The sequence below is a fragment of the Reyranella massiliensis 521 genome, from assembly GCF_000312425.1.
Classification (GTDB): Bacteria; Pseudomonadota; Alphaproteobacteria; order Reyranellales; family Reyranellaceae; genus Reyranella; species Reyranella massiliensis.
In genome coordinates this window covers 5,719,739-5,772,666 of sequence record NZ_HE997181.1, presented here as the reverse complement: position 1 = coordinate 5,772,666, position 52,928 = coordinate 5,719,739, and the positions used below count along the sequence as shown (strand labels likewise).

Sequence of the window (52,928 nt, the reverse complement as noted above, 5' to 3'; positions counted from 1 at the left end):
GGGCCAGAAGATGGTCCGCCTGTATGCCACACCTGGTACTCCCGAATTCCTGAAGGAGTACGAGGCCGCGCGGGACGGGAATGCGAAGCCAAAAGCGAACGGCCCCCGGAACGAGATCGAACTCGCCAAGCCCAATTCCCTGCGATGGCTGGTCGAGGGCTACTACAAGAGTGCCTACTTCCTCACCCTGGGCGGGAGCACGCAGAGGGTCCGACGGCTGATCCTCGAATCGATCTGCACCGGCATCGTGGCGACGAGCCGAGGCGAGTTCGAGCGCGGCAACCTGCCATTCGCCGAGATGCGCCCCAAGCATGTCCGGCAGATCCGCGACGAAAAGCTCGACAAGCCGGAAGCTGCCAACGGGCGCCTGAAGGCACTGGGCCAAGTCTTCGCCTGGGCGATCGAGGAAGAGATCGCGACCACCGATCCGACGGCTGACATAACCCGCCTGCACGGCCGTGATGGCGGCTGGCACACTTGGACCGTGGAGGAGGTCCGCCAGTTCGAGAACCACTTCCCGATCGGCACCAAGCCACGCCTCGCGCTCGCCGTCCTGCTCTGCACGGGAACCCGTCGATCAGACGCCGTGAGGCTGGGAAAGCAGTTCGAGCGCGACGAGACGCTGCACTTCACAGAAGTGAAGAACTCAAAGACGCGGGCGATCACGAAGAAGAAGCGGCCAAAGGCGAAGAAGCGCGTCCTGCCAATCCTGCCCGAGCTTCGCGAGATCATCGACGCGAGCGAGACCGGCGATTTGGTCTACATCGTGTCGGCCCTGGGTACGCCGTTCACGCCCGAGAGCTTCGGCAACTGGTTCCACGACCGCTGCGTAGAGGCCGGCCTGTCTCATTGCTCGGCCCATGGCCTGCGCAAGGCCGGCGCCAAGATCGCGGCCGAGAACGGGGCAACGACGCATCAGCTCATGTCGATCTACGGTTGGGAGACCCTGAAGCAGGCCGAAGTCTACACGCGGGAGGCGAATATGATCGCGATGGCCGAGGGCGCGATGCACCTGATCGTGCCCCGCAAGAAGAACAAAGAGAGTGCGTGAGGTGTCGCACCTTTCCCCAATCGGAAAAAGTGCGACAGAAACGGGGGTCTAACCCGTTGAAATTCCTACATGTAAGAAAGTAGTGGTGCCCCGAGACGGAATCGAACCGCCGACCCCATCATTACGAATGACGTGCTCTACCAGCTGAGCTATCGGGGCATGGCGGCGGTTTCTAAGGGAAAGGGCACGAAGGCGCAAGGTGGCGTTTTGGTGGGCTCGGTTCGGCCGCCCCCGAAGCATGGAAACGCCCGAAAGCCTCTAAAAGCGCCGCATGACGACGATCCTAGCCCTCCTTCCTCTGCTCCTGGTGCTGGGCCTGCTGGCTTCCGGCCGTGCAAGCGCCCTTGTCGCAGGCCTGGTGGGGCTTTCGGCCACGCTGGCGGCCTCGGCGGTGATCGTCACCGGCACGCGGGGCGGCGAAGTCTTGGCCGGGCTTTTCCTGCACGAAACCGCGGCCGGTTCGTGGCTCGCCTGGCACGTCATCGCCATCATCGCCGCCGGCATGTTCTTCCACCGCTGCCAGCAGGCGCGCGGTGCGGTGGCCAATGGCGGCGCGCTGGAGGCCAACCCGCGGCGGCTTTGGTCGGTGTGCTTCCTGCTGGCGCCGTTCGCCGAATCGGTGACGGGCTTCGGCGTCGGCTACATCATTGCCCTCGCCGCGCTCCGCCGGCTCGGCCTCAACGGCATGTCGGCCTTGCTGCTCGGCCTCTACAGCCAGTCGCTTGTGCCGTGGGGGGCGCTCGCCACCGGAACCACCGTCGGCGCGACCCTGGCCGGTCTCACGCCCAACGAGCTCGGCCTCTCCTCGGCGCTGCTGCAGATCCCGATCCACGTCCTCTATCTCGGCCTCTACTGGCGCTTTGCCCGCGAGGCGGGCTTTGCCACATCGTTCGCGCAGAAGGTCGACGACGCGATTTGGACGGCGTTGCTGCTCGGCCTGCTCTGGCTCGCCAACCGCTACACCGACGTCGAGATCGCGGGCGCCGCCCCGACTGCATTCCTGCTCGCCGTGCGTTTCTGGCGCGACGAGCGGCCGGATGCGGCGCGGCTCAAATCAGCGCTGCACGCCAACGCACCCTACGTCGCGCTCACCCTCGCGCTCTGTGCCACGCGGCTGGTACCGCCGCTGCGCGATCTCCTGAAGCCGCTGTGGGCGATGCGGCCCTTCGAGGGCCAGCCGGCCTTCGCGCCGCTCTATGCACCGGGCTTCTGGCTGGTCTCCATCGGGATCGTCACGGTCTGGCTGGCGCGCGCATCGCTCAGCCGCGTGCTGGCGGAAACCGGCCGCGGCGCCTGGCGCTCCTGTGCCGTCACCTTGCTCTTCGTGGTGATGGCGCAGTTCTACGTCGGATCAGGCATGGCCGAGACGATCGCCGAGGCGCTGCGCGCTGCCGCAGGCCGTGGCTCGGCGATGAGCGTGCCGATGTTCGCCGCCGTCGGCGGCTTCCTCACGGGCGGCGGGTCCGCCGCCAATGCGATGCTGATGCCGATGGTCACGGCATTGGCGCACGCCATCACCATCGATCCGGCCTGGATCGCCGCGGTGCAGAACAGCGTCTGCACCAACCTCACGATGCTCTCGCCCATCCGCGTTTCGATGGGCGCGGCGATCCTGGCGCTGCCGGCGGCCGAATCGGCGCTCTACCGTCGAGCCTGGCCGCTCGCCCTGCCGCCGCTGATCACAGGTTTCGCGGTTATCCTCGTCCTGCTGGCGTAGGGACGATTTGGCTCTATGATCCGCCCGCAATCGACTGTGCGGGAGTGAAACATGGCCAAGGTGGCATTTCTGGGTCTGGGCGTGATGGGCTTTCCGATGGCGGGTCATCTCGCCGCCAAGGGCCACGACGTCACCGTCTACAATCGCACCTTCGCCAAGGCCGAGGCCTGGACCAAGAAGCACAAGGGCAAGGCTGCGAAGACACCAAAGGAAGCCGCAACCGGCCAGCAGATCGTCTTCTGCTGCGTCGGCAACGACGACGATCTGCGTTCGGTCGTGCTCGGTCCCGACGGTGCCTTCGCCGGCATGGGCAAAGGTTCGATCTTCTTCGACAACACCACGGCCTCCGCCGACATCGCCCGAGAACTTCACGCCGAAGGCAAGAAGCTCGGCGTCGACTTCATCGATGCGCCGGTCTCGGGCGGCCAGGCGGGTGCGGAGAACGGCCAGCTCACCGTGATGTGCGGCGGCGACCAAGCGCCATTCGACCGTGCCAAGCCCGTGGCCGATGCCTTCTCCAAGGCCGTCACCCTGATCGGCCCGTCCGGCGCCGGCCAGATCACCAAGATGATGAACCAGATGTGCATCGCCGGCATCGTGCAGGGTCTTGCCGAGGCGCTGAACCTCGGCCAGCGCGCCGGCCTCGACATGGAGAAGGCGCTGGGCGCGATCTCCAAGGGTGCCGCGCAGAGCTGGCAGATGGAGAATCGCTGGCAAAACATGGTCAACGGCAAGTTCGACTACGGCTTCGCCGTCGACTGGATGCGCAAGGATCTCGGCATTGCGCTGGCCGAGGGCAAGCGCCAGAAGGCCGGCATGCCGCTGGTGGCGCTGGTCGACCAGTTCTACGAGCGCGTTCAGGCGCGCGGTGGCGGCCGCTGGGATACGTCCAGCCTGATCCAGCCGCTGCAGAAGCCCTGAGCGGCACGCACCGACGGAGAGCGCAATGGCGGACTACACGCTCTGGGGACGACCAGGCTGGGGCTCGACCATCGTCGAGGCCCAGCTCGAACTGTACGGGCTGAAGTATCGCTACGAGGCGGTCGAGGACCTTTTCCGTACGCCCGGCGCGCGCGAGAAGCTTGAGAAGGTGAACCCGCTCGCCCAGGTGCCGACCCTGGTCATGCCCGACGGCAGCATCATGAGCGAGAGCGCCGCCATCACTCTGCTGCTCGCCGACATCACCGGGAGCGATACTCTGGTTCCCGGCGCCGGGGCGCCGGAGCGCGCCACGTTCCTGCGCTGGCTGGTCTTCCTGGTCGCCAACATCTACCCGACCTTCACCTATGCCGACGACCCGGCGCGCTTCGTGTCGGTCAATGCCGCACGCGATCCCTTCCGCGCCGCCACCGATGCTTATGCCCAACGGCTCTGGCGGCAGGTCGAACGCGAGGCCGGTACCCCTTGGTTCCTGGGCGATCGCTTCTCCGCCCTCGACATCTACGTCGACATCATGACTCGCTGGCGCCCCAAGCGCGGCTGGTTCGAGATCGAGACGCCCCGGCTCTTCGCCATCGCCCGCAGGGCCGATGCGCTGCCCGAGCTGGCCGACGTGTGGAAGCGTAATTTTCCCAACTCGTGAGTAAAAAATGAAACGACGCAGTCTGGTCGCCGCCCCTCTCCTGGCCCTGGCGGCCACCACTCTCGCCATGCCGGCATGGTCGCAGACCACCTATCCCGACAAGCCGATCACTATGGTCGTGCCGGCCCCGCCCGGCGGCGGCACGGATCTCGTGGCGCGCCTCTATGCCGATCTGCTCGGACAGGAACTGGGCCAGCAGGTGATCGTCGACAATCGCGGCGGCGGCAACGGCAATATCGGTGCGGCGGTCGTGTCCCGCGCCAAGCCCGACGGCTACACGCTGCTGATGCAGTATTCGGGTTTCCATGCTGCCAATCCGGCGCTGATCAGCAACCTGAACTGGGATCCCAAGGATTTCGTCGGCATCGCCATGGGCGCGATCGGGCCGCATGTGATCGTGGTGCCCAAGAAAGTGCCGGCCAGCGATCTCAAGAGCTTCATCGCCTACGCCAAGGCCAATCCCGGCAAGCTGAACTACGCCTCGGTGGGCCCGGGCTCCGTGCCGCATCTCGGCGGCGTGATGCTGAACAAGGCGGCCGGCATCGACCTCATGCACGTGCCCTACAAGGGTTCGGGACCGGCGACGCAGGACACGGTGGCCGGCCAGGTCGAACTCTTCATCGTGACGCCGCCGTCGGTCTCGGGCCACATCCGCAACGGCAACCTGAAGGCGCTGGCACTTGCCAGCACCGAGCGGCTGCCCGCCTTCCCCGATATCCCGACGACCGCGGAAGCGGGCCTGCCGGGCTTCATCCTCGATGGCTGGTTCGCGCTCTTCGCCCCGGCCGGCACGCCGCAGCCAATCGTCGACAAGCTCAACGCCGCGATGCGCAAGATCGCCAAGATGGACGTCACGCGCGAGCGCGCCAACCAGCTCGGCATGGTCCTGAAGGACTGGGATGCCGCGCAGATGGACAAGTTTGCGAAGGACGAGGTCGCGGCCTGGGGCAAGGTCATCCGCGACAACAAGATCACGATGGACTGAGCCGTCGAGGGGCGCGCCGCTGAAGTGGTGCGCCCTAACCGCCTCAGAAGGTCTGCCTGACGCCCACGATCTCGCCGAGGCAGCGGCCGACATGATCGGCCGTCTCGGGCGCCAGCCCTTCGACTTCGATCTCGACATTCAGAACATCGGCGTCGGCCTGCGCGAACACGCGGGCCGGTACGAGGCCGCGCTTGGCGATCAGCTCGAGCGCACGCGGCAGCACGCCGGGCTCGGCATCGGCTTCGAAACAATAACGAACGGTGGAATTGCTACGCTTGAGCGCCAGAACGGCGGAAGGTGCGGAGGCGGACATCGGATGACTCCTCGGATGACGGACGAACAGCAACGGCCCGGTCTGCAGTGCAAACCGGGTTGCTAATTCGCGTCACGAAGAGGTCCGTGCGGGCCATGGCGCGACTATAGCGCCGGAAAGGGCCGACGCGCTACGCTCCGTCCCAACAACCCGCCGGGAAGGAAACAAAGATGCGTTCAACGCCCATCTACGAGGTACATGCGGTCAAATATGCCCACCTGCCGCGCAAGGCATGGGAAGTGCAGATCAACCCCGACCCGCACGATGCCGACTTCCCGATGGACTATTTCGTCTGGGTGGCGATCCCGCTGGACGAGAGCGGCAAGCGGGCGCTAGGCGGCAAGCCCATCGTCATCGACACCGGCTTCAACGCCACCGTCGGCAAGCAGCGCGGCCGCGAGGTGAAGAAGAACCCCGCCGACCTCCTGGGCGATCTCGGGATCGACGCGAAGGAAGTCGAAGACGTCATCGTCACCCACCTGCACTACGACCATATCGGCAACTGGGATCGCTTCCCCAAGGCGCGCTTCCATCTGCAGGACAAGGAGATGAACTTCGCGACCGGCCGGCACATGTGCAAAGGCCCGTTCCGCCATGCCTACGAATGCGAGGATATCGTCGGCATGGTGCGCGTTCTCTACGCCGGCCGCGTGGTCTTCCATGATGGCGACGAGGAGCTGCAGCCCGGCATCTCGCTGCACCTGATCGGCGGCCACACGATGGGCATCCAGTCGGTACGCATCATGACGCGCAACGGCTGGCTCGTGCTTGCCTCCGACGCCAGCCATTACTTCTGGGGCGTCAACAACGACAAGCTGTTCTCGATCGTCTACTCGGTCGCCGACATGCTGGCGGGCTACGACAAGCTGAAGAAGCTGGCCGAGGGCCGCACCGAGATGGTGATCCCCGGCCACGACGCCGAGGTCATGAAGCGCTTCCCGCCCTCGGCCAAGGGACTCGAAGGCGTGAGCGTACGGCTGGATTGATTGCCGTCCTCGCGGGCGGAGATTGCTCCGCCCGCAATGACTGTTACGCGGTCACTTCTTCTCGATGCTCCACAGCACCAATACGGGTGACGGCAGCAGGCCCGTCGCCTTGCGGCCGAGCGCCGTGGGGCTCTGGAACTGGCCGAGCGGCGCGTGGGTCGGATACTCGACGGCGCGCAGCTGGACCTGTTCGGCAATCGCCTTCTGCTTGGCCGGATCGGTTTCCTTGGCATAGGCGTCGCGCAGCTTCTCCAGCTCGGCATCGCAGGTCCAGCCGAATGTCGCCTTCTCGCAGGAGGCATTGAGGAAGGACGTCGCCACCGGATCGAGCACGTCAACCGCGGCCCATGACGTGAAGAAGGCGCTCCAGCCGCCTGCCGACAGCGGATCCTTCTTGGCGCGGCGGCCGACCAGGGTCTGCCAATCCATCGATTGCAGGTCGACCTTGAATCCCGCCTTCTCGAGCTGCGGCTTGGCGACCGTGGCGAGGTTGTTGTGGCCCGGCGTGTCCGTCTGGTGCATCAGCACGATCGGCGTGCCGTCGTAGCCCGCTTCCTGCAGGAGCTGCTTGGCCTTGGCGACGTTACCGCCGAGCTTGTCCTCCCAGCCCTTGGTCGATTCCAGCGGCGAGCCGCAAGGGAACAGCGACTTGCACTCCTTGTAGAACTCCGGATTGCCGACATTGGCGTCGAGGAAATCCTTCTGGTTCAGCGCATAGAGGACGGCCTGGCGCACCTTGGGATTGTCGAACGGCTTGTGCAGCACGTTGAAGCGCATCGCGTACTGCCGGCCCGCCTGGTTTACGACCATGATCTTGACGCCCTTTTCCTTCTGCACCAGCGGCAGGAGATCGGGCGGCACGATATCGATCAGATCGATCTCGTCGTTCAGGAGCGCGCTGACCTGCGTCTGCGCATCGGGGATCCAGAGCCATTCGATGCGGTCGACCTTGGCGACCTTGCCGCCGGCCAGGCCCGATGCCGGCTCTGCGCGGGGCTTGTACTTGGCGTTCTTGAGATAGACGACCTTCTCGCCGGGCTTCCACTCGTCCTTCTTGAAGATGAACGGACCGGAGCCGGTGGCGTCGGTGATCTGCGTATTGGGATCGGTGGCGGCGATGCGCGCCGGCATCATGAACGGCACGTTCGAGCCCGGCTTGCCCAGGGTGCTGAGCACCAGGCCGTAGGGCTCCTTCAGCACCATCTTGATCGTCTTGTCGTCCGGCGCCGAAAGCTCCGACACATAGGACATGAGCTTCTGGCCCATCGTGTCCTTGGCGCCCCATCGCTTCAGCGACGCCACGCAGTCGGCGGCGGTGACTGGCGCGCCGTCATGCCACGTCTGGCCGTCGCGCAGCGTAAAGGTCCAGGTGAGCTTGTCGTCGCTCATCTTCCAGGTGTCGACCATCTGCGGCTGCACCTGCAGCTTGTCGTCGAGCGCGAACAGCGTGTCGTAGACGAGATAGCCGTGATATTGCGTGATCAGCGCCGTGGTCCAGATCGGATCGATGATCTTGAGGTCGGAATGCAGCGAGGCCTTGAGCGTGCTCTGCGCGGAGGCAGGCGCGGCGAACGGCAAAATGGCAGCCACGGCCGCAGCCGTGACGGCCAGTCGGCGGGTAAGACGCAACATGGAAGCTCCCTTGTTCTTAAGGCGGCAGAATAGACCGCTCAGTCGCCTTGTGCGACGTCCAGCAGGGCCTGCCACTCCGTCAACTTGACGCGCGGCCGCCCGGCGGCGGCTCCCGCGGCAATCTCATGCTTGTCGATACGATGCCAGCCTGCGGCATCGACCGCCAAAGGCAGCACGTCGGGACCGCTCTTGGGATCGCGATCTTTCAGCCAGGCCAATACCTGCTGCGCCACGGCATGGCTGTCGGCCCGATTTGTCGGAATGGTGCCGCTTGGGCCCCGCCGCGCCCAGCCCACGGGAAAAATGCCCTTACCCTGCGGGAACGGTTGGCCGGTATAGCCGATGCAGGTGACCACCAGATCGGCCTTCACCGTGCCGGTCGACAGCTCGACCTCGCCGGCCCGAATAGCCTTCGGCGTCGCGTGGAAGGAGAAATGCACGGTGACCGGCTTTTCGCCCGCTTTGTGCGTGGCAAAGCTTTTCAACGTGTCGATGTTCTTGGTCTTGCGCAGCTTCTCGGGTGTCGGATCGCTCGCCGGCGCGACCGCCTCCAGCACGCTGGCGTCGGCCACCGACACCGCGCGCATCAGGCGGCCCATCTCGGCCAGCTCGTTGTTGGTGAAAGAGGCATGCTCTGCCCCGCGGCGGCCGATCACGTATATGTCCGTAATCGGCGCGGCGGCGATGGCGGTGCCCGCTTCCGGCACGATGTCGGACTTGCCCATCTCCTCGGCGCTCTTGGCCAGCACACGCGCCACGTCGAGTGCGACATTGCCGTTGCCGATTACCGCGACGGACTGCACCTGCGAGAGGTCGGGCCCCTCGCGGAAATCGGGATGGCCGTTCAGCCAGGCCACGAACCGCCACGACCCCCAGACGTGAGGCAGGTCTTCACCGGGAATGCCGAGCTTGCGGTCGACCACCATGCCGGTGGCAACGATCACCGCGTCGTAGGCCGCGACGAGTTCGTCCCAGGTGAGGTCGCGGCCGATCTCGATGTTGCCCGCAAAGCGCAGGTCCGGCTGGGCCAGCAAACGGTCGAACTGCCGCACGACGGCCTTGGTGCCCTGATGGTCGGGCGCCACACCGGCGCGGACCAGGCCGAACGGTGTGGGCAGGCGGTCGATGACGTCGATGTGAAGATCAGGCCGGCCGCGCAACAGCCCGTCGGCTGCATAGAAGCCCGATGGGCCGGCCCCTACGATGGCAACCCTATGAGTCATGTCAGCCCGCTTAGCATATGATGGGGCCATGGCTAAATACGCAAAGCTTCGTCAGCTCGGACGACCCGCCGCCCTGCCTGCCTCACCGGGAGAAGCCGTTCTCGAGACGGTGCCGAACCCGCATCCGGGGACGCTCTATCTCGTGCGTTTCACGCAGCCGGAATTTACCTCGCTCTGCCCGGTGACCGGCCAGCCCGACTTTGCGCATCTGGTGATCGACTTCGTGCCGCGTGCGAAATTGGTCGAGAGCAAGTCGCTGAAGCTCTATCTCAACAGCTTCCGCAACGAGGCGGCATTCCACGAGGACTGCACCGTGGGCATCGGCAAGCGGCTGGTGAAGACCATAGCCCCGCGCTGGCTGCGCATCGGGGGCTACTGGTATCCCCGCGGCGGCATGCCGATCGATGTCTTCTGGCAGACCGGCGCGCCGCCGAAGGGCCTGTGGCTGCCCGACACCGGCGTCGCCTCCTATCGCGGCCGGGGATAATGGCCCGGCTGCCGCCGACGCCGACGCGGCCGCCGCAGCGGGCCAGCCCGCGCGCCCTGCGCGACGCTATTCGCGACAAGGCGCTGGCGCTGGGCTTCGATGCCGTGGGTTTCGCGCCGGCCAGGCTGGCGCCCGACGCGCGGCGGCAACGGCTCGAACGGCTGGCCGCTTTCGTCGACCAGGGCTTCCAGGGCGACATGGGATGGCTGGGCGATCGCACCGAGGAGCGCGTCGATCCCGAGACCCTCTGGCCCGGCGCCAGGACCGTCGTTTCGGTCGCGCTGAACTACGGACCGGCCAACGATCCGCGTGCCGTGTTGGCCGAACGCGACCGCGCCGCCGTCTCGGTCTATGCGCAGGGCCGCGACTATCACGATGTGATGAAAACCCGGCTGAAGGCATTGGGCCGCTTCATCTGGGATACCTACCGACACGACCTCAAAGTGTTCGTCGACACCGCACCGCTGATGGAAAAGCTCGCCGCGCAGCAGGCCGGCCATGGCTGGCAGGGCAAGCACACCAACCTCGTCTCACGCCAGTTCGGGTCCTGGCTGTTCCTCGGCGAACTGCTTCTGTCGGTCGAACTGCCGGCCGACGAGCCGGAGGAAGATCACTGTGGCCAGTGCCGCGCCTGCCTCGACGTCTGTCCTACCAAGGCGTTCCCCGCTCCCTACAGGCTCGATGCACGGCGCTGCATTTCCTATCTCACCATCGAACACGAAGGTGCGATAGATCGTGCACTCCGGCCCGCGCTCGGCAACCGCATCTACGGCTGCGACGATTGCCTGGCCGCCTGCCCCTGGAACAAGTTTGCGCAGGAAGCCCGCGAGGCGGCCTTCGCGCCGCGCGCCGTTCTCGACGGACCGCACCTTGCCGACCTCGCCACGCTCGACGACGAAACCTTCCGCACGCGCTTCTCGGGCACCGCCGTCAAGCGCATCGGCCGCAACCGCTTCCTGCGCAACGTCGCCTATGCACTGGGCAACAGTGGCACACCGGCGACCTCGCTGCCCGCGGTCGAGCGCCTGTTGAAGGATGCCTCGCCGCTGGTGCGGGGCGCTGCCGTCTGGGCCCTGTCGCGGCTGGCGCCGGCCGCGTTCGAGCGCCGCCGCCGGGCGGTTACCGAGCCCGACGCGGCGGTGCGCGACGAGTGGTCATCTCCGCTCCCTGAAGAACGCGCGCAATAGCTCGCCCGCTTCGCGCTCGCCGAGGCCGGGATAGAGTTCGGGCCGGTGATGGCAGGTGGGCTGGTCGAAGATGCGCGGACCATGCTCGACGCCGCCGCCCTTGGGATCGCCCGCCCCCCAGTAGACGCGCCGCAGCCGGGCGAAGGAAATCGCCTGGGCGCACATCGGGCAGGGCTCGAGGGTGACGTAGAGATCGCAGTCGACCAGCCGCGCCGCGCCGAGCCGAGCCGCCGCCGCGCGGATCGCCAGCATCTCGGCGTGCGCCGTCGGGTCGCTCGACGCCTCGGTACGATTGCCCTCCTCCGCCAGCAGCGTGCCGTCCGGCCCCATGATCACGCAGCCAATCGGCACCTCGCCACGCGCGCCGGCGGCGCGGGCCGCGGCGAGAGCGCGTTCCATGGGCGTGGGGTTCGATATATCCGCCATGCCGCACACTATAGCGCTCGCGAGCCGGCGCGCGTATCTTGGGCCGCATGCCTCGCCCTCTGATCGGAGTCACCCTGGATGCGGAAAAGCCCGGGGGATACTCCAAGTTTCCCTGGTATGCCCTGCGCCAGAACTATCTCGACGCCATCGACGCCGCCGGCGGCCTGCCGGTGGCGCTGCCGCACGAGCCCGACCGCGTCGCCGACTATCTCGACCGCATCGACGCGCTGGTCGTGACCGGCGGCGCCTTCGACGTCGATCCTTCCTACTATGGCGGCGGCGACAAGCACGCCACGGTGATCACCAAGGACCGCCGCACCGCCTTCGAGTTCGCCGTCACGAAGGGGGCGCTCGACCAGAACAAGCCGGTGTTGGGAATCTGCGGCGGCCAGCAGCTCCTACACGTCGTGCTGGGCGGCAAGCTGATCCAGCACATTCCCGACACCATCGCCGAACCGCTGGCGCACGAGCAGCCCAACCCGCGCAACGAGCCGGGCCATCTCGTGAAGGTGGCGAAAGGCACGCAGCTTCACGACATCGTCGGCGCCGACGAACTCGCCGTGAACAGCGCCCATCACCAGGCCGCCGCGGACGCGCCGCAAGGCGTAATCGTGAATGCGACGGCACCCGATGGCGTCATCGAGGGAATCGAGGCGCCGGCCTATCGTTTCTGCATCGGCGTGCAGTGGCATCCTGAATTCCTGATCTCCGAAGGCGATGCGAAGCTCTTTCGCGCCTTCCTGGGAGCGGCGGCACCGAAGTGAGCGAACCCGAGAGAATTGCCAAGCGGCTGGCGCGTGCGGGCCTTTGCTCGCGCCGCGATGCCGAACGCTGGATCGAAGCCGGCCGTGTCAAGGTCGACGGCAAGGTGCTGGAAACGCCGGCCTTCGTCGTGACCGACAAGAGCGTCATCGAGGTCGACGGCAAGCCGTTGCCGCAGGCCGACCGCGCCCGCCTGTGGCGCTACCACAAGCCGCCGGGAGAGATGGTGACGGCCCGCGATCCCGAGGGGCGGCGCACCATCTTCGACTCGCTGCCCAAAGGCATGCCGCGCGTCGTCACCGTCGGCCGCCTCGACTACATGTCCGAGGGCCTGCTGCTGCTCACGAACGATGGCGGCCTCGCACGCCGGCTCGAACTGCCGGCCAATGGCTGGACGCGCCGCTATCGCGCCCGTGTGCACGGTGCCGTCGACGAGGCACGGCTGGCGGCGCTGGCCAACGGCATCACCATCGAAGGCGTGCGCTATGGCGCCATCCAGGCCACGCTCGACCGTCAGCAGCGCTCGAATGCCTGGCTCGACATTGCCCTGACCGAAGGCAAGAACCGCGAAGTCCGGCGCGTGCTGGCCTTTCTCGACTTGCCGGTGGTCCGTCTGATCCGCATCGCCTTCGGCCCATTCCATCTCGGCGAATTGGAGCGCAACCACGTCGACGAGATCCCGCCGCAGGCACTCGACAATCTGATGGGCGTGAAGCGGGCGCCTCGCAAGGAAGGCTGGGCGAAACCGCAGTCGCGTCCGACCGCACACGCCAAGCGCCGGCGTTCCTGATGCTCAGGATCATTGGCGGCAAGCATCGCGGGCGCGCGCTCGCCACGCCGGAAGGGATGGCGACCCGGCCGACCGCCAGCCGTGCCCGCGAGGCCCTGTTCAACGTGCTGATGCATGCCAAGTGGCGCGACGACGGGACCTCGCCCCTGATCGACACACGCGTACTCGACGCCTTTGCCGGCTCCGGTGCGCTGGGCATGGAGGCGCTGTCGCGTGGTGCCGCTCATGCCACTTTCCTCGACAACGATGCGACGGCGATCAAGCTGATCGGCGAGAACCTGCGCAAGCTCGGCGAGACCGGCGCGGCGCGCGTGGTGCGGGCCGACGCGACGCGGCCACCGCCCGGACGCGAGCCCTGCGACCTCGTCTTCCTCGATCCACCCTATCGCTCGGGCCAGGCCGCGCCGGCACTGGCGGCGCTGGCCGAGGCCGGCTGGATCGCCCCCGATGCCGTCGCCACCGTCGAGCTGGCGCACAACGAGGATATCGCCCCGCCCGCCGGATTCGAGACGATCGACGAGCGGCGCTATGGTGCCGCCAAGATCGTGATCCTGAAGCGTACCCCATGAAGCTCACCGCCCCGCTCTACATGCTGCGCCATGGCGAAACCGCCTGGAACACCGAACGCCGCATGCAGGGAACCAAAAACTCCGACCTCACGGAACGTGGCCGGGCGCAGGCGCAGGCGATGGGTCGCACGCTCAAGATCGAGCTGGCGCGCGAGCCCGGCCCGACGATCTTCCTGCGCAGCCCGCTCGGCCGCACGCGCGAGACGTCGGAGATCATCGGCCGCGAACTCGGCATTCCCACCACCGAATGGCGCGAGGACATGCGTCTCGCCGAACTCTCCTATGGCGAATGGGAGGGCTTCTCGTGGAAGGAGATCGAGGTCACGCATCCGACCGCGCTCGCCGACTGGCGCGCCGATCCCCATGGCTACTGCCCGCCCGGCGGCGAGACTCACGAGCGATTGAGCCAGCGCTCGGCCGAGATGCTGGCCCTCATTGCTACGTCGGGCATGCGCACCGTCGTGGTCAGTCACGGCGTCAGCGGTGCGGTGATGCGCGGCCTGCATCTCGGCCTCGATGCGCGCGCCATGTTCGTCCTCGAAAAGCCGCAGGATGCCTTCTTCCGTCTGTTTGACAGCCGCGAAGAAAGAATCGTCTGCCTCTGAGTGTGAGAAGAGTTTGTGAACGCCGCGAAGGATTCTAGGCCTTAGACGCCACGAGTGTGGCATTGCAGGCACTGCTCGCAGCGTTGCGGCCTCCGCTGGGCAGAGTTGTTTCGCCATTCGCGACGAAGACCGCTACAAACATCGCATGTCCAATCTGGTTTCGACGATGGGCCCCGCGCGCGGCGCGTGGGGAGCGGAGGCACGCGCGACTCTTTTGCTCGCCTGGCCGCTCATTCTCACGAATCTCGCGCAAACCGCGATGACGGCTACCGATGTCGTGCTGCTGGGTTGGCTGGGCGCTGATGCGCTGGCTGCCGGCGCTCTGGGCTCCAATCTCTATTTCGCCACGATGATCTTCGGGCTCGGCATCACGACTGCCTCCGCACCGATGATCGCACGCGAGCTTGGCCGCAAGAGCCATTCGGTGCGCGATGTGCGCCGCACCGTGCGCCAGGCCATGTGGGCGGCCGTGGTGATCGCCGTGCCGATCTGGGTCGTGCTCTGGCACTGCGAAGACATCCTGCTGCTGATGGGGCAGGAACCGCGCCTCGCGGCAGCAGCCGGCGAGTATATGCGTGCGCTGCAATGGTCGATCCTGCCGTTCTTCTTCTTTCTGGTGCTGCGGTCCTTCGTGTCGGCCCTGGAGCGTCCGATGTGGGCGATGGCAATCGGCGTCGTTGCGGTCGTGATCAACGCCATCCTTACCTGGGCGCTGATCTTCGGCCACTTTGGCCTGCCGGCCCTGGGACTCGTCGGTGCCGGCGTCGCCACAACCGCTTCGACGGTGTTTATGTTCTCGGCGCTCGCAATCGTGGTCTATGCCGACCGCAGGTTCCGCCGCTATCACCTGCTGGGCCGGTTCTGGCGCGCCGACTGGCCCCGCTTTCGCGAACTATGGCGGCTCGGCCTGCCGATCGGCACGACGCTGGTCTTCGAGGTTACGGTATTCAATGCCTCGACTTTCCTGATGGGCTTGATCAGCGCCGCGTCGATTGCTGCGCACTCGATTGCCCTGCAGATCGCCTCGCTCTGTTTCATGGTGCCGCTCGGGCTCAGCCAGGCTGCGACCGTGCGCGTGGGGCGCGCCTACGGCGCCAACGATCCGGAGGGCATCCGCCGCGCCGGCTGGACGGCATTCGCCATGGGCACCGGCTTCATGGTCGTGACGGCGCTTGCCATGGTGCTCCTGCCGCGTACCCTGGTCGGCCTGTTCCTCGACCTCGGCACGCCGGCCAATGCGCCGGTGATCGAACTCGCCGTGTCGTTCCTCTTCCTTGCGGCGCTGTTCCAGCTCGCCGATGGCGGCCAGGCCGTGGCCGCCGGCATGCTGCGCGGTCTGCACGATACACGCGTGCCCATGATCTATGCCGGCATCGGTTATTGGGTCATCGGCCTCGCGGCCGGCGTTGTGCTGGCCTTCGTCTTCGAGCTTGACGGCTTCGGCATCTGGATCGGCCTCGCGACCGGCCTGGTCACCGTGGCCATCCTGCTGACCGCCCGCTGGCTCCGCCGCGAGCAGCTCGGCCTCCTGGCGCCCGGTCGCTGACTTCTCCGCCCCGTCGGTGTTCAGCCTTTCACGAGTCTGGCAGTGCGGCGGCAGCCGCTGGTTTCGCTGACGATCAGGACGCCGCCTTCACTGCGCGCCGAGAGTTGGGCACGACGCTGGTCGGTGCCTTTCACCGACGCGACGCTGATCAGCTTGAACGTGCCGGTCGCCCGCGCAAGGCCGTGGATCTGCCAGAGGCCGGGACCGGGTGGCGGCGGCGCGGATTTCTTCGGATTGGGCACCGGACCACGTGCGGTCGTGTCGTAGGCCGATCCATCGACGATGCCTGCCTCGATCGTGAGCAGGTAGTCGAGCGGCGCATTGCAGGAACCGCCATCGCTGGTGCCACGCCACTGGCCGTCGAGCGGCGAAGCGGGCGCCGGCGTGACCGTACCGGGCGGCGGCGAGGCCGAGGGAGCCGGGGCACGTGTCTGCGCAGCGACCACCGAGGTGAAGCCAGCGGCGAGCACGAGAGCGAACGCCGGTACAAAATACTTCTTCATCGCCTTCCGAACAGCCGCTCGATGTCGGCCAGCTTGAGTTCGACATAGGTCGGGCGGCCGTGATTGCACTGGCCGGAATGCGGCGTCGCCTCCATCTGGCGCAGCAGTGCATTCATTTCCTCGACGGTGAGCCGGCGGCCGGCCCGTACCGAGGTATGGCAGGCGAGCGTGCCGCACACCTCCTCGACCTTCTCCTTGAGCGAGAGGTGATCGCCCATCTCGGCAAGCTCGTCGGCGAGATCGCGCACCAGTCCCTGGATATCGAGCTCGCCCAGCACTGCCGGCGTTTCGCGGACCACTACTGCACCCAGCCCGAAAGGCTCCAGCACCAGGCCCATCTCGGCAAGCTCGGACTGGCGAGTAGCCAGCCGCCGCGCGCCGTCTTCGCCCACTTCGACGACTTCGGGGAGCAGCAGTGCCTGACGCTTCACGCCCTCGGCCTCGAGCTGGTTCTTCAGCCGCTCGTGTACCAGCCGCTCATGGGCGGCATGCTGGTCGACGATGACCACGCCCTGATCGGTCTGCGCGACGATATAGGTCTCGTGAAGCTGGGCCCGCGCCACGCCCAGAGGATAGTGCAGCGCCTCGCCGTTGCCGTTGACGACCGGTACGGGCTCGCCCTCGACCCGCGCGGAGGGTACGGCCAGCGGCGCCATGAACTGCGCAGCCGCCTCGGCGAGTCCACGCGGCATCGATGTGAAACTGCCACCGCCGCTGCGATATCCCATCGGCAACGGCGCCGAGAAACCCGTGTGAGGGCGGAAGGCGCCGAGGGCCGCATCCGACACCGTCGTGCTGGCGCGATGGCCGGCCGCCGACAGCGCGGTACGCAGCGCGCCGACGATCAGGCCGCGCACGATGCCGGCATCGCGGAAGCGCACCTCGGTCTTGGCAGGATGCACATTGACGTCGACCAGCTCGGTCGGCGCTTCGAGGAACAGCGCCACCATGGGATGGCGATCACGCGCCAGGAAATCCTGATAGGCGCCGCGCACCGCCCCGGCGAGGAGCTTGTCACGCACCGGCCGGCCGTTGACGAAGAGATACTGGTGCTGGCCGGTCGGCCGATTGAGCGTCGGCAGGCCGGCAAAGCCGGTCAGCCGGAATCCTTCGCGTGTGGCATCGATCGCCACGGTGTTCTCGCCGAACTCACGGCCCATGATGGCGCTGAGGCGTTCCAGCCGCGCCGCATCGGCGTTCTCGAGCAGCGACGGATTGGCGGCCGGCAGGTCGATCAGCGTGCGCTCCTCGCTCTCCAGCCGGAAGGAGACCTCGGGATGCGCCATGGCGAGCCGGCGCAGCGCGTCGGCGACATGGCTCGACTCGGTCCGCGGTTCCTTCAGGAACTTGAGCCGGGCCGGCGTCGCAAAGAAAAGATCGCGCACTTCGACGCGCGTGCCGGCGGGATGCGCCGCGGGTTTCGGCTCGCCCTTGGCGCCGCCTTCGATCTCCAGGCTCCAGGCGGTGTCGGCGCCGGCCGGTCGCGAAGTGATGGTGAAACGGCTGACCGACGCTATCGACGGCAGCGCCTCGCCACGAAAGCCCAGGGTACGAATGTCGGCGAGATCGTCGCCGGGCAGCTTCGAGGTGCAGTGCCGTTCGACTGCCAGCGCCAGCTCCGCAGGCGACATGCCGACGCCGTCATCGACCACAGCAATGAAGGTGCGGCCACCCTCCTTCAGGGTAACCGTGATGCGACGGGCGCCGGCGTCGATGGCATTTTCGACCAGCTCCTTCACGGCACTCGCCGGACGCTCGACCACTTCGCCGGCGGCGATGCGGTTGACGAGCGTCGACGGGAGGCGACGCAGGAGGCGGGTGGGAGCGCTCATGGCCCCCAAGTTTACGACCGGCGCCCTGTGGATGATACGCGCGCGGAAAGATACTGCCGCGTCAGGATCTTGCCCTCCTCGACCGCAGGCTGATCGAAGGCATCGATACCCAGCAATTCGGCGGCAAACATGGTTTCCAGCATATAGTGCATCATCAATGCGCCCATCACCCTCTCGTCGAGTGTGGCGATCCGGATGACGCGGGTTGGCCGGCCATTCTTGATCAGCGTTGCCGCGGTCGCATCGGCTTCGGCCAGCAGGAGGTCGCCCAGCGATTTGTTTTCGAGATAGGCGAGCGACTTGTCGCCGCCCAGCGCCGCCGGCGGGATCGGCTTGCCCTGCCCTGCCGTGTCGAGGATCACGACGGTGAACATCTTGTCGGGCGGGCCGCCGAGATAGAGCTGCAACTGGCTGTGCTGATCGACCGTGCCCATGGCGCGCACCGGAGTCGTGCCGTTGCCGCCCTTGCCCAGGCTCTCGGCCCAGAGCTGGCGATACCAGAAGCCGAAGTAACCCAGACGGTCGCAGTAGGGCATCAGCACTGTGGTGCCGATGCCGCGTTCCTTCGCGAGCCCGATCGACAGCGCCGCACCGACGGCAGGTGCCAGCCCGCGGGCGTCGCTTGCCTGCAGCACGGGATCGAGCACGCTCGCGGCGCCATCGCGCACGGCCGCAACGTCGAGGCCGGCGATCATCGCCGGCAGCATGCCAACCAGCGAGAGCACGGAGAAGCGGCCACCGACCCGGGGATCGTGGTCGAGGATAGGACAGCCGATACCGCCGGCGATGCGGCTCAAGGCGTTGTCGCTGGGCTCGGTGATGGCGATCACATGGTTCGCGAGCTTGTCCTTGCCGACTTTGGCCTCAAATTCGGGCAGCAGAGTGAGAAACTGCGTCAGGGTCTCGGCCGTGGTGCCGGACTTGGAGATGACGATCAGGCCGGTCCGGGCAAGCGGCAGACGGGCGCTCAGCTCGGCAATGGTGGCGGGATCGACATTGTCCATGAACCAGAGCTTGGGTCGGCCCGGCGCGGGACCGAATCCCAGGTCCTTGAGCGCGACCAGAGTCTGGCCGCCGAGGCTCGACCCACCAGTGCCCAATACGACCACGTGCTCGAACCTGGCGAAGCGCTCGGCGTGAGGCTTCAGCAGGGCGAGGTCGTCGTGCGTGCCCGGCAGGCTCAACAACGGCAGTGTGCCGTCGGCCTTCCAGCGGCGGAACTTGTCGAGGGCCGCGCTGGCACGAACCAGCTCGCGTTCGAGCGAGGCCTGTGGCAGGCCATGCTTGCCGACCTTGGCATCGAGAGCGTCGTCGATCACATGGCTGTAAAGCATGCGCATGATCCCTAGGGTTCGGATGTAACACCGACCGGCTTGCCGACCACCACCGTCGTCAGCGCTTCGTCGCGCAATAGCCGGCGCGCCATCTTGTGGACGTCTTCGAGTTTCACGGCGGCGATCAGCGCCCCGCGCTTGGTCAGATGGTCGGGCGAAAGCCCGTCGACCTGCATCGCATGCAGAAGGTTCGCGATCGAGCCTGACGAGTCGAGCGACAAGGCCAAGGCTCCGGCGAGATAGGTCTTGGCATCGGAGAGTTCCTGCTCGGTGATGCCTTCGGTCCGCAGCCGCGCCATGTTGGCCTTGATGACGCGCAGCGCCTCGGCGATACGCTCGTTGGCGCTGCCCGTCGAGATGACCAGCAGAGCGGCGCGCTTATAGGTCCTGAGGCCGCTCGACACGCTGTAGGCAAGACCGCGCTTCTCGCGCACTTCGTTGAACAGGCGGGACTGCTGACCGCCGCCGCCCAGCACGTGGTTCATCACCAGAGCGGCATACCAGTCGGGATCGTCGCGTGGGATGCCTGGCAGCGCCATCAACGCGGCGCTTTGCGGTACCGGACGCTCGACGACCACGGTCCTGGGCTTGGTCGGCGGCACCCATTGCGGCGGCAGCGCCGGCGGCGTGCCGGCAGGCAGACTGCCGAAGGCGCGATCGATCTGGCGGGCGAGTTCGGCTTCGCTGATATCGCCCACGGCCGCCACGGTCAGCCCGCTGCGCAACAGCACCGCAGCGGCGCGCTTCTTCAGATGGTCGGGCGTCACCTTGGCCAGATCCTCGCGCGTACCCTCGGGATCGGCAGCATAGGGATGACCGGCGAAAAGCGTCGCCATCAGAGTACGGCCGGCCACCGATGCCGGACGCTGCGCCGCCTGGTTGAGCGAGGCAATCGTCTGGGCTCGGCGCTGGTCGACCATCGCCGCGTCGAAGCGCGGCTCGACCATCGCCAGGCGCAGCAGTTCAAAGCCCTCGTCACGGTTGGCCGACAGGACGCGCAGCGACCCGTTCACCCGGTCGAGCGAGGCGCTGAAGCTGATCGATGCGGCAGCATCCTCCTGGCGCTGACGGAAGGCCTGGGCGTTCAACGGCCCGGCTCCGTCCGTCAGCAGATTGGCCATCAAGTCGGTGGTGCCGGAAAGTCCGGCCGGATCGGATGCAGTGCCGCCGACGAAGGAGAAAGAGAGTGCGACGACCGGCGTGCTCTTGTCTTCGACCAGCCAAGCCTTGATGCCGAGCGGCGTGGTGACCTGCTTGATCTCGATGGCGCCGGCCGCTGCCGGTAACGACAACAAGGCGAGGCCGGCCAACAATGCGGCGAACAGGCGTTTCATCGGCTGCCTTCGGCCGGCGTCAGCATCGCCGTCACCGCACCGTCATCGCGCCAGACATATTCGGCGGCGGCCTGGACCTCGGCCGGCGTCACCGCCGATATCCGCTGCGGCCAGGCATCGACATCGGCCACCGTGCCGCCGGTGCTCAGCATGGTGCCGTAGATCCGGGGACCGCTCGCCAGGGAATCCTGCGAATAGATGGCGCCGGCCAGGAGCTGGTTCTGCGCCCGCTCCACCTCTTCGGGCTTAACGCCGCCATCGAGCAGACGCTTCATCTCCGTCGTCACGGCCTTCTCGACGTCCGCCATGCTGCGCGTCGGAGCGGGATGCACGCCGATATCGAACGAGGTGAGGCCGAGGCTCGCCGGACTGTAGGCCGCCCAGGCCGAGAGGCCGACCTTGCCGTCAACCACCAGCGCCCGCCACAGGCGACTGGTCTCGCTGCCGCCGAACAGGCGCGCCAGCACCTGCAGCGCATAGGCATGCTTGGTCTCGCCAGTACGGTAGGACGGGGCCAGCCATAGCCGCGACCAGCGCGGCTCGACGACCCGCGCGTCGGCACGGATCACCTTCTGCGGCAGGTTGGGGCCGCCCTTCGAGGGGCGTCGCCGCGGCTCGGTCTTGCGACTCGCGATCGGGCCGTAATATCTCTCCGCGAGCTTGCGCACCGCCTCGGTCGTGGTGTCGCCGGCCACGATGAGCACCGCATTGTTGGGCGCATAGTGGCGGCGATAGAAGGTCGAGAGATCGTTGACGCTCAGCTTCTTGATGTCGTCGGGATAGCCGACGATCGGCATGGCATAGGGCTTGTGGCGGCCATAAAGCTGCTCGCGCACCGCCTCGTCGAGCAGCGCCGACGGCACGTTGTCCGTGCGCATGCGGCGTTCCTCGAGGATCACCTGACGTTCCGGCACGATCTCGCGATCGCTGATGCGGATGCCGGTCATGCGATCGGCCTCCATGCGCATGATCAGCTCCAGCCGCTCCGCCGCGATCGTCTGGTGATAGCCTGTCGAATCGAAGCTCGTGTAAGCGTTGTCGCGGCCGCCGTTGCGCGAGACGATGCGCGAGAACTCCCCTCCCGGCACCTTGTCGGTGCCCTTGAACATCATGTGTTCGAGGAAATGCGCAGCGCCGGTCTTGCCGAACGTCTCGTCGGCGCTGCCGACCTTGTAGACGACGACCTGGGTGACGATCGGCGCGCGCCGCGACGGCAGCACGATGGCCTGCAGGCCGTTGGGCAACGTGAAGGTCTCGGCGTTGCGACGCTCGACGGCAAAGAGCTTGGCAAGCGCCGTGGCCGATGGCGAGACGACCGCGCCCGCAAAAAGGCCGCCGAGCAGAGCACGGCGGCCGAAAGGCAGGAGCGAACTCAGAAGATGCCTTCGAGCAGACCGCGCTTGCGACGCGTGATCGTGGGCGTCGGCCCGGTCGCGGGTTGGCCGGCCGCCTGCGCGTCGCGAATGCGCTGCTGTTCCTTGGCGGGATCAATGAGCACGCCCGGCGGCGGCGAATCCTGCCAGAAGATCAGGCTGTCGATGAAGGTCTTGTCGCTGTCGGCAAGGGTCCGGGTGTCCTGGTTCACGCGCCCGCGGATTTCGGGATCGACGCCGCCCTGTCCGGCACGCGCCACCAGCGCCTGTTCCGAGGAGCTGCCGCTGCGCGGCGCGTTGGGACCGGCGCTGATCCGCTCCTGGGTGCGGCCGGCCAGCGCCGGCGACAGCGCTTCCTTGGCCTGGTCGGCCGGCGTCATTTCCTGCGGCCTGGCCTCGCCCGGCCGCGGCGGGCGCAGCTCGGCGTTGGGCGGCATGGTGAGCGGCGAATGGGACACGATCTTGAATTCGTCGGGCGACACTTTCTTGCCGCCGCCGAGATTCTCGAAGGCGCCGCAGCCGCCCAGCACGAGAGCGGTGCAGGCGAGCAAAGCCACCGGGATCGGTCGTATCCGTGTCATCGTTGGTCCTTCGAAGCCTGTTTCTGTCGGTCGATCATGGCTGTATCAGGGCGCCCCTTCATGGAGCAGGTTTCTTCTCGGCCAGCAGCGAATCGATCAGCATCAAACCGACGCCGACGACGATCGCCGAATCGGCGACATTGAACGCCGGCCAATGCCATTGGCCTATGTGGAAATCAGCGAAATCGAACACCGCTCCCCACCGAGCGCGGTCGATAACATTGCCGATGGCCCCTCCCATGACAAGGCCGATGCCCCATCCGGTCAGGGGCCGGTCGGTTCGTCGCAGCCAGAAGAAGAGGCCGATGCAGACGGCAATCGCGACTGCCGAGAGAACCCAGGGCGGCAGAGCCTGGTCGCCGCCGAGCAGACCGAAGCTGACGCCCCGATTCCACACGATTACCAGGCGAAAAAAGCCGTCGATCACCGGCACGATGGCGCCCGCCTTCAGCAAGTATCCGAGGAGGAGCTGCTTGGAGACCTGGTCCGCCACCAGCGTGACGAGGACCAGGGCCATCGCCTGACGGTCGATCTGCCTCATGCCGCACCCATCATGCGGAGACTGCGTCTTCGCAGCGGCGGCAGATCAGCGGATGGGCGGTCGATTTGCCGACCTCCTCCAGGACCTGCCAGCAGCGTGCACACTTGTTGCCCTCCGCCAGTGCCGGCACGACGCCGACGCCCGCGACATCCGCCAGGACGAAGGCGCCATCGGGCGCATTGCCTTCGACGAGATCGCCGCCCGAGGTGATGCAGATCTCCGACAGGTCGAGTCCCTTCAGGGCGTCGAGATATTCCGGCGCGACATGGACATGCGGCGCGGCCTGAAGGCTCGAGCCGATGCGCTTCTCCGCCCGCTCGAGTTCCAACGCCCCCGTGACGACACGGCGAAGCGCCCGCACCGTCTTCCACTTCTCGCCAAGGCCGGTATCGAGCCAGGCGGCAGGGATCGTCGGATAGAGACGCAGATGCACGCTGTCGGCCTTGCCGTCCGGCACATCCTGTGGCCGTGCAAGCCATGCCTCTTCCGCCGTAAAGCAGGTGATGGGCGCCAGCCAGGCGGTAAGGAAGGAGAAAATCTCCGCCATCACCGTCCGCGCCGCGCGCCGACGCAACGACCGGGCGGCGTCGCAGTAGATCGCATCCTTGCGGATGTCGAAGTAGAAGGCCGAGAGATCGACCGCGCAGAAATTGTGCAGCTCGGTCGCTATCCGATGGAAGTCGAAATCGTCGACCGCCGGCCGGAAGATCGCGTCAAGCTCGGCCAGCCGGTGCAGCACCCAGCGCTCCAGCTCGGGCATATCGGCATGCGCCACCGTCTCGTCAGCCGAATAGCCGTCGAGGCTGCCCAGCAGATAGCGCAGCGTGTTCCGCAGCCGGCGATAGGCCTCGGCCTGATGCTTCAGGATTTCGGGACCAATGCGCTGGTCCTCGGTGTAGTCGGTGCCGACGACCCAGAGGCGCAGGATGTCGGCGCCATACTGGTCACACACCGATTGCGGCGCCGTGATGTTGCCCAGCGACTTGGACATCTTGCGGCCCTGCTCGTCGAGCGTGAAGCCGTGCGTCAGCACGCCGTCATAGGGCGCACGCCCGCGGGTGCCGCAGCTTTCTAGCAGCGAGGAATGGAACCAGCCGCGATGCTGGTCCGAGCCTTCGAGATAGAGGTCGGCCGGCCATTTGAGGTCGGGATTGCCTTCGAGCGTGAAGACATGCGTCGAACCCGAGTCGAACCAGACATCGAGGATGTCCGTCACCTGCTCGAAGTCCGCGGCATTGTACTTGTTGCCGAGGAAGCGTTCGGGCGGGCTGTCGAACCAGACGTCGGCGCCTTCCTGCTTGAAGGCCTCGACGACACGGCCCATCACCTCGGCGTCGCGCAACGGCTCGCCGGTCTGCTTGTTCACGAACACCGCGATCGGCACACCCCAGGCGCGCTGACGCGACACGTTCCAGTCGGGTCGCGTCTCGATCATCGAGCGCAGACGATTGTAGCCGGCGCGCGGCACGAAGCGCGTCGCGTCGATGGCCGCCAGCGCCTTCTCGCGAAGCGTGCCGCCGATCTCGGGGATCTGCTTGTCCATGGCTATGAACCATTGCGGCGCGTTGCGGAAGATGACGGGCGCCTTCGACCGCCACGAATGCGGATAGCTGTGCGTGATGCGGCCCGAGGCCAGGAGCTTGCCGGCCTCGTCGAGCGCGGCGATCACGGTCCGGTTGGCGTCGCCCTTCTTGCCCTCGGGCGTGTAGACGCGCTTGCCGGCGAACAGCGGCACATGCGGATAGTAGGTGCCGTCTTCGGCCACCGTGTCCGGCACCTCGACGCCATTGGCCACGCCCAGCTCGTAGTCGTCGGCGCCGTGGCCCGGTGCGATATGCACGAAGCCGGTGCCGGCATCCGCGGTAACGAAAGCGCCGGGCAGCAGGCGCACGTCGAACTCGTAGCCCTGGCCGCGCAACGGATGGGCAGCGACGACGCCTTCGAGGTCGGCAGCCGCAAGATCGGCGAGATGCTTGGGCGTGAAGTTCGCGGTTTCCGCAACGGCGTCAACCAGCTCCTTGGCCAGCACCATCTTCTCGCCGACGCGGGCCTTGCTGCCCTCGCCCGCTGCGGCCACTTCGACCAGCGCGTAGGCGATCTCGGGCCCGTAGGCCAGCGCACGGTTGCCCGGCATGGTCCAGGGCGTGGTCGTCCAGATCACCACCGACGCGCCATCGAGCTTGCCGCCCGTCGACTTCAAGATCGGGAAGCGCACATGGACGGTATCGGAGACATGGTCGTGATACTCGATCTCGGCCTCGGCCAGCGCCGTCTTCTCGACGACGCTCCACAGCACGGCCTTGGAGCCCTTGTAGAGCCCGCCGTTCATCAGGAACTTGCCGAGTTCGCCCACGATCACGGCCTCGGACTCGTACTTCATCGTCGAGTAGTAGTTGTCCCAGTCGCCGTCGACGCCGAGCCGCTTGAACTCCTCGCGCTGCACCGTGATCCAGTGATCGGCGAAGGCGCGGCATTCCTTGCGGAACTCGACCACCGGCACCTGGTCCTTGTCGCGCTTCTTGGCGCGGTACTGCTCCTCGATCTTCCACTCGATCGGCAGGCCGTGGCAGTCCCAGCCCGGCACATAGTGGCTGTCCTTGCCCAGCATCTGCTGGGTGCGGCTCACCAGGTCCTTCAGGATCTTGTTCAGCGCATGCCCGATATGAAGGTTGCCGTTGGCGTAGGGAGGCCCGTCGTGCAGCACGAACTTGGGCCGGCCCTTGCTCTCGACGCGCAGGCGGTCCCACAGCTTCATGTCGGCCCAGCGCTTCAGCAGCTCCGGCTCCTTCTTGGGAAGGCCGCCGCGCATCGGAAACTCGGTCTTGGGCAGGAAAACGCTGGATTTATAGTCAGTTGTCACGAGAAACTCGGCACTGGGAGGAGCGATAGGCGACCGCCTCGCCGACGGCCGCGGACAAGCAGGATGACCCGGCCGCGGTCAGCGGACCGGGCGGATAATTCGCTCCTGAGGGGCCCCGGGAAACATAGGGCCGGCAATCTAGGGATGGGGGTCCGGAGGGTCAAGGAGCCGGAATCGGCCACGCAGGTCCTGACATCCTCTGCCCTCGACCGCCTTATTGGGAGCTTGTCGCGGGCCGGTCGGCCAGGAGCGTCCGTGCCGCAGCGCCGTCGGCGGCGATCTGGGTCTTGAGCTGGTCGAGGCCGGCGAACTTCATCTCAGGCCGGAGGAAGTCGACCAGCTCGACGCGCAGGGTCTTGCCGTAGAGGTCGCCTGCGAAGTCGAACAGATGGATCTCGAAATTCTCCTGCAGCTTGCCGAAGGTCGGACGTTTGCCGAGATTGGCCACGGCATCGCGCCACACACCGTCGACCAGCGCACGAACCGCATAGACGCCGAAGCGCGGACGTAGATGCTCGCCCAATGCCACGTTGGCGGTGGGAAAACCGATGGTGCGGCCGCGCTGGTCCCCCAGCTCTACGACGCCCTCGATCTCCCAGCCATGGCCCAGAAGCCCGACCGCCTCGCTCACCCAGCCGGCACGCAGCGCCTCGCGGATGCGCGTCGAGGAATAGATCTCGCCTTCGCGCATCACCGGATCGAGCACGGTGACGCCGAAGCCCTTGGCCTGGCCCTCGGCATGCAATTGTTCGACATTGCCGCTGCGGCGCGCACCGAAGGTGAAATCGTAGCCGCAGACGAGGTGGCGCGCCCCCAGACCCTTCAAGAGCACGTCGGCGATGAAGGCATCGGCGGTAAGGGCAGCGAAGGCGGCATCGAAGTGTTGCGCCAGCACCGCCGGCACGCCGTACTCGGCCAACAATCTCGTCTTGGCCGCCGGCAAGGTGAGCCGGAACGGGCCGGTGTCGGGTACGAAGAAGCGGCGCGGATGCGGCTCGAAGGTGAGTGCGACCATGGGCACGTTGAGGGCGGCGGCCTGCTCGGCCGCCCGGGCCAGCAACGCCTGATGGCCACGATGGACGCCATCGAAATTGCCCAGCGCCACCACTCCGCCCTTCCACTCGGCGGGGACCGACCGCCAATCGTCGAACGTCGGGATCATGTTGCCCCGATCAGGCTGCATCGCGCCGCGGCACCAGCACGGTGGCTTCACCGTCGATCACGACCTTCTCGCCGTTCAGGCACTGGGTCTTGAGCGTCACGCGACGGCGCTTTTCGTCGATGGCGGTGATGGTGGCAACGGCGGTGATCGTGTCGCCGATCATCACCGGCGCCATGAAGTTCATCGTCTGGGAGACGTAGACCGCGCCGGGGCCGGGCAGCTTGGTCCCGATCACCGTCGAGATGAAGGCGCCGCTCAGCATGCCGTGGGCGATGCGCTGGCCGAACCGGGTCGTACGCGCGAAGCCGTCGTGCAAATGGATGGGGTTGGTGTCGCCCGAGACGCCGGCAAACGCCGCGATATCGGCCTCGGTCACAGTCTTGCCGAACATGGCCGACATGCCGGGCTTGAGGTCTTCCAGAAACAGGCCGTTCATGGCGGCGAAGGCATTCGACACTGGCTATCTCCCCGTTTGGGCGCGCCCTCTTACCATGGGGCGGGCCCTGTGCCACAGTCCGGGTAAATGACCGTTCACATACCCTCTGAACCCGAAGCCGTGGCATCGGGACTGGCGACTGCGGCAGGCCGCCACTTCGGCCGCCTCGCGACCATCGAAGGCCTGACCCGTCAATCCGGTGGCGCGTCGCGCCAGACTTGGAGCTTCGACGCCATTGTGGATGGCGCCCGCCACGAGTTGATCCTGCGCCGCGATCCGCCAACCCTCGGAGCCACCGAGAGCAAGGCCGGAAGCGAGCGCTCCGCGGCACTCGACCGAGGCACCGAATTCCGCGTCATCCGCGCGGCCTGGCAGACGGGTGTCCGCGCGCCCGAAGTGCTGTTCGAGCTAGAGCCTCAAGACGGGCTCGGCGAAGCCTTCGTGATGCGCCGGGTCGGCGGCATCGCAATCGCCCGCAAACTGTTGCGCGATCCGCCTTACGCGGCCGCCCGCGAAAAGATGGCCGGTCAACTCGGCGAGATCCTGGCGCGCATCCACGCCGTCGATCCCGCAACCCTGCCGCCGCTCGACCGTCGCGAAGCCGGCGACCACATCGCGAGCCTGCGCGGCCTGCTCGACACGCTCGGCACATCGCAGCCGGTGTTCGAACTCGCCCTCACCTGGCTCGACCGCCGCAAGCCGCCGACAACGGCACAGCCGGTGCTGGTGCATGGCGACTATCGCACCGGCAACTATCTCGCCGACGAAACGGGCGTCACCGCGATCCTCGACTGGGAGGGCGCGCATCTCGGCGATCCCATCGAAGATCTAGGATGGCTGTGCGTGAAGAGCTGGCGCTTCGGCGCCATCGACAAGCCCGCCGGCGGCTTCGGCAGCCGCCAGGCGTTGTGGGCCGCCTACGAACGTGCAGGCGGCATCAAGGTCGATCCGGCGCGCGCACATTGGTGGGAGGTCTTCGGAACGGTGCGCTGGGGCATCATCTGCCATACCCAGGCCTGGAAGCACCTTTCGGGTGCGCAGAAGTCGATGGAGCTTGCTTCGATCGGCCGACGTGCCGTCGAGACCGAAGTCGACCTGCTGCAACTGCTGAAGACCGGAGGCTGACATGGCGCAGGATCGCCCGACCGCCGGCGAGCTGCTGGCCGCCATCGCCGACTTCCTACGCGAGGAGGCGATACCGGCGCTGGATCGCACCGACCCGCGGCTTGGCTTCCAGACTCGGGTTGCCGTGAACTCGCTCGCGATTCTCGAACGCGAGGCGCGCCTCGGCCCTGCCGCCGACGCGCGCGAGCACGAAAGACTGACCAAGCTGCTGGGCCGCGACGGCACGCTTACGGAACTCAATCGCGAGCTGGCGCGTCAATTGCGCGCCGGCGAGCGCGACGAACGCGACGCCACCCTGATGGCGCACCTCGAAGCCACTACCGCCGACAAGATCGCCATCGCCAACCCCAAGTGGCGATAGCGGCGACGCCAATGGTTCGGCCGCAGCCGAACCATTGGCCGTGGCGAGCCGTGCGGCCCGGGCATAGAGTCCGGCCATGATCACCGTGAACGCTCTCTCCGAAGTCGCCGCCTTGATGGGCGACCCGGCGCGTGCCGCCATGCTCTCCCTTCTCATGGACGGCCGCGCCCATACCGCGTCCGATCTCGCGCTGATCGCCGGCATCACGGCGCAGACCGCGAGCGGGCATCTCGCGCGCATGGTCGAGGGCAACCTGCTGGCGGCCCGCGCCCAGGGGCGCAACCGATTCTACCGGCTGGCTTCTTCCGACGTGGCCCATGCCATCGAATCGCTGATGGCGTTGGCGGGCACACGCGCCACAGCGGCTTCGCGGAGCGCGGCCTGGCGGCGCGATCCCGACCTGCGCTTCTGCCGCACCTGCTACGACCACCTCGCGGGCCAGGTCGGCATCGCCGTCACCGATTCGCTGACCAAGCACGGCTACCTCGAACCCAAGGGCCCGCGCGACTGGAAGCTCACCCAGCCGGGCGAGCTGTTCTGTGAACGACTGGGCGTCGATCTGCCCGGCGCACGTCAGGCGAGTTCGCGCCACTTCGCGCGTCAGTGCCTTGACTGGAGCGAGCGGCGCCCGCACATCTCGGGCGCGCTGGGCGCAGCGATTGCCGACACCTTCTTCAAGCGCGGCTGGGCCGAGCGCCTGCGCCGCAGCCGCACGGTGCGGCTGACCGACTCCGGCCGCCGTGCGCTCGGCAGCCATTTCGGCGCGACGGTCTAACTACCAGCCCTGGAAGCGTTGCCACGGCACGGCGTCACCGTCGGGCGACACCGCGAGATAGAACGGATATTGCGCGCCCGTGGCGCAGGCATGGTTGGGCAACAGGCGCAGCTTGGTGCCAATCGGAAAGCGCTGGACCACGCCGGGATCGGCAGCTCCGTCGCGACGCGAGATGATGCCGTGTTCCTGGTTGGCGCCCGACACGAACAACCCGTCGATCACCTGGCCCGACGCATCGCAGACGGCGCCATAGCCATAGTCGATCTTCTGCCGCTGCGTGCCGCGATCGCGGCTCATCGCCATCCAGCCGGCATCGACGATCACCCAGCCCTTCTCCGGCTGGTGCCCGATCACGGTGGCCAGCACCGACAGCGCCACCTGCTGCGGCGTGCAGACGCCAACATTCGACATCACGAGATCGAAGAAGACATAAACGCCAGCGCGCACTTCGGTGACGCCGGCGAGGTTCCGGGCCGCCAGCGCCGTTGGAGTCGAGCCGACGCTGACCTCGGGGCAGGCCATGCCGGCGGCGCGCAAGCGTTCGGCCGCCCGCACGCAGAGCGCCCGCTCCTGCTCGGCGAGCTTCTGCAGCGCCTCGTCCGTATCGAGATCGTAGGAGCTGCCGGCATGGGTCAGCACGCCTTTCAAGTGCTGGCCGCCCTCCTGCAGAACCTTGCCGATCTCGATCAACTCCGCCGCCTCGGGCTGCACACCCGAACGATGACCGTCGGAATCGATCTCGATCATCACCTCGAAAGCGTGGGCGGCTTCCTTGCCCTTGGCGACGACGGCCTGTGCGGCCGCTACCGAATCGACCAGGATGGTGAGCGCGCACCCACGGCGGATGAGGGCCAGCGCCCGGTCGAGCTTCTCCGGCGCCATGCAGACGGCATAGAGGATGTCGGCAAAGCCCGCGGCGAAGAACTGCTCCGCCTCCTTCAGCGTGGAGACGGTGATGCCTTTGGCCCCTGCCTCCTGCTGGCGACGTGCGACCTCGATGCACTTCGACGTCTTCACATGCGGGCGCAGCCGGACGCCCAGCGCCGAGAGGTGCTTTTGCATACGGTCGATGTTCGCCGCCATGCGCGCCTCGTCGATCAAGGCGGCCGGCGTTTCGATGTCCATCAGCTTCACGAGAGGCGTCCTTCGAGCCAGGGGATGAGATCGTCGAGCGTAGGCCGTTCGAGCGCGGCGGCCGGGGCACCGTCGGGACGCGCAAGAGCGACCCGATTGTGCCAGTAGGTCCTGAGGCCCACGGCCGACGTGCCAAAGAGATCGTAGCCCGATCCGGCAACGAAAGCCGCCTCTTGAGGCGCCACGCCCAGCCGGTCGAGCGCCAGGCGATAGGGCCGCGGATCGGGCTTATAGGCGCCGGCTTCCTCGGCCGTGACCACGCAATCCCACGGCGTTGCCAGACGCGCCGCGGCAAGCGCGCCCAGCCGGATCGAGCAGTTGGTCACCACCGCAAGCCTGGCCCGTCCCTTCAACGCATCGAGAGCCTGTTGTGCCCCGCTCCACACCGGCAGGTCGGGCCAGCGCGCTTCGAGAGCATCGGCCGCACTCTCCGCAAGGCCGGTGTTGCGCGCGGCATCGCGCACCAGCGTCTCGTAAGGCACATAGGCACCGCAGCCGTAAGTCAGGCGCAGATACTCGGCCCGCCAGCGCCGCCCGGACGCCTCAGAGCCCGCCACCGAGTTCCACAGCGTCCACGAATCGATCAACGCCGTCAGAAGATCGAAGAGCACGGCTTTGGGAAAGGGAGTATTCATGCCGCGAACGTAGCAGACGGTATCGCCGCGCGCTCAGGACGAAGTCGTTTCCTCGCGCGCCAGACGGGCCTTGCCGAAGGTGAGACCATCGCCCGACGGGATCTTGGCAATCGAGGAGGCGCGCAGGATCTTCTCGTCACCCACCGTCAGATAGATGTTGGTGAAGAGCAGGGAACGTGTCTGGCGCACCACCTCGGCCCGGCCTTCGACCCAGTCGCCGACCTTGGCCGGCGCCACGAAGTCGAAGGTCATGTTGACCGTCGGCAGGAACTTGCGCAGCCCCACCAGGGTGCCGCCGCCCATCGTGCCGACGAGGTCGGCGACGCTCATCATCATGCCGCCGTGCAGACCGCCCGCCGGATTGCACATGTGAGACTGCACGCGAAAGCCCATGACGAACTCGTCGCGCGTGCCCTTCTCGCCGCGCCTGGCGTAGAGGTTGCCGATATGGGTGTTGAAGGTCGGATCGGGCCGGCCACGATCGAAATCGATGCGGATGAAACCTTCGGGCGGATTGTCGTCGATCACACTAACTCCTGACAGGAAGCTGACGGCGGGCGCTGAGCAATGCGAAGTCGCCCAGCCCGCCCAATACATCGTGGCGTGGACCATAGAGGCGACCCCGGACATGCACCATGTGCTCGTCCTGGCCCACGAGTTCGCCGGTCGCCTCGAGCCAGTCGCCGACACGGGCCGGCGACAGATAGTCGAGGGTGAGCCGCAAGGTCACACAGCGTCGATCGATGGCGCGCCAGACGACCGAACCCAGCGCCGAATCGAGAAAGGCCGCCAGCATGCCGCCATGGACGATGCCCAGGGCGTTGGCGTGTTGCGGACCGGGCAGAAAGCCGCGCCAAACGCGCCGGCCCTCGACCTTCTCGAACCACGGCCCATTGGCAGCTGCAAAACCGGACGCCTCGGTGATTTCGCGAAAGCCCGGCGGAATCTTCGAAACAGATCTGATCACAAGTCATCCTACACAGAAAATTCACGGCGCCCACAATTACGCCACGACAGTCCTGTGTCTTATCGCGTTCGCGAGAGGGGGTGGGTTCCCTGAGTACAGATCGGAGTATCTAATGAAGATCGACGTCCAAGGACTGCTGGTTTCTGCGCTCGTCGTGTTGGCAGCGACAGGCCCGGCCCTGGCACAGACGCCGGATCAGATGAAAATGGCCTACAACAGCGCGCGCAATCAGCTCGGCGTGGTTCAGTACTGCAAGGAGAAGGGCTTTGCAGACGCCGACACGATATCGATGCAGCAGAAGATGATGGGCCTGATCCCGAAACCCGCGGACACGAAGGAAGGCGACGAGGCCGAGGCTCTCGGCAAGAAGGGCACCATTTCGTCGATGGGCACGACGCAGGAACTCGAAGCCGCCGCCAAGGCACAGAATTCCTCGGTCGAGAAAGTCTGTCAGGCCCTGTCTTCGGCCATCAAGCAGGCAGGCGCCTCTCTTCCCAAGTAGGAACCCGACAACAGGCGGCGATGGATTGCCGGCCTAGGCAATCCCCGTCAGCAGCACCAAACCGTAGCCGACATAGTAGAGTCCCAGCACGGTGATCAGACGGCCGGCCCACATGCGAAACTGGCCGTCTGACAGGCGCTCGAGGATCTGCTTGCCGAGCGATGTGCCGAGCATCGAGGCCGCCACCGCCATCGCCAATACCCAGGGCTCTACGGAGCCTGTCTGCTCGATCAACGCGCCGAAGTAGAGAAGCTTCGAGCCATGACCGAACACCTGGCACGAGGCCTTGGTCGCCACGATCTGCCGCCGGTTCATCTGCGAGCGCAGGAAGAGCTGGTCGATCAGAGGGCCGGTAACGCCAGTCAGCAGCATCAATGCCATGCACGCAATGCCGCCGCCTATCGCCTGCACCGGCCCGAGGGTCGCCGGCAACAACCGTTCGGGCACGATACGCAGCAGGAAGGGCGAGACACCCAGCATCAGGAGCGCCACGGCCTTCTCGGGGACGTAAAGCGTCAGCGACCAGGCGCCCACGGCAATGACGCAGCCCAGCACATAGAAGACCGTGATCCGCCACTGGATGTGCCGCCACCACAGGATCGCCCGCCACCCGTTGGACGCCATCTGCGTCACTGCATGCAGCACCATCGCCATGGGCAGCGGCAGCAGGAACAGCAGGACGCCGATCAACACCATGCCGCCCGCCATCCCGAAGATGCCGGACAGGAATGCCGTGAAGACCATCAGGAGCCCCAGGCCCGCTGCCATCGCAATCGTCATCTCGTCCTCGCCCGTCGATGACTGCACGCTATGTCGGGCCTATCCAGTTCTCAAATATATGATAAATGGCATATCCATATCGGATACATATCCATGGAACTGCGCCATCTCCGCTATTTCGTTGCCGTCGCCCGCGAGGGCCATGTCACGCGCGCGGCGGAGAAGCTCCACATTCAGCAACCGCCCCTGTCGCAGCAGATCCGCGCCCTCGAACGCGAAATCGACGCGAGCCTCTTCGTACGCCACCCACGCGGCGTCAGCCTGACCGACGCCGGCCGCTCCTTTCTGGTCGACGCCGAAGCGATCCTCGCCGCTGTCGACCAGGCCATCGTGCGAGCGCGTCGTACGGCACGCGGCGAGACCGGCCGCATCGCCGTGGGATTCACCACCTCGGCGCCGTTTCATCCTCTGGTCGCGCGCGCGATTCGCGAGTTCCGCAGCACGCGGCCCGATGTCTCGTTCGTGCTGGAGGAGAGCAGTTCGGGCGAACTCCTGGCCGGCCTGCGCGAGGAGCGGTTGGATATCGCCTTCATCCGCGCGGGCCTTGCCGACCCGCAGGGGCTCACCGTGCATGCGTTGCTGCAGGAAGAAATGTCGGCCGCGCTGCCGGCCCGCCACCGCCTGACCCGTCGGCCGAAGCTCACCCTGAAGGATCTCGCGACGGAGGACTTCATCCTCTACCGCCGGCCCGATGGTCGCGGCCTCTACGACGTGATCATCGCCGCCTGCAGCGAAGCGGGCTTCAGCCCCCATGTCAGCCAGGAGGCGCCGCGCATCGTTTCCACCCTCAACCTGGTCGCCGCCGGGTTGGGGATTACCATCGTCCCGGCCTCCTTGAGCCGCCTGCCCCTGGAGGGTGTAACCTACCGCCCCCTCACCGGGCGGCCCGCGCTCAAGGTGCCGCTCAATCTGGCCTGCCGTCGCGATGAACATTCGGCCGCAACGCTGGGCTTCATCGATCTGGTCCGGCAGCTCGCATGAAACCGATCAAGACCATCGGCCACTCCAATCACCCGGTCGAGCGCTTCGTCGATCTCCTGACCGCAGCTGGCGTCGAGGTGCTGGTCGACGTGCGCTCGACACCTTATTCGCGGCGCTTTCCGCAGTTCGGGCGGGAGCGACTGGTGGCCCGTCTCGCCACGGCCGACATTCTCTACCGCTACGAAGGCGCCGCGCTCGGGGGAAAACCCCAAGCCGGCGGAAGCTACGAGGCGCTGGCGACAAGGCCGGAATTCAGCGAGGCGCTGGACCGTCTGGTCGCCGCCGCTGCCGATACCACCCTCTGCTTGATGTGCGCCGAGAAGGAGCCACTCGACTGCCATCGCACGGTGCTGGTGTCCCGACGCTTAGCGGAGCGTGGTGCGCCGGTCGAACATCTGCTGGCCGACGGCCGCAGCGAGACGCATGCGGTCATCGAGGAGCGATTGCTGGCCGAGAGCAAGGAAGGGCTGCCCGACCTCTTTACGACGGAGCAGGACCGCGCGACGCGACTCGCGCAGATCTGGCGTGCCCGCGAACGTGCGATGAAGCGGGCCTAACGTGTCCTTCCCTCGATGCACGCCACCGAGGGAAGGAACGTCGAGGCTGCTAGTTCTGCTTCGGCGCTGCCGCCTTCGGCGGCTGGGCCGAAGCAAGAATCACGTCGTAGCGGACGCCTTCCTCGACCTTCTTCAGGGCGGCATTGGCTTCGTAGTACTTGCCGCCGTCGAGGAGCTTCGCCGCCTGGTCGACGTCGGCCATTGTCTTGTCGAGCGGCGCCAGCGCCATCGCGAACATCACCTTCACGTCGGCGACGCGGAGCTTTTCGATCGCCTCGGCGCGATTGCCCTTCTCAAGCGACTTGTTCGCGTCGGCAACGGCCGCAGCCTTGGCCGGCGTTGATACGAAGTCTTCGTCCAGGGCGAGCTGACCGTCGATCGGCAGCCACGCGACAGGCTGCGTCGACGCAGAGCCGGCAGCCGGCGCGGCCTTCATGCCCTTCGGCATCTTGAAATCCGCCTCGGCCTTCTGGAAGGCCGTCGAATCGGTCTTGGCCTTGGCCAGAGCGGCACGCGCATCGGCAACCAGCTTCTTCGCCGCGGCGGGATCGGCATCGAAGATCGCGACGCGGGCGAGGTGAAGCGCGCGGAAGGCAATGGCGCCGTCGGCCGACAGCTTGGCAAGGTCGCGGGCGGCTTCCTTTTGCTGCGCCGTCGGTGCGGTGGCCTGTGCGGGCGCGGATGGCGTCTGCTGGGCATAGACGGCGCCCGCCAGCAGGGTGGTTCCGAGCAGGGCTGCGGTAATCCCCTTGAAGACCTTCATGACTGTTCTCCTCTTCGAGCGACAGGCTCGTGAGGCAGCGTCGGAGGTGACGTCCTATGGGGCGCCATTGCGAAATTCCGACGGGGTGCAGCCGCATCTACGGCGAAACGTCCGGTTGAAGTAGGAAAGGTCATTGAAGCCACAGGCATGTGCGATCGATGCGATCGTGGAGATCGCTTCGGTCGGGCTGCGCAGCATTTGTTGCGAGCGTTCCAGCCGCAAGAACAGGACGAAATCGGAGAACGTCGTCTGGTCCTCTTGGAACAGTTTACGGACATAGCGCGGCGAAACACCGTGGCACACCGCAATCGCGTCGATGGAGAGTCCCGGCTCGCAAAGACGCCGGCCGATATCGGCCTTGATCGCCCGCAGCCGGGCCGCGCGCATGCCGCCGCGTTCATAGGCCGGCGGATCGGCGTCCGGAACGGCACCGATCATCGCCGCCATCAGGTCGCGGATATGGCCGGCGGCGAGCCGACTGAGCTCGTCGGGGTGCGGCATTTGGCTGTGCAATAGGCGCACATAGCCGAGGAGCAGACCGAGCACGTCGCTTTGCCGGCTTACCACGGTCATTGATGGGTTCTGGCAGACAGGAAGCAGCGGCATCAGATCGTCGATCGGCACCGATATGTTGGTGAATTTCGCCCTGTCGTGCGACTGGATAATGCTGCGTTCGCCTCCTCGCACAAAAATGGCGTCGCCGGCGTCGAGTATCCGTTCGCGGCCATTCTGGGCGACATGGAGCGGCACGTCGGCGGTCACGACGAAGATCATATCCGCCTCGTCGGCGGCGATGAGCTTTTGCGTGCGCGACACCCGAAAGGGAGTGGCGGCAATTGAGCCGCAAGCGGCGCCCGGCAGCATGAGCAGTTCGCCTTCGGCATGAAAAGCCGTATCTTTCGCCGGCTCGATGTCGAGCCGCACCATCATCTGTCCGAATACCTCGCGCCAGACCGGGAGCCGATCCTGAGCGGGCAGTGCCGACGTCGACAGGAATAGCGATGAGGCCGGTGCCGAGTCCGCTTCGTCCAGGTTCCCCATTCACGCCCCCTTCGCCGCGACGATGCAAGAGAGCCGTGCGAACGTCAATTTGGTTCCGTTCTGTCCGTATCCGGTTCCTTCCTGTCCACGACGAGGGGAGGCGGAAACGGCATTATGGGGCGCGATCAGGGGCGGTGGGGAAAAGATCTGAATGAGCTTGCCAGGCGGCGGGACTGTCAACGCCAGCGACAAAACGTCGACCGACCGGGCCTCGCACAAGAGGAAGGTCGGACGGGTGCTGCTGTTCTTTCTCTATTTCTTCGGCTTCGTATTCGCCCTACCCTTTCTGGCTGTCACTCTCGTGCAGGCAAAATACGGCCCCATCGACGGGCCGCCTTCCTTTCCGGCCGATCCTTTCGGGGAGCGGATCAAGGCCGTGACCCTATACGGCATTTTCGTCTGGGCCGGCTTGCAGTTTTTCGTCTTCGGCCGGATCGCCTCCTGGGCCGCCCAGGTGCCGGCCGTTCCCGGCATCGAGCCGGCGGCGGCGGAAACGCTGATGCAACGCCTGCTTTCCATCAACGAACAGGACGTTCCCTATACGATCAAGCGTGGCAGCCGCGCCAACGAACTCGTCGTCGACTGGCGTTACGCCGACGCCAAGTGGCTCGACCTGATGCGCATTCACGGCATTAGCAAAGGCTACCGGCTGGTGCTGCGCTTCGACGGGCGCGCGCGCAATGTCCGAGCACAGGACCGCTACGCTTCCTTCGACTGGTCGGCCGGGCGCGGCCCGGACCTGCTTAGCCTGAACTGGAGCGTCTCCTATGGCATTACTTTCTTCGAATACCGGCACGAGCGGGTCTTCGGCCTGCAATTCCGGGACGGCAAGCCGACCTTCGATCTCAGCTACGCCTACACGTTCGACCTCAACGAACTGAAGCAGCCGATAATCGAGATTATCTGCCATGCCGGCTGGAATTTCCGGCCGGTCATCACTTTCTTCCGCCCGATCGGCGGCTGAGCGCAGGACAGAGACAGGAGCGCGCCGTGAAACGACACTATCGGACCTTACTCGCGGCGACCCTGATGCTGCTCATGCCGGCCGTGCTGCTGCCGGCCGCCGCGCAGGACGAAGAGAAGCCGCGCTGGTTCGGCCCTTCCGACGGACGTTCTACGACGCTCGCCTACGGCATCCCGGACAGCGACTATGTGATGCTTCATTTCTCCTGCGCCATCGGCAAGCCCGTGGTGAACGTCAACGTGCAGGATGAGGAAAGCAGCGCCGAGGAGGGTGCGGCGATGCATGTGCGCCTGTCGGCGGGCGGAGAGACGGTCGAGTTTTCGGAAAAGGCCCGCTCCAACGAGGATTCAGGTGGAAAGGACGTGAAGGGGTACCTGCCGCTCGACGATACGCTGCGGGCCATCCTGACCGCGACGGGCGAACTGGAGATCGTCGTCGACGGGCATACGCAGCGCTACGACATGGAAGGTGCCGCCGAGCCGATGGCCGCCATGATCGCCGCCTGCGATGCCCCCAAGCCGGCTGGCGATCTCGACGCGACTTTGACGAACAAGGCCAAGCGGCCCTTGCAGAGCTTTGTCTGGTCGGAGGCCGGGATGAATAATTTCGAGGGTGGCGATGAATTCGATCCCGGACCGCTCGCACCGGGCGCAAGCTGGACATTCACCATCCCCGACGGGCGCAAGATCTGCACGTATGACATAGCGGTGATCTTCGAGGAGGAGGAATGCTGTAGCGATCCGTTGCCCGCCGGCACGCAGAATTTGTGCAAAAATGCTGAGTTCGTCGTCCATGACTAGATTTCTGGGCGTTAGGCGCGCGATTGCAATTGCCGTCTTGCTTACGTTTGGCGTCGCCTGGGCATTGCCGGCCAAAGCCGAAAGCGTGCCGGCAAGTTTCGATTGTGCCAAGACGACAAGCGCGGTGGAAAAGTTCATCTGCTCGCAGGCGGTGCTACGCTGGAACGACCTTGCCCTGTCGCACGCCTATGCGGCCGCAAAAGCCGAGGCGGTCGGCGCGGCCCGCGACGATCTGGTGCTCGAACAGCGCGACTGGGTCCGCGAGCGCGATCGCCGCTGCATTGCCGACCGGACATTTGCCGAATTGTCCGACACATCGGCTGAATTGGGCAAGCAGGCCTATGATTGCCTGAACACGGTCTATCTCAATCGTCGCATCAGCTTGCAGGATCTTGCAGTCGCACCCCTGGCGCCGCTCGGCGTCGAAGAGATCGACCTCAAGCCTATCGCGGCGGCCCGCCCCGAGATCGTCACCGAAACCGGACCGCGCATCTCCCGGATCGAGGCATCGCCCGATGGTTCGATGCTGGCGATCCTGCTGCCAAGCCTCGAATTCGATTTTCCCGACCAGATCTGGCTCTACCGGGTTGCCGACCGCAAGCTGGTTGCTGCAACCCCGCGCCCCAGCCTGACACCCCCGCCCCATCCCGACGGTTCACCAGCGGCGATCAAGGCGCTGGCCTGGCAGGGCGACACGCTTTACGCGCGCGTCGCCCTATGGACCTTGGAAGGCGAAGGGGAGGAAGGCACCACGGTCGTCTATGCGGCGACGTTGGACTGCAGCCGCCGCCTGGATGAGGTGCCAAACGATATCTACGCATTGCTCGAACAAGGCCGCGGCCCCGGCGTTGTCGGGCAAAGCGAGGTGCCGGAAAGCGAGTGGGACATTCTCGACACCATGCGGGGCAATCGCGATTTCCTCGTCTGGGCCTATGATCTCGGCCACGGCACGATCGAACTCAGGCTGCGCAAGCGGGCACCCGATACACCGACCACTCTTGTCGCGTGGGGCGGATGGGAGCTGGAGAACTATCTCTTCGATGCCGAGAATTCTCTGATTGTCTATCCAGCCGACACGGGCCTCGTTGCCTTCGATCTGGAAACGCGCAAACTCCGACGCATCGCCGGCACCTCGCATGACGACCGGCCTTATGCGCTCTCCGCCGATCTAGGCCTGCTCGTCTGGTCGACCCACAATTCGTGCGGCGACGAATTTTTGGCCAAACAGGATGAGCGCGCGCCGGAGCGCTTTTGCCTGGCGCATTTGCAAAAGTCGGAGGCAGACAAATGATGCGCGGCTGGCTTTCTGTAATCTGCTTTGGCGTCGCTCTCGCGGCAACCCCTGTGTCTGCCGAAAACTACATCCGGCAATATTGATGGTGAAGCCCGCCGAGGATGGGCTGAGCAGCGAGCCGGCCGAGACGCTGGACCGGCCGATGGCACGGCGCATCCCTCCCCAGGGACAGATGCGTTCGGTGTTCATTGTAGTAGTCGGCGTAGCCGGCGAGGATGCGGCGCAGATGGGCTTCGCCGAAGACGACGATGTGATCGAGGCACTCCCTGCGGATCGAGCCGATCAGTCTCTCCGCATGCCCGTTCTGCCAAGGTGACCGCCGGGCGATCGGGTGATCGCGTATGCCATGCCTGCAAGACGCTTCGTGACTGCCTGGCCGTAGCATCCGTCACGGTCCCGGATCATGTACTCTGGTGCTTCATCCCACGGGAACGCATCTGTGATCTGATGGGCGACCCAGTCCGCCGTCGGATGCGCCGTTACGCTCAGGGATATCAGCCGTCGGTGCTTGTGTCTCATAATGACCAGAACGAAAAGCAAGCGAAAGCCAACCGTTGGCACGACCAGGAAGTCCATCGCGCCGATGCCTGCCGTATGGTTGTGCAGAAAGCTCTTCCAGGTCTGCGACCGCCCTCGCCCACTCCTCGCCATGTACTTGGCGACTGTCGACTGCGCGACATCGATCCCGAGCCTGAGCAATTCGCCGTGGATGCGAGGCGCACCCCACAGTCGATTGGCCAGACTCATCTCCTGGATCAAGCGGCGGATCTCCCCTGGTATCCTTGGCCGACCACCACGGCTGCGCGACTTCCAGCGCCAATACAACCGGAAGCCCTTCCGATGCCATCGGACGACGGTCTCCGGTTGGACAATCGCCACAGCATCCAACACTGAGGGAAACAGGCGATAGAGCCAGACAAAGGGTAGTCGGTCGGCGACCGTCAATTTCGGGTTCGAGGGGACGCGCCGGCGCACCACGTTCAGCTGATGCCGCAGCAAGATGATCTCGGCTTCCAGCCGCGCCTTCGTCTTGAACGGCGAGATCATGACGTGGAGGAGCAGACTCAGGAACGCGATCATCGAGGATCAGCCTACCTAATCCCGCCCGTCACGCCAGCGCGGATGGAGTATTCAGTAGGGACACCGGTGCCAATCGACCTAAGTCGCTGAAATCTCGCGACTTCCTCCGTATACGGAAATCCCGTGACAGAGACTGCCGCGGTTGGCTGGGGCGCCAGGATTCGAACCTGGGAATGGAGGAATCAAAATCCTCTGCCTTACCGCTTGGCTACGCCCCAGCAGGCGTCCGTTTAGGCGGGCCGGAACATAGAGGGTTCGCGCCGCAGCGCAACCCCGGGCAGCGTCCAGGCCGCGTCCGCGTCATTCAGGCTGCGTTGGCGTGCTTCAGGGCATCGACGTGGACGAAGGCACCATCGGCATAGAGCAAGGGCTTCGCCTCGGGATCCAGGGCGAGGTCGACGATCTCGCCGATATAGATCGTGTGCGTGCCGGCTGCGACTTTGGTCACCAGCTTGCAGTCGAACGAGACGGGGCAGCCCTTCAGCACCGGCGCGCCGGTCGAAAGGGTGAACCAGTCGCCCATGTCGCAGAAGCGTTCGTCGCCTTCGACGCCGTCCATGCCAGCGAAGCGCTCCGCCAGCTTGCGATGGTCGGGCGCCAGGATATTGACGCAAAAGAAGCCCGCCTCGCCGATCGGATCGTGGGCGCTCGCGGTCTTGTTGACGCAGACCAGAATTTGCGGCGGTTCGGCGGAAACCGAACAAACCGCCGTCGCCGTCAGCCCTCCGCGCAGCTCCCGGTGCTTGGTGGTGATCAGGGTGACGCTCGCCGCGAGGTGGCGCATGCCCTTCTTGAAGGCAACCGCATCGATACTCATAGGCGCGACTCTAAAGCACGCCGGCCCGCCACCGCTACTGCAAAGGGTGGCGCGGAATTCGCGCTAAACGCCCGGCCGGCCAGCGAAATCCGCGAATTCCGCGAATTCCGGCCAGAAGGCGCATTAACCCCGATGCAACAAGACCCTCATCAGACTGTCGTTCTTTGCGGTTGCCCCATTGTTGGCAGCCGCTACGGTCGGTTTGCATGGCGTCCCGCGCGACCAAACTCTCTCCGGAAATGGCCCCCGATGTCGCCCTGCGGCTCATCGTGGCGAACTGCCATGTCGATCTTTCCAAGTATCGCGCCATCGTTCTGCAGAGTCGCCGGCCGATCGGGATCCATCAGACGCGGGTGGCTTTCCGGCAGATGCGCGCAGCTTTCAGCGTCTTCCGTGGCGCCCTCAACGGGCCGGTCGTCCGCTCTCTGTCGGCCGAAGCCAGGTGGCTGGCCGGCGAATGTGCGCCGGCCCGCGACCTGCACGTCTTCCTCACCGAGACCGTCGAAGGGGTTCCGCCCGCAGTGAGCCGCATCGCCGCCCGGCTTGCCGCCGTCCATCTGCAACGGGCCCGCGCCGCCCTGTCCGGCGCCCGATACAATGCGTTCGACCGACAGCTCGCGGCCTTCGCCGCCCAGCCGCCGTCGGGCCGGAACACGCGCCTCGTCGACTTCGGGCGGGAGGTGCTCGAGAAGCGGCACCGCAAGGTGGAGCGGCGTGGTCGCGGCCTCGAGAAGCTCAATGCCGAGGAGCTGCACGAGCTGCGCATTGCGATCAAGAAGCAGCGCTATGCGGCGACCTTCCTGCAGCCTGCCTTTGCCTCTGCAGCGGCCAAGCCCTATATCGAAACAACAGTGCGCCTGCAGGGTGCGCTCGGTGCCTTGAACGACCGCGCGGTGGCAGCCCAGATGCTGGCCGACATCGCCACGGCGACCCGCCCGACGGAAGACGTGGCTGGCGCCCTCAAGGCCCTCGCCAAGCAGGCGACGGGTGGCGACAAGCGCCGCCGGCGCAAGCTGGAACGGGCCTGGAAGGACTTCAAGAAGGCCGAGCGTTTCTGGCTGGCGTGACCTCCTTCGTAGCGAGAGTTTCATGAGTGACACGCAGAACGCCGCCGAACAGCGCATTCCCGTCACCGTGCTGACGGGCTTCCTCGGCAGCGGCAAGACCACCCTTCTGAACAAGCTGCTGCGGCGGCCGGAACTGGCCGACACGGCCGTGATCATCAACGAATTCGGCGAGATCGGGCTCGATCACCTGCTGGTCGAGAAGTCCGACGACGAGGGCATGGTCACGCTGAACTCGGGCTGCCTCTGCTGCACGGTACGCGGCGACCTGGTGCGCACCATGAGCGAGCTGTTCCTGAAGCGCTCGCGCGGCGAGGTGACGCCATTCAAGCGCATGGTGGTCGAGACCACCGGGCTGGCCGACCCCGCCCCCATCCTGCACACGCTGATGACGGACCCGTTGCTCGCCTCGCGCTATCGCCTCGACGGCGTGGTGACGACGGTCGACGGCGTGAACGGCGAGAGCACACTCGACAACCACGAGGAAGCCGTGAAGCAGGCCGCGGTGGCCGACCGGCTGCTGCTCACCAAGACCGACATCAGCGACGCGCCGAAGCTCGAGCAGCTCAAGAGCCGCCTGCACCAGCTCAACCCCGGTGCGCCGTTCCACGCCATTTCCGGCGGCGAGGTCGACCCCAACCAGATCCTGAATGCCGGCCTCTACAATCCCGAAACCAAGACCGCCGACGTGAAGCGCTGGCTTCACGAAGAAGCCTACGAGCACGAACATGGCGGCGGCGGTCACCACCATCACCATGGTCACGAGCATGGCCATGGGCATGGCCACGATCATGGTCATGACCATCACGACCACGAGCATGGCGGCGAGCAGGATCCGCACAATCCCAACCGCCACGACGATCGCATCAAGGCCTTCTGCATGACCTTCGACGAGCCGATGAGCTGGTCGACGGTCGCGGCCGCCTTCGACGCGCTGGTGACCTATCGCGGGCCCGACCTCCTGCGGATGAAGGGCATCCTGAACGTCAAGGACACCGACAAGCCGGTGGTCATTCACGGCGTGCAGCACGTCTTCCATCCGCCGGCGACGCTCGACGCCTGGCCCGAGGGCGACGACCGCAAGAGCCGCGTCGTATTCATCACCCGCGACATCGCCGAAAGCACAATCCGCAAGGTCTTTGCCTCCTTCTTCGATGCCGAGAAGAAAGGCTGGGGTCAGTCGGACGAAAAGAAGCCGTAGGCTCGCACGGAGTTCACCTCCATGTGCGGGCACGGCGACGCGACCTATCCGCCGCTCAACACCCTGAAAGCCGTTGCGCCCGACCTCTGGATCGTCGACGGGCCGACCATCCGTTTCGGCGCGCTGCCCGGCCTGAAGGTGCCGTTCCCGACCCGCATGACGGTAATCCGGCTCGGCGACGATCTCTTCATCCATTCGCCGACGCCGCTGCCCCCGTCCTTGCGGACGGAAGTCGTCGCCGCCGGCAACGTGCGCTGGATCGTCGGGCCCAACCGCATCCACTACTGGTGGATCCCGGAGTGGAAGGCGGCCTTCCCGCGCGCCGACGTCTGGCTGGCGCCGCGGATCGAAGAGCAGGCGAAGGGCCGCATCGCACCGCGCTTCCGCCCTCTCGATCGCGAGACCGGCTATCCCTGGGACAAAGCGATTGCGACCCTGCCGGTGGCCGGCAGCTACATGACCGAGGTCGTGTTCTTCCATCACGCCAGCCGCACCCTCGTGCTGGCCGACCTCATCGAGAATTTCGAGCCGCACAAGCTGGGCTCGTTCGCGCTGCGCTGGCTGGTGAAGCTGGGCGGCGTGGCCGCGCCCGACGGTCAGACGCCGCGCGACCTGCGCGCGACCTTCGCTCGGCAGCGGCCCGCGATGAAGGCCGCCGTCGAGAGGATGATCGCCTGGAACCCCGAGCGCGTGATCATCGCACACGGGCGCTGGTTCGAAACCGACGGAGCTGCCGAACTCCGCCGGTCATTCCGCTGGCTGCTGGACTGACGCCGGCGGCGCAGCCGCGGTCTTCTTCTCGCGATCGCGACCCAGCACACGCTGCACCACCACGAAGAACACCGGGACCATCAGCAGCGCCAGCACCACGACGGCAATCATGCCGCCCATGACGCCGGTGCCGAGCGCCTGCTGGCTCTTGCCGCCGGCGCCGGTCGCGATCGCCATCGGCAGCACGCCGCAGACGAAGGCAAAGCCGGTCATGAGGATCGGCCGGAAGCGCAGCTTGCAGGCTTCAAGCGTCGCCTCGACCAGCGGCTTGCCGCGGGCCCGCAGATCCTTGGCGAACTCGATGATCAGGATGGCGTCCTTGGCGGCAAGGCCGATGATCGTGATCAGCCCGACCGTGAAGTACACGTCGTTCGACAGCCCGCGCAGATTGGCCGCGACCACTGCGCCAGCCATGCCGAGCGGTACCGTCAGCAGCACGGCGATGGGAATCGTCCAGCTCTCGTACAGAGCGGCGAGGCAGAGGAAGACGACCAGAGCCGACAGTGCGAGCAGGAACGGCGCCTGCGACCCCGAGAGCTTCTCCTGCAACGACTGCCCGGTCCATTCGTAGCCGAACCCGCGCGGCAACTGGCCGGCGAGCCGTTCCATCTCGGCCAGTGCGTCGCCGCTGGTATAGTCTGGCTTCGCCTCGCCGCTGATACGGACCGAGGGGTAGTAGTTGAAGCCCACGATCTGCGTCGGCCCCTTCGCCCATTCGACCGTGGCGAAGGACGAGAACGGCACGAGCTGCCCCAGCGAGTTCCTGACGTTGTATCCCAGGATGCCGTCGGGATTCATGCGGCTCGCGGCTTCGCTCTGCACGATGACGCGCTGCATGCGGCCCTGGTTGGGGAAATCGTTGACATAGGCCGAGCCGAGATTGGTCGATATCGTGTTGTTGATATCCTCGAAGGTGACCCCAAAGGCGCTCGCCTTCTCGCGGTCGATCATCAGATTGACCTGCGGCGCTGCGGGCAGGCCTTCGATATAGACGTTCTGCAGGATCGGGCTGGCGTTGGCCGCAGCAACCAGTTGCTCCGCCGCCCTGTTCAACGCCGCCTGGCCTTTTTGACCACGGTCCTGCAGGCGGAAGCTGAAGCCCGCCGAATTGCCGAGATTGTCGATCGGCGGCGGCTGCAGGGCCGAGACCTCGGCGTCGCGGATCGCCGCCATATCGCGGTTGATGTCGGCGACAATGGCAGCCGCCGATTCGTTCGGGCCGCGTTCGGACCAGTCCTTCAGGGTGATGAAGGCCTGCGCGGTGTTGAGGCCCTGGCCGAGGAAGCTGTAGCCGGTGATGAAGGTGACATCCCCGACGCCCGGCTTTTCGGCCAGGTACTTCTCGACCTTCTCGACCGCGGCCTGGGTGCGGTTGTACGAAGCGTCGGCCGGCGTCTGAACGTCCGTGGTGATGAAGCCCTGGTCGTCGATCGGCAGGAAGCCGCCGGGCAGGCGCACGAACGCCCAGCCGAGCGCGAGCAGCAGGGCGGCGTAGATCGCCATCAGGCGGCCCGTCCGCTTCAGCGACCAGCCGACCACGCCGGTATAGCGGTCGCGCACCCCGTCGAGCGCGCGGTTGAAGAGGCCGAACGGGCCGCGCTTGGCATGACCATGGCCAGCCGCGACCGGCTTCAGCAGAGTGGCGCAGAGCGCCGGCGTCAGCGACAGCGCCATCAGGGCGGAGAAGCCGATGGCCGCCACCATGGTGACGGAGAACTGGCGGTAGATGATGCCGACCGAGCCCGGGAAGAAGGCCATGGGCAGGAACACAGCGACCAGCACCAGGGTGATGCCGACGATCGCGCTGGTGATCTGGGTCATCGCCTTGCGGGTCGCCTCCTTGGGCGACAATCCCTCCTCGGCCATGATGCGCTCGACGTTCTCGACCACCACGATGGCGTCGTCGACCAGGATGCCGATGGCCAGCACCATGCCGAACAAGGTCAGCATGTTGATCGAATAGCCTACCGCCAGCAGCGTGGCACAGGTGCCGAGCAGGGCGACCGGCACTACGATGGTCGGAATGATGGTGTAGCGGATGTTCTGCAGGAACAGGAACATCACGATGAAGACCAGCACCACCGCCTCGATCAGGGTCATGACGACCTTCTGGATGGAGGCCTTCACGACCGGCGTGATGTTGTAGGGAATCTGGTAGCTGATGTTGGCGGGGAAGAAGCGGGACAGCTCCTTCATCTTCGCCTCGACGGCGCTTGCCGTGGCGAGCGCGTTGCCGGTCGGCGACAGCAGCACCGAAAGGCCCGCCGTCGGCTTTCCGTTCAGGCGAGTGGTGAACTGGTAGCCCATCCCGCCGATCTCGACGCGGGCGACATCGCGCAGCCGCACGGTCGAGCCGTCCGGATTGGCACGCAACACGATGGCGCCGAATTCCTCGGGCGTTCCGAGCTGGCCCTTCACCAGCACCAGCGCCGACACGGGCTGCTGCGGCGTGCTGGGCTCGGCGCCGACGCTGCCCGAGGCGACCTGCGCATTCTGGGCGCTGATCGCCCGCGTGACGTCGTCCGCCGTCAGGCCGTACCCCACCAGCTTGGAAGGATCGACCCAGACGCGCAGCGACCGCTCCGTCGAGTAGAGCGTGGCACGGCCGACACCGGGAATACGCCGGATCTCGCCCAGCACGTTGCGGACCATGAAGTCGCCGAGGCCGACCTCGTCGAGGCTGCCGTCGGTCGAGGTGAGCGTGATGATCTGCAGCACCGCGCTCGAGGCTTCCTCGATCAGAATACCCTGCTGGATAACCGAGCGCGGCAGACGCGCTTCCACGCGCTTGATGCGGTTCTGCACCTCGACCGAGGCCATGCTGGGATCGGTGCCGGGCTCGAAGTTCGCGATGATCTCGACCTGCCCCAGCGAGTCGCTGGCCGACTCGAAGTTCAGGATGCCGGAGGCCCCGTTCAGCTCCTCTTCGATGAGGCGCGTTACGCTGTTGTAGAGGTTCTCAGGCGATGCGCCGGGATAGCTCGTGCTCACCGAGATCGAGGGCGGCGCGATGATCGGGTACTGCGCAATCGCCAGCAGCGGCACGGAGATCGCGCCGATCAGGCAAATGAAGAGGGCTACGACCCATGCGAAGATGGGCCGATCGATGAAGAAACTCGGCATGGCGGATCGCTAGGACGTCAACGGGTCGCGCTGATGGTCTTGACCGGATTGTCGTCGTCGTTGGCTTCGGCCGACTGGCTGAGCGACCGCGGGTTGACGGCATCGCCCGCTACGAACTTCTGGAAGCCATCGACCACGACGCGGTCGCCCGGCTTCAGGCCGTCGAGCACCAGCCACTTGCCGTCCTGCAATCCCCCCAGGCGCACCGACTGGATCGCGGCGCGATTGTCGCCCTTGATCACGAACACTTCGCTGCCGCCGCCGCCGTTGCGCTGGATGGCCTGCTCCGGCACCGTGATCGCATCGCTGTCGATGCCCTGCTCGATCAGGACACGCACGTACATGCCCGGCAGGAGCACCTTGTCGGGATTGAGGAATTCGCCGCGCAGGGTCACCTGGCCGGTCGACGCATCGACACGCGCCTCGGAGAAGAGCAGCTTGCCGGTCAGCGGGTAGCGCGTGCCGTCGTCGAGCAGCAGCCTTACCTTCACGGAATCGGGAGCAATACGCTCCAGGTCGCCGGACTCGACGGCACGGCGCAGCTTGTTGAGCTCGGCGGCCGACTGGGTGAAGTCGGCATAGATCGGATCGAGCTGCTGGATCGTGGCAAGGTTCGACGTGTCGTTCTGCACGACCAGCGCGCCTTCGCTGATGCGGGCCGCACCGATACGGCCACTGATCGGGGCGCGGATGGTGGCGTATTCGAGATTGAGCTTCGCACGGGCGACGTCGGCTTCGCGGGCGGCCACCTCTGCCCTTGCCTGATTCACCGTTGCCACGGCAATTTCGTGCTGGGCCGTGGAAATGGCCTGCGTCTTGGCCAGCGCAGCCGAACGCGTCGCCTGCGGGACCGCGAGGTCGAGCCCGGCCCTGGCTTTCTCGAGGGCCGCTTCGCTTGCCTGCAATTCGACTTCGAACGGCTTGGGATCGATCTGGTAGAGCGCGTCACCTGCCTTGACGTCGCTGCCCTGGTTGAACAGGCGCGCCGTGACGATGCCGGACACGCGGGGCCGAACGTCCGCCACGCGTGTCGGCGCCACGCGCCCCGGCAGCTCGCGGACAAGCGCATACGGCTCCGCCTTCACCGTGACGATTCCGACATCGGGAGAAACCGCCTTCGGCGTGTCGGCGGAAGCCTGTTCGTCGCACGCAGACAGCAGCGGAGCGAGGGCAACGACGCAAACCATTGCCAACTTCGACGGCCACTCGATACGCATGGTCTTTCTCCGCACCCCTACATCAAAAACCGGCACACACGTCTCCACCCGCCCGGCCCGTTGCCGGCGCGGTCGACCTCGACAAACTTTTCCTGATTCCCCCCGATCACCGTCTGCGTCTGTCACAGCAGTCGCCGTGATATTTTATTGAATGTTCTCTCCATCGCAGACGGTGTGACTTTCACCACGGAATGTGGCGACAACAGGACGAGGATGGACAACAAGCGGTAACGGCCTCGTGACGTCTACTAAAGTCGATGTCGCCATCAACTCAGCAAACCCATGTCGACCTTCAGCAGAACCAATACGCCCAACACCACGAACGCGGCGGCAGCCGACGCACGCACAAGCTTCAGCGGTACCCTGCGCGCCAACACATCGCCGAACAGCACAGCCGGTACGTTGGCAATCATCATGCCAAGCGTCGTACCTGCCGTAACGGCAACGAGATCGTTGAAGCGCGCTGCAAGGCCCACAGTGGCGATCTGAGTTTTGTCGCCTATCTCGACCAGGAAGAAAGCGATCGCCGTCGCGACGAAGGCACCGGCGGCACCCGCAACCTTGGGACCTTCGTCTTCCTTGTCGGGGATCAGGCACCAGCCGGCCATGACGAGGAACAGCACGCCCAGAATCCAGCGCATGGCGTCGGGTCCCAGCCAGACGGCGACGGCGGCACCGGCCCAGGCGGCCAGCGCATGATTGGCCAGGGTCGCGACCAGAATGCCGAGAATGATCGGGACGGGCCGACGATAGCGGCTGGCGAGGATCATCGCCAAGAGCTGCGTCTTGTCGCCAATCTCGGCGACAGCCACGAGACCGGCTGAAATAAGGAAGGCTTCCACGTGGGGCATCTTCGGCGGGATCGAGCACGAACCTATGGCTCCCAGCGCCGCCCGATCCCGCGGGTGAAGACGCTAGAAAGCCAAAGGTCTCGCCAAGCTGATCGCCGGATACGCCATAGTCCGTGAGGACCAAGTCTGTTGACGCATCCACCTCTGAATGAGGCCGGCTACTCCCCGATGACGGTGGCTAGATAGGCCGTTCCCCTCCTTCGTGCAACCATCGGAACGTCGCACGGACTGCAAATGAGAAGCGGGTCTTGCTGGCGGAAAGCACATGCTTGACTAAGCTTCGATGTCCGCCGGAGGTTTCGATGCCGTCCATGTTCAGGCGCCACCTGCTGCAATTGCTCCCCATGGCGTCATTGCTGCCACCCACCGCCGCCGCACAGGCCTGGCCCGACCGCCCGGTGCGAATCGTCGTGCCCTTTCCCGCCGGGGCCGGCGTACTCGACATCATGGCGCGGTTGCTGGCGCAGCATCTGGGACCTGCCCTCGGCCAGTCGATCGTGATCGACAACCGGCCCGGCGCAGGCGGCACGGTCGGCGCCGAACTCGTCGCGAAGGCACCGGCCGATGGCTACACGATCCTGATGGGCAATCCATCGCTGGTCGTGAACCCCTTTCTGCTGGCGAAGATGCCATACGATCCGCTGGCTGATTTCATCCCGGTCACGCTCGTCAATGTCGCCCCTCTCCTGCTCGTCGTGCATCCCTCCGTACCAGCCGACTCGGTCGCCGAGCTGATCGCACTCGCCAAGGCGCGGCCGGGCGAACTCAACTATGGCTCGGGCGGCATTGGCAGCACGCCCTTCCTTGCTACCGAGCTTTTCAAGGCCATGGCCGGCATCGACGTGACGCATGTGCCCTACCGCGGCGGCGCGCCGGCCCTTGCCGACCTCGTGGCCGGTCAGCTCACCTTCATGATCGAGAACGTGCCGGGTACTCTCCCCATCGTGGAGGCCGGCAAGCTGAAAGCGCTCGGCATCACCAGCGACCATCGCCTGCCGCTTGCCCCGCAAATTCCGACCGTCGCCGAGTCCGGGCTTCCCGATTACGACGTCGTCGGCTGGAACGGCTTGTTCGTCACGAGGGAAACGCCGCCGTCGATCGTGGACCGGCTCTTTCAGGAGCTCGCGAGGATCCTGCGCAGCCCCGAGGTGAAGCAGCAGATGGCCGCGCTGGGCGCCGAACCGGGCGGCAACACGCCCGGTGAGTTCGCCGCCTTCGTGACGGCCGAGTCCCGCCGCTGGGGCAGGATCATCGAGGACAAAGGCATCAGGCCTGAATAGCGCGACGCGCGAGCGAGGTATCGACGACATCCTCGAACGGTATGTCGCGCGAGAGGGCGCCGGCCGAGCGCATGGCCGCGTGCAGGCGGTCGTAGCCTTCGCGACGGATCACCGGATCGCGCCCCCAGAGATTGAGCGCGCGATAGCGTTCGATGCAGGCCGCGAACAGCGGGACCGCGACATCCGGGAAATAGGATTGCAGCTGGCCCGCAATGTCGAAGGCGGGAGCCTCGTCGAACCACTTCAGTGTTTCGTCGATGCCGCGGACCATCCGCATCAACTCGTCGGCGCGTTCGGTCAGCACGTCGCGGCGCGTGACCAGCGTCGTATAGGCGGTAAGGCCACGGTCGGCGGCGGCATACCAGACATAGCCGGCGCCCGACGACACCAGTTGCTCGGCATGGGGCTGGAAGACCTGCACGGCATCGACCTTGCCTTCGCGCAACGCCATCTCGTTCTCGCCCATCGTGCCGTCGGTAATCCGATCGACTCGCGCGGGATCGAGACCGGCGCGCCGCAGATCGTCCTGCAGGCAGATCCAGGGTGTGGGCACTTCGGAAACGGTCGCGAGCTTCACCGAGAGAAGATCAGGCAGCGTGAAATCCGGCCGCGGCCTTGCCCCTACGACAAAGAAGGGATCTCGCCCCACGACATCGCAGAAGCAGACCAGGTCGGCCGCCGGCTCGACATCGCGCAACATCATCACCCTCAGCGGTCCGCCCCACATAACGTCGACTTCACGGGCACGCAGCGCCCTGCTGGCCGAGGCGGGGTCCGGCGAGGCGCGCAGTTCGACCTCGACCCCTGCCCTTTCGAACGCGCCAGTCACTACGGCGGCGTAGAATGGAGCATAGAACAGAGCGCGGAAATTCTCTGAAAGCAGGACGGCCATGCCCGATCCTATCACAGCCCCACCTCCCGCCGCGGCGCCCAGCGTGCTACGCCTTGGGCATGGCGAAATCCAAAGCTCCCGCGGCCTCCGCGAAGAAGGCCGCCTCCGACGAGAACAAGCCGATCCGGCATCTCTA

55 protein-coding genes, 2 tRNA genes and 1 riboswitch (2 of these 58 running past the window's edge) are annotated in these 52,928 nt (G+C 66.0%); of the genes, 27 read left to right on the top strand and 30 right to left on the bottom strand.

Annotated elements, in window-relative coordinates; all coding sequences use genetic code 11:
• On the top strand, positions 1-1,051 hold the 3' portion of the coding sequence (locus tag BN60_RS28210) for a tyrosine-type recombinase/integrase (RefSeq protein ID WP_020699553.1). The gene continues 104 nt to the left of window position 1, outside the view; the window shows 1,051 of its 1,155 coding nt (coding positions 105-1,155); its start codon lies off the left edge, out of view; it ends in the stop codon at positions 1,049-1,051.
• 83 nt (positions 1,052-1,134) lie between these two features.
• Here the strand turns inward: BN60_RS28210 and BN60_RS28205 are convergent.
• Positions 1,135-1,210: transfer RNA gene (locus tag BN60_RS28205), tRNA-Thr, on the bottom strand.
• A 112-nt stretch (positions 1,211-1,322) separates the two neighbouring features.
• On the opposite strand from BN60_RS28205, the gene BN60_RS28200 reads away from it, so the two are divergent.
• Genes BN60_RS28200 through BN60_RS28185 form a run of 4 tightly spaced genes read left to right on the top strand, consistent with a single transcriptional unit; the run spans position 1,323 to position 5,335 of the window.
• A complete protein-coding gene (locus tag BN60_RS28200; protein ID WP_020699552.1) occupies positions 1,323-2,768 on the top strand; it encodes an L-lactate permease in 1,446 nt (481 codons plus the stop codon).
• Positions 2,769-2,819: 51 nt separating this feature from the next.
• Positions 2,820-3,689 carry an NAD(P)-dependent oxidoreductase gene (locus tag BN60_RS28195; RefSeq protein WP_020699551.1) on the top strand — a complete coding sequence of 290 codons (870 nt, stop codon included), beginning with the start codon at positions 2,820-2,822 and terminating at the stop codon, positions 3,687-3,689.
• 25 nt (positions 3,690-3,714) lie between these two features.
• Positions 3,715-4,350, top strand: a complete 636-nt coding sequence (locus BN60_RS28190; RefSeq protein ID WP_020699550.1) for a glutathione S-transferase family protein — start codon at positions 3,715-3,717, stop codon at positions 4,348-4,350.
• A 7-nt stretch (positions 4,351-4,357) separates the two neighbouring features.
• Positions 4,358-5,335 (top strand): Bug family tripartite tricarboxylate transporter substrate binding protein, encoded by a 978-nt coding sequence (locus BN60_RS28185; RefSeq protein ID WP_020699549.1) that lies wholly within the window; start codon positions 4,358-4,360, stop codon positions 5,333-5,335.
• 43 nt (positions 5,336-5,378) lie between these two features.
• Here the strand turns inward: BN60_RS28185 and BN60_RS28180 are convergent, their stop codons facing one another.
• Positions 5,379-5,648, bottom strand: a complete 270-nt coding sequence (locus BN60_RS28180) for a hypothetical protein (RefSeq protein ID WP_020699548.1) — start codon at positions 5,646-5,648, stop codon at positions 5,379-5,381.
• 170 nt (positions 5,649-5,818) lie between these two features.
• On the opposite strand from BN60_RS28180, the gene BN60_RS28175 reads away from it, so the two are divergent.
• Positions 5,819-6,634 (top strand): N-acyl homoserine lactonase family protein, encoded by an 816-nt coding sequence (locus BN60_RS28175; protein ID WP_020699547.1) that lies wholly within the window; start codon positions 5,819-5,821, stop codon positions 6,632-6,634.
• A 51-nt stretch (positions 6,635-6,685) separates the two neighbouring features.
• Here BN60_RS28175 and BN60_RS28170 read toward each other — a convergent pair whose 3' ends face one another.
• Together BN60_RS28170 and BN60_RS28165 are read right to left on the bottom strand one after the other, a co-directional pair.
• Positions 6,686-8,266 (bottom strand): ABC transporter substrate-binding protein, encoded by a 1,581-nt coding sequence (locus tag BN60_RS28170; protein ID WP_020699546.1) that lies wholly within the window; start codon positions 8,264-8,266, stop codon positions 6,686-6,688.
• Positions 8,267-8,304: 38 nt separating this feature from the next.
• Positions 8,305-9,489 (bottom strand): FAD-dependent oxidoreductase, encoded by a 1,185-nt coding sequence (locus BN60_RS28165; protein WP_020699545.1) that lies wholly within the window; start codon positions 9,487-9,489, stop codon positions 8,305-8,307.
• A gap of 28 nt (positions 9,490-9,517) precedes the next feature.
• Here BN60_RS28165 and queF point away from each other — a divergent pair, with 28 nt between their 5' ends.
• Both queF and queG read left to right on the top strand, forming a co-directional pair.
• Complete coding sequence (gene queF / locus BN60_RS28160) at positions 9,518-9,976, top strand: preQ(1) synthase (protein WP_020699544.1); 459 nt, start codon at positions 9,518-9,520, stop codon at positions 9,974-9,976.
• Positions 9,976-11,163, top strand: a complete 1,188-nt coding sequence (gene queG, locus BN60_RS28155) for a tRNA epoxyqueuosine(34) reductase QueG (RefSeq protein WP_020699543.1) — start codon at positions 9,976-9,978, stop codon at positions 11,161-11,163. Before queF ends, queG begins: the two co-directional genes overlap by 1 nt.
• Here the strand turns inward: queG and BN60_RS28150 are convergent.
• The gene (locus BN60_RS28150; protein ID WP_043284427.1) at positions 11,131-11,589 is read right to left on the bottom strand and encodes a nucleoside deaminase; all 459 of its coding nucleotides are present in this window, start codon (positions 11,587-11,589) and stop codon (positions 11,131-11,133) included. The two genes, queG and BN60_RS28150, sit on opposite strands and share 33 nt — an antisense overlap.
• A 47-nt stretch (positions 11,590-11,636) precedes the next feature.
• Between BN60_RS28150 and BN60_RS28145 the strand changes: the two genes are divergently transcribed.
• From BN60_RS28145 to BN60_RS28125, 5 genes are all read left to right on the top strand, one after another.
• Positions 11,637-12,353, top strand: a complete 717-nt coding sequence (locus BN60_RS28145) for a gamma-glutamyl-gamma-aminobutyrate hydrolase family protein (protein ID WP_043287119.1) — start codon at positions 11,637-11,639, stop codon at positions 12,351-12,353.
• Positions 12,350-13,141: a pseudouridine synthase gene (locus BN60_RS28140; RefSeq protein ID WP_020699540.1), complete on the top strand. Its 792-nt coding sequence runs from the start codon at positions 12,350-12,352 to the stop codon at positions 13,139-13,141. The genes BN60_RS28145 and BN60_RS28140 overlap by 4 nt, the downstream gene beginning before the upstream one ends.
• Complete coding sequence (gene rsmD / locus BN60_RS28135) at positions 13,141-13,710, top strand: 16S rRNA (guanine(966)-N(2))-methyltransferase RsmD (protein WP_020699539.1); 570 nt, start codon at positions 13,141-13,143, stop codon at positions 13,708-13,710. Before BN60_RS28140 ends, rsmD begins: the two co-directional genes overlap by 1 nt.
• Positions 13,707-14,315, top strand: a complete 609-nt coding sequence (locus BN60_RS28130; RefSeq protein ID WP_020699538.1) for a histidine phosphatase family protein — start codon at positions 13,707-13,709, stop codon at positions 14,313-14,315. The genes rsmD and BN60_RS28130 overlap by 4 nt, the downstream gene beginning before the upstream one ends.
• A gap of 145 nt (positions 14,316-14,460) precedes the next feature.
• Positions 14,461-15,861 carry an MATE family efflux transporter gene (locus BN60_RS28125; RefSeq protein ID WP_020699537.1) on the top strand — a complete coding sequence of 467 codons (1,401 nt, stop codon included), beginning with the start codon at positions 14,461-14,463 and terminating at the stop codon, positions 15,859-15,861.
• A 20-nt stretch (positions 15,862-15,881) separates the two neighbouring features.
• On the opposite strand, the gene BN60_RS28120 is transcribed toward BN60_RS28125, so the two are convergent.
• The 10 genes from BN60_RS28120 to BN60_RS28075 form a co-directional block, all read right to left on the bottom strand.
• Entirely contained in the window at positions 15,882-16,364 is a 483-nt protein-coding gene (locus BN60_RS28120; RefSeq protein ID WP_020699536.1) for a hypothetical protein, read from the bottom strand.
• Positions 16,361-18,196: a DNA mismatch repair endonuclease MutL gene (gene mutL, locus BN60_RS28115; RefSeq protein WP_020699535.1), complete on the bottom strand. Its 1,836-nt coding sequence runs from the start codon at positions 18,194-18,196 to the stop codon at positions 16,361-16,363. The genes BN60_RS28120 and mutL overlap by 4 nt, the downstream gene beginning before the upstream one ends.
• 11 nt (positions 18,197-18,207) lie before the next feature.
• Complete coding sequence (locus BN60_RS28110; protein ID WP_043287114.1) at positions 18,208-19,530, bottom strand: hypothetical protein; 1,323 nt, start codon at positions 19,528-19,530, stop codon at positions 18,208-18,210.
• 11 nt (positions 19,531-19,541) lie between these two features.
• On the bottom strand, positions 19,542-20,864 hold the full coding sequence (locus tag BN60_RS28105) for a M16 family metallopeptidase (protein WP_020699533.1): 1,323 nt from the start codon (positions 20,862-20,864) through the stop codon (positions 19,542-19,544).
• Entirely contained in the window at positions 20,861-22,108 is a 1,248-nt protein-coding gene (locus tag BN60_RS28100) for a M16 family metallopeptidase (protein WP_020699532.1), read from the bottom strand. The genes BN60_RS28105 and BN60_RS28100 overlap by 4 nt, the downstream gene beginning before the upstream one ends.
• A 128-nt stretch (positions 22,109-22,236) precedes the next feature.
• A complete protein-coding gene (locus BN60_RS28095) occupies positions 22,237-22,818 on the bottom strand; it encodes a DUF3035 domain-containing protein (RefSeq protein ID WP_043284424.1) in 582 nt (193 codons plus the stop codon).
• Positions 22,819-22,876: 58 nt separating this feature from the next.
• Positions 22,877-23,359: a signal peptidase II gene (gene lspA, locus BN60_RS28090; protein ID WP_020699530.1), complete on the bottom strand. Its 483-nt coding sequence runs from the start codon at positions 23,357-23,359 to the stop codon at positions 22,877-22,879.
• Positions 23,360-23,369: 10 nt separating this feature from the next.
• Positions 23,370-26,168 (bottom strand): isoleucine--tRNA ligase, encoded by a 2,799-nt coding sequence (gene ileS, locus BN60_RS28085; protein WP_020699529.1) that lies wholly within the window; start codon positions 26,166-26,168, stop codon positions 23,370-23,372.
• Positions 26,169-26,433: 265 nt separating this feature from the next.
• Positions 26,434-27,402, bottom strand: a complete 969-nt coding sequence (locus tag BN60_RS28080; protein ID WP_020699528.1) for a bifunctional riboflavin kinase/FAD synthetase — start codon at positions 27,400-27,402, stop codon at positions 26,434-26,436.
• Positions 27,392-27,838, bottom strand: a complete 447-nt coding sequence (locus BN60_RS28075) for a MaoC family dehydratase (RefSeq protein WP_020699527.1) — start codon at positions 27,836-27,838, stop codon at positions 27,392-27,394. The genes BN60_RS28080 and BN60_RS28075 overlap by 11 nt, the downstream gene beginning before the upstream one ends.
• Before the next feature lie 66 nt (positions 27,839-27,904).
• Here BN60_RS28075 and BN60_RS28070 point away from each other — a divergent pair, with 66 nt between their 5' ends.
• From BN60_RS28070 to BN60_RS28060, 3 genes are all read left to right on the top strand, one after another.
• Positions 27,905-28,942, top strand: coding sequence for a phosphotransferase family protein (locus tag BN60_RS28070; protein WP_020699526.1), 1,038 nt, complete (start codon positions 27,905-27,907; stop codon positions 28,940-28,942).
• Position 28,943: 1 nt separating this feature from the next.
• Positions 28,944-29,303 (top strand): DUF6285 domain-containing protein, encoded by a 360-nt coding sequence (locus BN60_RS28065; RefSeq protein ID WP_020699525.1) that lies wholly within the window; start codon positions 28,944-28,946, stop codon positions 29,301-29,303.
• Between the two features lie 76 nt (positions 29,304-29,379).
• On the top strand, positions 29,380-30,078 hold the full coding sequence (locus tag BN60_RS28060; RefSeq protein ID WP_020699524.1) for an ArsR/SmtB family transcription factor: 699 nt from the start codon (positions 29,380-29,382) through the stop codon (positions 30,076-30,078).
• Here the strand turns inward: BN60_RS28060 and BN60_RS28055 are convergent, their stop codons facing one another.
• The 4 genes from BN60_RS28055 to BN60_RS28040 are packed head-to-tail and all read right to left on the bottom strand — an operon-like array spanning position 30,079 to position 32,814.
• Entirely contained in the window at positions 30,079-31,203 is a 1,125-nt protein-coding gene (locus BN60_RS28055; protein ID WP_043287095.1) for a DSD1 family PLP-dependent enzyme, read from the bottom strand.
• A gap of 5 nt (positions 31,204-31,208) precedes the next feature.
• Positions 31,209-31,847 carry an HAD-IA family hydrolase gene (locus tag BN60_RS28050; RefSeq protein ID WP_020699522.1) on the bottom strand — a complete coding sequence of 213 codons (639 nt, stop codon included), beginning with the start codon at positions 31,845-31,847 and terminating at the stop codon, positions 31,209-31,211.
• A gap of 33 nt (positions 31,848-31,880) precedes the next feature.
• Complete coding sequence (locus tag BN60_RS28045) at positions 31,881-32,375, bottom strand: PaaI family thioesterase (RefSeq protein ID WP_020699521.1); 495 nt, start codon at positions 32,373-32,375, stop codon at positions 31,881-31,883.
• Between the two features lies 1 nt (position 32,376).
• Positions 32,377-32,814: a PaaI family thioesterase gene (locus tag BN60_RS28040; RefSeq protein WP_020699520.1), complete on the bottom strand. Its 438-nt coding sequence runs from the start codon at positions 32,812-32,814 to the stop codon at positions 32,377-32,379.
• Between the two features lie 112 nt (positions 32,815-32,926).
• Here BN60_RS28040 and BN60_RS28035 point away from each other — a divergent pair, with 112 nt between their 5' ends.
• Positions 32,927-33,316 (top strand): pore-forming ESAT-6 family protein, encoded by a 390-nt coding sequence (locus tag BN60_RS28035; protein ID WP_020699519.1) that lies wholly within the window; start codon positions 32,927-32,929, stop codon positions 33,314-33,316.
• Positions 33,317-33,349: 33 nt separating this feature from the next.
• On the opposite strand, the gene BN60_RS28030 is transcribed toward BN60_RS28035, so the two are convergent.
• Entirely contained in the window at positions 33,350-34,096 is a 747-nt protein-coding gene (locus BN60_RS28030; RefSeq protein ID WP_020699518.1) for a sulfite exporter TauE/SafE family protein, read from the bottom strand.
• Positions 34,097-34,189: 93 nt separating this feature from the next.
• Here BN60_RS28030 and BN60_RS28025 point away from each other — a divergent pair, with 93 nt between their 5' ends.
• On the top strand, positions 34,190-35,077 hold the full coding sequence (locus BN60_RS28025; RefSeq protein ID WP_020699517.1) for a LysR family transcriptional regulator: 888 nt from the start codon (positions 34,190-34,192) through the stop codon (positions 35,075-35,077).
• Positions 35,074-35,634 (top strand): DUF488 domain-containing protein, encoded by a 561-nt coding sequence (locus BN60_RS28020; RefSeq protein ID WP_020699516.1) that lies wholly within the window; start codon positions 35,074-35,076, stop codon positions 35,632-35,634. The genes BN60_RS28025 and BN60_RS28020 overlap by 4 nt, the downstream gene beginning before the upstream one ends.
• A gap of 49 nt (positions 35,635-35,683) precedes the next feature.
• Here the strand turns inward: BN60_RS28020 and BN60_RS28015 are convergent, their stop codons facing one another.
• Together BN60_RS28015 and BN60_RS31595 are read right to left on the bottom strand one after the other, a co-directional pair.
• The gene (locus BN60_RS28015; protein ID WP_020699515.1) at positions 35,684-36,397 is read right to left on the bottom strand and encodes a YfdX family protein; all 714 of its coding nucleotides are present in this window, start codon (positions 36,395-36,397) and stop codon (positions 35,684-35,686) included.
• A gap of 54 nt (positions 36,398-36,451) precedes the next feature.
• Positions 36,452-37,438: a helix-turn-helix transcriptional regulator gene (locus BN60_RS31595; protein WP_020699514.1), complete on the bottom strand. Its 987-nt coding sequence runs from the start codon at positions 37,436-37,438 to the stop codon at positions 36,452-36,454.
• A 151-nt stretch (positions 37,439-37,589) separates the two neighbouring features.
• Here BN60_RS31595 and BN60_RS28005 point away from each other — a divergent pair, with 151 nt between their 5' ends.
• The 3 genes from BN60_RS28005 to BN60_RS29320 all read left to right on the top strand — a co-directional run bounded on the left by BN60_RS28005 (position 37,590) and on the right by BN60_RS29320 (position 40,493).
• On the top strand, positions 37,590-38,402 hold the full coding sequence (locus tag BN60_RS28005; RefSeq protein ID WP_020699513.1) for a hypothetical protein: 813 nt from the start codon (positions 37,590-37,592) through the stop codon (positions 38,400-38,402).
• A 74-nt stretch (positions 38,403-38,476) separates the two neighbouring features.
• Positions 38,477-39,202, top strand: a complete 726-nt coding sequence (locus BN60_RS29325) for a hypothetical protein (RefSeq protein WP_148283542.1) — start codon at positions 38,477-38,479, stop codon at positions 39,200-39,202.
• A gap of 37 nt (positions 39,203-39,239) precedes the next feature.
• Positions 39,240-40,493, top strand: a complete 1,254-nt coding sequence (locus BN60_RS29320) for a lysozyme inhibitor LprI family protein (RefSeq protein WP_051150201.1) — start codon at positions 39,240-39,242, stop codon at positions 40,491-40,493.
• 67 nt (positions 40,494-40,560) lie between these two features.
• On the opposite strand, the gene BN60_RS31885 is transcribed toward BN60_RS29320, so the two are convergent.
• The 4 genes from BN60_RS31885 to BN60_RS27980 form a co-directional block, all read right to left on the bottom strand.
• On the bottom strand, positions 40,561-40,881 hold the full coding sequence (locus BN60_RS31885; RefSeq protein ID WP_086002700.1) for an integrase core domain-containing protein: 321 nt from the start codon (positions 40,879-40,881) through the stop codon (positions 40,561-40,563).
• On the bottom strand, positions 40,779-41,576 hold the full coding sequence (locus tag BN60_RS31110) for a helix-turn-helix domain-containing protein (protein WP_051150200.1): 798 nt from the start codon (positions 41,574-41,576) through the stop codon (positions 40,779-40,781). The genes BN60_RS31885 and BN60_RS31110 overlap by 103 nt, the downstream gene beginning before the upstream one ends.
• 143 nt (positions 41,577-41,719) lie before the next feature.
• Positions 41,720-41,794: transfer RNA gene (locus tag BN60_RS27985), tRNA-Gln, on the bottom strand.
• An 86-nt stretch (positions 41,795-41,880) separates the two neighbouring features.
• The gene (locus BN60_RS27980) at positions 41,881-42,393 is read right to left on the bottom strand and encodes a flavin reductase family protein (RefSeq protein ID WP_020699510.1); all 513 of its coding nucleotides are present in this window, start codon (positions 42,391-42,393) and stop codon (positions 41,881-41,883) included.
• A gap of 206 nt (positions 42,394-42,599) precedes the next feature.
• Between BN60_RS27980 and BN60_RS27975 the strand changes: the two genes are divergently transcribed.
• Genes BN60_RS27975 through BN60_RS27965 form a run of 3 tightly spaced genes read left to right on the top strand, consistent with a single transcriptional unit; the run spans position 42,600 to position 45,429 of the window.
• Positions 42,600-43,460, top strand: a complete 861-nt coding sequence (locus BN60_RS27975; RefSeq protein WP_083856322.1) for a CHAD domain-containing protein — start codon at positions 42,600-42,602, stop codon at positions 43,458-43,460.
• A gap of 22 nt (positions 43,461-43,482) precedes the next feature.
• Positions 43,483-44,658 (top strand): CobW family GTP-binding protein, encoded by a 1,176-nt coding sequence (locus tag BN60_RS27970; protein WP_020699508.1) that lies wholly within the window; start codon positions 43,483-43,485, stop codon positions 44,656-44,658.
• A gap of 21 nt (positions 44,659-44,679) precedes the next feature.
• Positions 44,680-45,429: a DUF4336 domain-containing protein gene (locus BN60_RS27965; protein WP_020699507.1), complete on the top strand. Its 750-nt coding sequence runs from the start codon at positions 44,680-44,682 to the stop codon at positions 45,427-45,429.
• Here BN60_RS27965 and BN60_RS27960 read toward each other — a convergent pair.
• The 3 genes from BN60_RS27960 to BN60_RS27950 form a co-directional block, all read right to left on the bottom strand.
• A complete protein-coding gene (locus BN60_RS27960) occupies positions 45,406-48,552 on the bottom strand; it encodes a multidrug efflux RND transporter permease subunit (protein WP_020699506.1) in 3,147 nt (1,048 codons plus the stop codon). The two genes, BN60_RS27965 and BN60_RS27960, sit on opposite strands and share 24 nt — an antisense overlap.
• Before the next feature lie 17 nt (positions 48,553-48,569).
• Positions 48,570-49,769 (bottom strand): efflux RND transporter periplasmic adaptor subunit, encoded by a 1,200-nt coding sequence (locus BN60_RS27955; protein ID WP_020699505.1) that lies wholly within the window; start codon positions 49,767-49,769, stop codon positions 48,570-48,572.
• Positions 49,770-50,035: 266 nt separating this feature from the next.
• Positions 50,036-50,611 (bottom strand): TMEM165/GDT1 family protein, encoded by a 576-nt coding sequence (locus BN60_RS27950; protein ID WP_043284419.1) that lies wholly within the window; start codon positions 50,609-50,611, stop codon positions 50,036-50,038.
• Between the two features lie 22 nt (positions 50,612-50,633).
• Positions 50,634-50,799, bottom strand: a riboswitch (yybP-ykoY riboswitch).
• Positions 50,800-50,922: 123 nt separating this feature from the next.
• Here BN60_RS27950 and BN60_RS27945 point away from each other — a divergent pair.
• Positions 50,923-51,900: a Bug family tripartite tricarboxylate transporter substrate binding protein gene (locus BN60_RS27945; protein ID WP_020699503.1), complete on the top strand. Its 978-nt coding sequence runs from the start codon at positions 50,923-50,925 to the stop codon at positions 51,898-51,900.
• Here the strand turns inward: BN60_RS27945 and BN60_RS27940 are convergent.
• A complete protein-coding gene (locus tag BN60_RS27940) occupies positions 51,887-52,792 on the bottom strand; it encodes an ABC transporter substrate-binding protein (protein ID WP_020699502.1) in 906 nt (301 codons plus the stop codon). The genes BN60_RS27945 and BN60_RS27940 overlap by 14 nt on opposite strands.
• 59 nt (positions 52,793-52,851) lie before the next feature.
• On the opposite strand from BN60_RS27940, the gene polA reads away from it, so the two are divergent.
• Positions 52,852-52,928, top strand: the 5' end (the start) of a protein-coding gene (gene polA, locus BN60_RS27935) for a DNA polymerase I (protein WP_020699501.1). The gene runs 2,854 nt beyond the window's last position; only the first 77 of its 2,931 coding nucleotides appear in the window; the start codon lies at positions 52,852-52,854; the stop codon falls past the right edge of the window.

What these genes read in the sequence shown, in the direction of transcription:
- BN60_RS28200 (WP_020699552.1), top strand. Translation starts at nt 1,323, where the DNA reads ATGACGACGATCCTAGCCCTCCTTCCTCTGCTCCTGGTGCTGGGCCTG.
- BN60_RS28195 (WP_020699551.1), top strand. Translation starts at nt 2,820, where the DNA reads ATGGCCAAGGTGGCATTTCTGGGTCTGGGCGTGATGGGCTTTCCGATG.
- BN60_RS28190 (WP_020699550.1), top strand. Translation starts at nt 3,715, where the DNA reads ATGGCGGACTACACGCTCTGGGGACGACCAGGCTGGGGCTCGACCATC.
- BN60_RS28185 (WP_020699549.1), top strand. Translation starts at nt 4,358, where the DNA reads ATGAAACGACGCAGTCTGGTCGCCGCCCCTCTCCTGGCCCTGGCGGCC.
- BN60_RS28180 (WP_020699548.1), bottom strand. Translation starts at nt 5,648, where the DNA reads ATGTCCGCCTCCGCACCTTCCGCCGTTCTGGCGCTCAAGCGTAGCAAT.
- BN60_RS28175 (WP_020699547.1), top strand. Translation starts at nt 5,819, where the DNA reads ATGCGTTCAACGCCCATCTACGAGGTACATGCGGTCAAATATGCCCAC.
- BN60_RS28170 (WP_020699546.1), bottom strand. Translation starts at nt 8,266, where the DNA reads ATGTTGCGTCTTACCCGCCGACTGGCCGTCACGGCTGCGGCCGTGGCT.
- BN60_RS28165 (WP_020699545.1), bottom strand. Translation starts at nt 9,489, where the DNA reads ATGACTCATAGGGTTGCCATCGTAGGGGCCGGCCCATCGGGCTTCTAT.
- queF (WP_020699544.1), top strand. Translation starts at nt 9,518, where the DNA reads ATGGCTAAATACGCAAAGCTTCGTCAGCTCGGACGACCCGCCGCCCTG.
- queG (WP_020699543.1), top strand. Translation starts at nt 9,976, where the DNA reads ATGGCCCGGCTGCCGCCGACGCCGACGCGGCCGCCGCAGCGGGCCAGC.
- BN60_RS28150 (WP_043284427.1), bottom strand. Translation starts at nt 11,589, where the DNA reads ATGGCGGATATATCGAACCCCACGCCCATGGAACGCGCTCTCGCCGCG.
- BN60_RS28145 (WP_043287119.1), top strand. Translation starts at nt 11,637, where the DNA reads ATGCCTCGCCCTCTGATCGGAGTCACCCTGGATGCGGAAAAGCCCGGG.
- rsmD (WP_020699539.1), top strand. Translation starts at nt 13,141, where the DNA reads ATGCTCAGGATCATTGGCGGCAAGCATCGCGGGCGCGCGCTCGCCACG.
- BN60_RS28130 (WP_020699538.1), top strand. Translation starts at nt 13,707, where the DNA reads ATGAAGCTCACCGCCCCGCTCTACATGCTGCGCCATGGCGAAACCGCC.
- BN60_RS28125 (WP_020699537.1), top strand. Translation starts at nt 14,461, where the DNA reads ATGTCCAATCTGGTTTCGACGATGGGCCCCGCGCGCGGCGCGTGGGGA.
- BN60_RS28120 (WP_020699536.1), bottom strand. Translation starts at nt 16,364, where the DNA reads ATGAAGAAGTATTTTGTACCGGCGTTCGCTCTCGTGCTCGCCGCTGGC.
- mutL (WP_020699535.1), bottom strand. Translation starts at nt 18,196, where the DNA reads ATGAGCGCTCCCACCCGCCTCCTGCGTCGCCTCCCGTCGACGCTCGTC.
- BN60_RS28110 (WP_043287114.1), bottom strand. Translation starts at nt 19,530, where the DNA reads ATGCTTTACAGCCATGTGATCGACGACGCTCTCGATGCCAAGGTCGGC.
- BN60_RS28105 (WP_020699533.1), bottom strand. Translation starts at nt 20,864, where the DNA reads ATGAAACGCCTGTTCGCCGCATTGTTGGCCGGCCTCGCCTTGTTGTCG.
- BN60_RS28095 (WP_043284424.1), bottom strand. Translation starts at nt 22,818, where the DNA reads ATGACACGGATACGACCGATCCCGGTGGCTTTGCTCGCCTGCACCGCT.
- lspA (WP_020699530.1), bottom strand. Translation starts at nt 23,359, where the DNA reads ATGAGGCAGATCGACCGTCAGGCGATGGCCCTGGTCCTCGTCACGCTG.
- ileS (WP_020699529.1), bottom strand. Translation starts at nt 26,168, where the DNA reads ATGCGCGGCGGCCTTCCCAAGAAGGAGCCGGAGCTGCTGAAGCGCTGG.
- BN60_RS28080 (WP_020699528.1), bottom strand. Translation starts at nt 27,402, where the DNA reads ATGCAGCCTGATCGGGGCAACATGATCCCGACGTTCGACGATTGGCGG.
- BN60_RS28070 (WP_020699526.1), top strand. Translation starts at nt 27,905, where the DNA reads ATGACCGTTCACATACCCTCTGAACCCGAAGCCGTGGCATCGGGACTG.
- BN60_RS28065 (WP_020699525.1), top strand. Translation starts at nt 28,944, where the DNA reads ATGGCGCAGGATCGCCCGACCGCCGGCGAGCTGCTGGCCGCCATCGCC.
- BN60_RS28060 (WP_020699524.1), top strand. Translation starts at nt 29,380, where the DNA reads ATGATCACCGTGAACGCTCTCTCCGAAGTCGCCGCCTTGATGGGCGAC.
- BN60_RS28055 (WP_043287095.1), bottom strand. Translation starts at nt 31,203, where the DNA reads ATGGACATCGAAACGCCGGCCGCCTTGATCGACGAGGCGCGCATGGCG.
- BN60_RS28050 (WP_020699522.1), bottom strand. Translation starts at nt 31,847, where the DNA reads ATGAATACTCCCTTTCCCAAAGCCGTGCTCTTCGATCTTCTGACGGCG.
- BN60_RS28035 (WP_020699519.1), top strand. Translation starts at nt 32,927, where the DNA reads ATGAAGATCGACGTCCAAGGACTGCTGGTTTCTGCGCTCGTCGTGTTG.
- BN60_RS28030 (WP_020699518.1), bottom strand. Translation starts at nt 34,096, where the DNA reads ATGACGATTGCGATGGCAGCGGGCCTGGGGCTCCTGATGGTCTTCACG.
- BN60_RS28025 (WP_020699517.1), top strand. Translation starts at nt 34,190, where the DNA reads ATGGAACTGCGCCATCTCCGCTATTTCGTTGCCGTCGCCCGCGAGGGC.
- BN60_RS28020 (WP_020699516.1), top strand. Translation starts at nt 35,074, where the DNA reads ATGAAACCGATCAAGACCATCGGCCACTCCAATCACCCGGTCGAGCGC.
- BN60_RS28015 (WP_020699515.1), bottom strand. Translation starts at nt 36,397, where the DNA reads ATGAAGGTCTTCAAGGGGATTACCGCAGCCCTGCTCGGAACCACCCTG.
- BN60_RS31595 (WP_020699514.1), bottom strand. Translation starts at nt 37,438, where the DNA reads ATGGGGAACCTGGACGAAGCGGACTCGGCACCGGCCTCATCGCTATTC.
- BN60_RS28005 (WP_020699513.1), top strand. Translation starts at nt 37,590, where the DNA reads ATGAGCTTGCCAGGCGGCGGGACTGTCAACGCCAGCGACAAAACGTCG.
- BN60_RS29325 (WP_148283542.1), top strand. Translation starts at nt 38,477, where the DNA reads ATGCCGGCCGTGCTGCTGCCGGCCGCCGCGCAGGACGAAGAGAAGCCG.
- BN60_RS31885 (WP_086002700.1), bottom strand. Translation starts at nt 40,881, where the DNA reads ATGCTACGGCCAGGCAGTCACGAAGCGTCTTGCAGGCATGGCATACGC.
- BN60_RS31110 (WP_051150200.1), bottom strand. Translation starts at nt 41,576, where the DNA reads ATGATCGCGTTCCTGAGTCTGCTCCTCCACGTCATGATCTCGCCGTTC.
- BN60_RS27980 (WP_020699510.1), bottom strand. Translation starts at nt 42,393, where the DNA reads ATGAGTATCGATGCGGTTGCCTTCAAGAAGGGCATGCGCCACCTCGCG.
- BN60_RS27975 (WP_083856322.1), top strand. Translation starts at nt 42,600, where the DNA reads ATGGCGTCCCGCGCGACCAAACTCTCTCCGGAAATGGCCCCCGATGTC.
- BN60_RS27970 (WP_020699508.1), top strand. Translation starts at nt 43,483, where the DNA reads ATGAGTGACACGCAGAACGCCGCCGAACAGCGCATTCCCGTCACCGTG.
- BN60_RS27965 (WP_020699507.1), top strand. Translation starts at nt 44,680, where the DNA reads ATGTGCGGGCACGGCGACGCGACCTATCCGCCGCTCAACACCCTGAAA.
- BN60_RS27960 (WP_020699506.1), bottom strand. Translation starts at nt 48,552, where the DNA reads ATGCCGAGTTTCTTCATCGATCGGCCCATCTTCGCATGGGTCGTAGCC.
- BN60_RS27955 (WP_020699505.1), bottom strand. Translation starts at nt 49,769, where the DNA reads ATGCGTATCGAGTGGCCGTCGAAGTTGGCAATGGTTTGCGTCGTTGCC.
- BN60_RS27945 (WP_020699503.1), top strand. Translation starts at nt 50,923, where the DNA reads ATGCCGTCCATGTTCAGGCGCCACCTGCTGCAATTGCTCCCCATGGCG.
- BN60_RS27940 (WP_020699502.1), bottom strand. Translation starts at nt 52,792, where the DNA reads ATGGCCGTCCTGCTTTCAGAGAATTTCCGCGCTCTGTTCTATGCTCCA.